Origin of the sequence: Pseudomonas sp. NPDC085632, from assembly GCF_044541255.1 — a bacterium.
Lineage (GTDB): Bacteria > Pseudomonadota > Gammaproteobacteria > Pseudomonadales > Pseudomonadaceae > Aquipseudomonas.
This window is the reverse complement of record NZ_JBITSX010000001.1, coordinates 228,384-286,054: the sequence shown is the minus strand read 5'-3', so window position 1 is coordinate 286,054 and position 57,671 is coordinate 228,384. Positions and strand designations below refer to the sequence as shown.

The 57,671-nt window shown below is 60.3% G+C and carries 47 protein-coding genes (2 of these 47 cut by a window edge); 21 read left to right on the top strand and 26 right to left on the bottom strand.

Features of this window, described 5'->3' with window-relative positions:
- The 4 genes in view from arnD to arnB are tightly spaced (each overlapping or abutting the next) and all read right to left on the bottom strand, a layout consistent with a single transcriptional unit that may run on beyond the window.
- A protein-coding gene (gene arnD, locus ACIF4X_RS01200) for a 4-deoxy-4-formamido-L-arabinose-phosphoundecaprenol deformylase (RefSeq protein ID WP_397480591.1) crosses the window boundary here: on the bottom strand, nucleotides 1-662 show its 5' portion. 223 nt of this gene lie to the left of the window's left edge; only the first 662 of its 885 coding nucleotides appear in the window; it begins with the start codon at nucleotides 660-662; its stop codon lies beyond the left edge, outside the window.
- Nucleotides 662-2,653 carry a bifunctional UDP-4-amino-4-deoxy-L-arabinose formyltransferase/UDP-glucuronic acid oxidase ArnA gene (arnA, locus tag ACIF4X_RS01195; RefSeq protein ID WP_397480590.1) on the bottom strand — a complete coding sequence of 664 codons (1,992 nt, stop codon included), beginning with the start codon at nucleotides 2,651-2,653 and terminating at the stop codon, nucleotides 662-664. Before arnA ends, arnD begins: the two co-directional genes overlap by 1 nt.
- Nucleotides 2,650-3,672 (bottom strand): undecaprenyl-phosphate 4-deoxy-4-formamido-L-arabinose transferase, encoded by a 1,023-nt coding sequence (gene arnC / locus ACIF4X_RS01190; RefSeq protein WP_397480589.1) that lies wholly within the window; start codon nucleotides 3,670-3,672, stop codon nucleotides 2,650-2,652. The genes arnA and arnC overlap by 4 nt, the downstream gene beginning before the upstream one ends.
- A complete protein-coding gene (arnB, locus tag ACIF4X_RS01185; protein WP_397480588.1) occupies nucleotides 3,669-4,817 on the bottom strand; it encodes a UDP-4-amino-4-deoxy-L-arabinose aminotransferase in 1,149 nt (382 codons plus the stop codon). The genes arnC and arnB overlap by 4 nt, the downstream gene beginning before the upstream one ends.
- Nucleotides 4,818-5,250: 433 nt before the next feature.
- Here arnB and xerC point away from each other — a divergent pair, with 433 nt between their 5' ends.
- Entirely contained in the window at nucleotides 5,251-6,141 is an 891-nt protein-coding gene (gene xerC, locus ACIF4X_RS01180) for a tyrosine recombinase XerC (RefSeq protein ID WP_397480711.1), read from the top strand.
- On the opposite strand, the gene ACIF4X_RS01175 is transcribed toward xerC, so the two are convergent.
- From ACIF4X_RS01175 to ACIF4X_RS01150, 6 genes are all read right to left on the bottom strand, one after another.
- Nucleotides 6,142-7,200, bottom strand: coding sequence for an ABC transporter ATP-binding protein (locus tag ACIF4X_RS01175; RefSeq protein WP_397480587.1), 1,059 nt, complete (start codon nucleotides 7,198-7,200; stop codon nucleotides 6,142-6,144).
- Complete coding sequence (locus ACIF4X_RS01170; RefSeq protein WP_397480586.1) at nucleotides 7,197-8,795, bottom strand: ABC transporter permease; 1,599 nt, start codon at nucleotides 8,793-8,795, stop codon at nucleotides 7,197-7,199. The genes ACIF4X_RS01175 and ACIF4X_RS01170 overlap by 4 nt, the downstream gene beginning before the upstream one ends.
- Nucleotides 8,796-9,809 (bottom strand): iron ABC transporter substrate-binding protein, encoded by a 1,014-nt coding sequence (locus ACIF4X_RS01165; RefSeq protein ID WP_397480585.1) that lies wholly within the window; start codon nucleotides 9,807-9,809, stop codon nucleotides 8,796-8,798.
- 210 nt (nucleotides 9,810-10,019) lie between these two features.
- The gene (locus ACIF4X_RS01160) at nucleotides 10,020-11,537 is read right to left on the bottom strand and encodes an ArnT family glycosyltransferase (protein ID WP_397480584.1); all 1,518 of its coding nucleotides are present in this window, start codon (nucleotides 11,535-11,537) and stop codon (nucleotides 10,020-10,022) included.
- Complete coding sequence (gene arnT, locus ACIF4X_RS01155; protein WP_397480583.1) at nucleotides 11,534-13,249, bottom strand: lipid IV(A) 4-amino-4-deoxy-L-arabinosyltransferase; 1,716 nt, start codon at nucleotides 13,247-13,249, stop codon at nucleotides 11,534-11,536. Before arnT ends, ACIF4X_RS01160 begins: the two co-directional genes overlap by 4 nt.
- A 64-nt stretch (nucleotides 13,250-13,313) precedes the next feature.
- Nucleotides 13,314-13,988 carry a histidine phosphatase family protein gene (locus ACIF4X_RS01150; protein ID WP_397480582.1) on the bottom strand — a complete coding sequence of 225 codons (675 nt, stop codon included), beginning with the start codon at nucleotides 13,986-13,988 and terminating at the stop codon, nucleotides 13,314-13,316.
- 329 nt (nucleotides 13,989-14,317) lie between these two features.
- Here ACIF4X_RS01150 and ACIF4X_RS01145 point away from each other — a divergent pair, with 329 nt between their 5' ends.
- Nucleotides 14,318-15,622, top strand: a complete 1,305-nt coding sequence (locus tag ACIF4X_RS01145) for a sensor histidine kinase (RefSeq protein ID WP_397480581.1) — start codon at nucleotides 14,318-14,320, stop codon at nucleotides 15,620-15,622.
- On the opposite strand, the gene ACIF4X_RS01140 is transcribed toward ACIF4X_RS01145, so the two are convergent.
- The 5 genes from ACIF4X_RS01140 to ACIF4X_RS01120 form a co-directional block, all read right to left on the bottom strand.
- The gene (locus tag ACIF4X_RS01140) at nucleotides 15,580-16,131 is read right to left on the bottom strand and encodes a membrane integrity-associated transporter subunit PqiC (protein ID WP_397480580.1); all 552 of its coding nucleotides are present in this window, start codon (nucleotides 16,129-16,131) and stop codon (nucleotides 15,580-15,582) included. The two genes, ACIF4X_RS01145 and ACIF4X_RS01140, sit on opposite strands and share 43 nt — an antisense overlap.
- Nucleotides 16,132-16,148: 17 nt before the next feature.
- The gene (locus ACIF4X_RS01135) at nucleotides 16,149-17,804 is read right to left on the bottom strand and encodes an intermembrane transport protein PqiB (protein WP_397480579.1); all 1,656 of its coding nucleotides are present in this window, start codon (nucleotides 17,802-17,804) and stop codon (nucleotides 16,149-16,151) included.
- A 237-nt stretch (nucleotides 17,805-18,041) separates the two neighbouring features.
- Entirely contained in the window at nucleotides 18,042-19,343 is a 1,302-nt protein-coding gene (locus tag ACIF4X_RS01130) for an NAD(P)/FAD-dependent oxidoreductase (RefSeq protein ID WP_397480578.1), read from the bottom strand.
- Nucleotides 19,340-20,428 carry a polyamine ABC transporter substrate-binding protein gene (locus ACIF4X_RS01125; RefSeq protein WP_397480577.1) on the bottom strand — a complete coding sequence of 363 codons (1,089 nt, stop codon included), beginning with the start codon at nucleotides 20,426-20,428 and terminating at the stop codon, nucleotides 19,340-19,342. The genes ACIF4X_RS01130 and ACIF4X_RS01125 overlap by 4 nt, the downstream gene beginning before the upstream one ends.
- A gap of 157 nt (nucleotides 20,429-20,585) precedes the next feature.
- Nucleotides 20,586-21,944 (bottom strand): glutamine synthetase family protein, encoded by a 1,359-nt coding sequence (locus ACIF4X_RS01120; protein WP_397480576.1) that lies wholly within the window; start codon nucleotides 21,942-21,944, stop codon nucleotides 20,586-20,588.
- A gap of 162 nt (nucleotides 21,945-22,106) precedes the next feature.
- Here ACIF4X_RS01120 and ACIF4X_RS01115 point away from each other — a divergent pair, with 162 nt between their 5' ends.
- The 5 genes from ACIF4X_RS01115 to ACIF4X_RS01095 all read left to right on the top strand — a co-directional run bounded on the left by ACIF4X_RS01115 (nucleotide 22,107) and on the right by ACIF4X_RS01095 (nucleotide 27,680).
- Nucleotides 22,107-23,006 (top strand): helix-turn-helix domain-containing protein, encoded by a 900-nt coding sequence (locus ACIF4X_RS01115; protein ID WP_397480575.1) that lies wholly within the window; start codon nucleotides 22,107-22,109, stop codon nucleotides 23,004-23,006.
- A 90-nt stretch (nucleotides 23,007-23,096) separates the two neighbouring features.
- Nucleotides 23,097-23,615 carry a sigma-70 family RNA polymerase sigma factor gene (locus tag ACIF4X_RS01110; protein ID WP_397480574.1) on the top strand — a complete coding sequence of 173 codons (519 nt, stop codon included), beginning with the start codon at nucleotides 23,097-23,099 and terminating at the stop codon, nucleotides 23,613-23,615.
- Nucleotides 23,606-24,553: a FecR domain-containing protein gene (locus ACIF4X_RS01105; RefSeq protein ID WP_397480573.1), complete on the top strand. Its 948-nt coding sequence runs from the start codon at nucleotides 23,606-23,608 to the stop codon at nucleotides 24,551-24,553. Before ACIF4X_RS01110 ends, ACIF4X_RS01105 begins: the two co-directional genes overlap by 10 nt.
- A gap of 67 nt (nucleotides 24,554-24,620) precedes the next feature.
- A complete protein-coding gene (locus tag ACIF4X_RS01100) occupies nucleotides 24,621-27,020 on the top strand; it encodes a TonB-dependent siderophore receptor (RefSeq protein ID WP_397480572.1) in 2,400 nt (799 codons plus the stop codon).
- Nucleotides 27,021-27,164: 144 nt separating this feature from the next.
- Nucleotides 27,165-27,680 (top strand): cupin domain-containing protein, encoded by a 516-nt coding sequence (locus ACIF4X_RS01095; RefSeq protein ID WP_397480710.1) that lies wholly within the window; start codon nucleotides 27,165-27,167, stop codon nucleotides 27,678-27,680.
- Nucleotides 27,681-27,892: 212 nt separating this feature from the next.
- Here the strand turns inward: ACIF4X_RS01095 and ACIF4X_RS01090 are convergent, their stop codons facing one another.
- Complete coding sequence (locus ACIF4X_RS01090) at nucleotides 27,893-29,074, bottom strand: XylR family transcriptional regulator (RefSeq protein WP_397480571.1); 1,182 nt, start codon at nucleotides 29,072-29,074, stop codon at nucleotides 27,893-27,895.
- Nucleotides 29,075-29,249: 175 nt separating this feature from the next.
- Between ACIF4X_RS01090 and xylA the strand changes: the two genes are divergently transcribed.
- The 4 genes from xylA to ACIF4X_RS01070 all read left to right on the top strand — a co-directional run bounded on the left by xylA (nucleotide 29,250) and on the right by ACIF4X_RS01070 (nucleotide 34,563).
- Complete coding sequence (gene xylA / locus ACIF4X_RS01085) at nucleotides 29,250-30,566, top strand: xylose isomerase (RefSeq protein WP_397480570.1); 1,317 nt, start codon at nucleotides 29,250-29,252, stop codon at nucleotides 30,564-30,566.
- A gap of 149 nt (nucleotides 30,567-30,715) precedes the next feature.
- Nucleotides 30,716-31,717 (top strand): D-xylose ABC transporter substrate-binding protein, encoded by a 1,002-nt coding sequence (xylF, locus tag ACIF4X_RS01080; protein WP_007913194.1) that lies wholly within the window; start codon nucleotides 30,716-30,718, stop codon nucleotides 31,715-31,717.
- Nucleotides 31,718-31,869: 152 nt separating this feature from the next.
- Nucleotides 31,870-33,426: a D-xylose ABC transporter ATP-binding protein gene (gene xylG, locus ACIF4X_RS01075; RefSeq protein ID WP_397480569.1), complete on the top strand. Its 1,557-nt coding sequence runs from the start codon at nucleotides 31,870-31,872 to the stop codon at nucleotides 33,424-33,426.
- Entirely contained in the window at nucleotides 33,427-34,563 is a 1,137-nt protein-coding gene (locus tag ACIF4X_RS01070; protein WP_150774235.1) for a sugar ABC transporter permease, read from the top strand.
- 10 nt (nucleotides 34,564-34,573) lie between these two features.
- On the opposite strand, the gene ACIF4X_RS01065 is transcribed toward ACIF4X_RS01070, so the two are convergent.
- Together ACIF4X_RS01065 and ACIF4X_RS01060 are read right to left on the bottom strand one after the other, a co-directional pair.
- Nucleotides 34,574-35,497, bottom strand: a complete 924-nt coding sequence (locus ACIF4X_RS01065) for a LysR family transcriptional regulator (protein WP_397480568.1) — start codon at nucleotides 35,495-35,497, stop codon at nucleotides 34,574-34,576.
- A 94-nt stretch (nucleotides 35,498-35,591) separates the two neighbouring features.
- Nucleotides 35,592-36,791 (bottom strand): MFS transporter, encoded by a 1,200-nt coding sequence (locus ACIF4X_RS01060; protein ID WP_397480567.1) that lies wholly within the window; start codon nucleotides 36,789-36,791, stop codon nucleotides 35,592-35,594.
- A gap of 54 nt (nucleotides 36,792-36,845) precedes the next feature.
- Here ACIF4X_RS01060 and ACIF4X_RS01055 point away from each other — a divergent pair, with 54 nt between their 5' ends.
- The 6 genes from ACIF4X_RS01055 to ACIF4X_RS01030 all read left to right on the top strand — a co-directional run bounded on the left by ACIF4X_RS01055 (nucleotide 36,846) and on the right by ACIF4X_RS01030 (nucleotide 43,540).
- Nucleotides 36,846-37,037, top strand: a complete 192-nt coding sequence (locus ACIF4X_RS01055) for a hypothetical protein (protein WP_397480566.1) — start codon at nucleotides 36,846-36,848, stop codon at nucleotides 37,035-37,037.
- Nucleotides 37,038-37,086: 49 nt separating this feature from the next.
- The gene (locus tag ACIF4X_RS01050; RefSeq protein WP_397480565.1) at nucleotides 37,087-38,367 is read left to right on the top strand and encodes a c-type cytochrome; all 1,281 of its coding nucleotides are present in this window, start codon (nucleotides 37,087-37,089) and stop codon (nucleotides 38,365-38,367) included.
- Complete coding sequence (locus tag ACIF4X_RS01045; protein WP_397480564.1) at nucleotides 38,364-38,837, top strand: (2Fe-2S)-binding protein; 474 nt, start codon at nucleotides 38,364-38,366, stop codon at nucleotides 38,835-38,837. The genes ACIF4X_RS01050 and ACIF4X_RS01045 overlap by 4 nt, the downstream gene beginning before the upstream one ends.
- Nucleotides 38,834-41,068, top strand: a complete 2,235-nt coding sequence (locus ACIF4X_RS01040) for a molybdopterin cofactor-binding domain-containing protein (protein ID WP_397480563.1) — start codon at nucleotides 38,834-38,836, stop codon at nucleotides 41,066-41,068. Before ACIF4X_RS01045 ends, ACIF4X_RS01040 begins: the two co-directional genes overlap by 4 nt.
- A 170-nt stretch (nucleotides 41,069-41,238) precedes the next feature.
- Nucleotides 41,239-42,351 (top strand): alkene reductase, encoded by a 1,113-nt coding sequence (locus ACIF4X_RS01035; RefSeq protein WP_397480562.1) that lies wholly within the window; start codon nucleotides 41,239-41,241, stop codon nucleotides 42,349-42,351.
- Nucleotides 42,352-42,580: 229 nt separating this feature from the next.
- Nucleotides 42,581-43,540 (top strand): EamA family transporter, encoded by a 960-nt coding sequence (locus tag ACIF4X_RS01030; RefSeq protein WP_397480561.1) that lies wholly within the window; start codon nucleotides 42,581-42,583, stop codon nucleotides 43,538-43,540.
- 29 nt (nucleotides 43,541-43,569) lie between these two features.
- On the opposite strand, the gene ACIF4X_RS01025 is transcribed toward ACIF4X_RS01030, so the two are convergent.
- On the bottom strand, nucleotides 43,570-44,499 hold the full coding sequence (locus tag ACIF4X_RS01025; RefSeq protein ID WP_397480560.1) for a ZIP family metal transporter: 930 nt from the start codon (nucleotides 44,497-44,499) through the stop codon (nucleotides 43,570-43,572).
- 63 nt (nucleotides 44,500-44,562) lie between these two features.
- Nucleotides 44,563-44,811 carry a hypothetical protein gene (locus ACIF4X_RS01020; protein ID WP_397480559.1) on the bottom strand — a complete coding sequence of 83 codons (249 nt, stop codon included), beginning with the start codon at nucleotides 44,809-44,811 and terminating at the stop codon, nucleotides 44,563-44,565.
- A gap of 271 nt (nucleotides 44,812-45,082) precedes the next feature.
- Here ACIF4X_RS01020 and ACIF4X_RS01015 point away from each other — a divergent pair, with 271 nt between their 5' ends.
- Entirely contained in the window at nucleotides 45,083-46,426 is a 1,344-nt protein-coding gene (locus tag ACIF4X_RS01015; RefSeq protein WP_397480558.1) for an MFS transporter, read from the top strand.
- A gap of 22 nt (nucleotides 46,427-46,448) precedes the next feature.
- Here the strand turns inward: ACIF4X_RS01015 and ACIF4X_RS01010 are convergent, their stop codons facing one another.
- Nucleotides 46,449-47,060, bottom strand: a complete 612-nt coding sequence (locus tag ACIF4X_RS01010; protein WP_397480557.1) for a dTMP kinase — start codon at nucleotides 47,058-47,060, stop codon at nucleotides 46,449-46,451.
- 127 nt (nucleotides 47,061-47,187) lie between these two features.
- Between ACIF4X_RS01010 and ACIF4X_RS01005 the strand changes: the two genes are divergently transcribed.
- Nucleotides 47,188-48,321, top strand: a complete 1,134-nt coding sequence (locus ACIF4X_RS01005; RefSeq protein WP_397480556.1) for an alanine--glyoxylate aminotransferase family protein — start codon at nucleotides 47,188-47,190, stop codon at nucleotides 48,319-48,321.
- Nucleotides 48,322-48,486: 165 nt separating this feature from the next.
- On the top strand, nucleotides 48,487-49,608 hold the full coding sequence (locus ACIF4X_RS01000; RefSeq protein WP_397480555.1) for an SMP-30/gluconolactonase/LRE family protein: 1,122 nt from the start codon (nucleotides 48,487-48,489) through the stop codon (nucleotides 49,606-49,608).
- Nucleotides 49,609-49,723: 115 nt separating this feature from the next.
- Here ACIF4X_RS01000 and ACIF4X_RS00995 read toward each other — a convergent pair whose 3' ends face one another.
- Both ACIF4X_RS00995 and ACIF4X_RS00990 read right to left on the bottom strand, forming a co-directional pair.
- Entirely contained in the window at nucleotides 49,724-50,233 is a 510-nt protein-coding gene (locus ACIF4X_RS00995; RefSeq protein WP_008077533.1) for a nucleoside deaminase, read from the bottom strand.
- A gap of 31 nt (nucleotides 50,234-50,264) precedes the next feature.
- Nucleotides 50,265-51,596, bottom strand: a complete 1,332-nt coding sequence (locus ACIF4X_RS00990) for a nucleobase:cation symporter-2 family protein (protein WP_102899753.1) — start codon at nucleotides 51,594-51,596, stop codon at nucleotides 50,265-50,267.
- A gap of 225 nt (nucleotides 51,597-51,821) precedes the next feature.
- Here ACIF4X_RS00990 and ACIF4X_RS00985 point away from each other — a divergent pair, with 225 nt between their 5' ends.
- Complete coding sequence (locus tag ACIF4X_RS00985; protein ID WP_397480554.1) at nucleotides 51,822-52,736, top strand: LysR family transcriptional regulator; 915 nt, start codon at nucleotides 51,822-51,824, stop codon at nucleotides 52,734-52,736.
- 38 nt (nucleotides 52,737-52,774) lie between these two features.
- Here ACIF4X_RS00985 and ACIF4X_RS00980 read toward each other — a convergent pair whose 3' ends face one another.
- The 3 genes from ACIF4X_RS00980 to ACIF4X_RS00970 form a co-directional block, all read right to left on the bottom strand.
- Nucleotides 52,775-55,864 (bottom strand): efflux RND transporter permease subunit, encoded by a 3,090-nt coding sequence (locus ACIF4X_RS00980; RefSeq protein WP_397480553.1) that lies wholly within the window; start codon nucleotides 55,862-55,864, stop codon nucleotides 52,775-52,777.
- Nucleotides 55,861-56,970 carry an efflux RND transporter periplasmic adaptor subunit gene (locus tag ACIF4X_RS00975; protein ID WP_397480552.1) on the bottom strand — a complete coding sequence of 370 codons (1,110 nt, stop codon included), beginning with the start codon at nucleotides 56,968-56,970 and terminating at the stop codon, nucleotides 55,861-55,863. The genes ACIF4X_RS00980 and ACIF4X_RS00975 overlap by 4 nt, the downstream gene beginning before the upstream one ends.
- A 324-nt stretch (nucleotides 56,971-57,294) precedes the next feature.
- Nucleotides 57,295-57,671, bottom strand: the 3' portion of a protein-coding gene (locus tag ACIF4X_RS00970) for a TetR/AcrR family transcriptional regulator (protein WP_397480551.1). 250 nt of this gene lie beyond the right edge of the window; the window shows 377 of its 627 coding nt (coding positions 251-627); its start codon lies off the right edge, out of view; it ends in the stop codon at nucleotides 57,295-57,297.

The window sequence follows — 57,671 nt, the reverse complement described above, 5'->3', positions numbered from 1 at the left end:
AAGTGATCGAGAATGAAACCGTTGAAATCCCGCGCCGCGACGATGGGGCCGACAACCTCGTCGAAGGTCGGCAGGTCCACCGGAATCTGCGGTGTGCCCGGCGTGCCATCGGCCAGCAGCGGACGGAACAGGCGTTGCCCACGGCAATCGCTGTTGTAGCGAAAACCGAAGGCTTGCTTGGCCTCGATCACACGTTCGTCGGCACGCCAACCGGCGGCGGCCGAGCACTCGACTTTCGCGCCGAGAATGTCGCTCAAGGTGTCGACGCCCTGACGGATCTGCTCGATCAGTTGCGCGTTGCTCCAGCGCCCGGCATTGGCTTGCCAGCCGTGGTGATCCCAGGCGTGCAAACCGACTTCATGACCGGCATCGCGGGCCTGACGCATCAGGTGCCCGAGGTCACGGCCAATCGACTTGCCCGGCCACGCAGTGCCGGCCAGCAGAATGTCCCAGCCGTACAGACCGGCGGCGTTGGAGCGGAGCATCTTCCAGAGAAACTGCGGGCGGATCAGGCGCCACAGATGCCGGCCCATGTTGTCGGGGCCGACACTGAAGAAAAACGTTGCCTTGATCTGCGCCTCGTCGAGCATTTCGAGCAGCCGCGGCACCCCTTCACGGGTGCCTCGGTAGGTGTCGACATCGATACGAAGGCCTGCCTGCATTAGCGCTTGTCCGCTTGTTCGAGCATGGCTTCACGCAAGAAGAAATCGAGCGTGTTGCCAATGGTCTCGCGCATTTCCACTGTCGGCGTCCAGTCGAGCAGACGCTTGGCGTTGGCAATGCTTGGTTTGCGGTGCTCGACGTCCTGGTAACCGGCACCGTAGAACGCCTTGCTTTCCACGTCGCGGAAACCGGCGAACGGAGGGAAGTTGTCACGCAGCGGATGCGCTTCGAATTGACGCAGCAGCTCTTCACCCAACTGGCGGATGCTGGCTTCGTTGTCCGGGTTGCCGATGTTGATGATCTGGCCGTTGCAGACGTCGTTGTCGTTGTCGATGATCCGGGCCAGGGCCTCGACGCCGTCAGCGATGTCGGTGAAGCAGCGTTTCTGCTCGCCGCCATCGAACAGGCGAATCGGCGTGCCTTCCACCAGATTGAGGATCAACTGCGTAATGGCGCGGGAGCTGCCGATGCGTGCCGAGTCCAGGCGATCAAGGCGCGGACCCATCCAGTTGAACGGGCGGAACAGGGTGAAATTCAAACCCTTGGCGCCGTACGCCCAGATCACCCGGTCCAGCAGTTGCTTGGACACCGAGTAGATCCAGCGCTGCTTGTTGATCGGGCCGACCACCAGGTTCGACGAGTCTTCGTCAAAATGCTTGTCCTGGCACATGCCATAGACTTCCGAGGTCGACGGAAAGATCACGCGCTTGTTGTACTTGACGCAGTAGCGCACCAGTTTCAGGTTTTCTTCGAAGTCGAGTTCGAACACGCGCAACGGGTTGCGGGTGTATTCGATCGGTGTAGCGATGGCCACCAGCGGCAGGACCACGTCGCACTTCTTGATGTGGTACTCGATCCACTCGGAGTGAATGCTGATGTCGCCTTCGACGTAGTGGAAGTGCGGATGGCTGCGCAGACGGTCGATGGCGTCGGAACCGATGTCCAGGCCATAGACTTCGTAACGGTCATCGCGCAGCAGACGTTCGGACAAGTGATTGCCGATAAAGCCGTTGACGCCGAGGATCAGCACACGGGTGCGACGTGGCGCGCGGCCGGATTCAGCCCCGCGCAGCAGCGAGCCATCGACCAGACCCAGCTCGTTGGCCAGTTGCGGGCCGCTGAGAAACAGACCGTTGTCGTTGCGTTGACCGGAGAGGATCACCAGCGAGTCTTCACCGCAGGCAATGCGCAGCGGATCGACGCTGATCACCCGGCCCGGCGCCTGGCCGTCGTTGCCTTTGACGACTTCGGCACTCCAGACGATCAACTTGTGTTCGCCCACGGCACAGAAGGCGCCCGGATACGGCTGGGTCACCGCACGCACCAGGTTGAACAGTTGCTCCGCCGGTTTGGCCCAGACCAGTTTGCCGTCCGCTGCGGTGCGACGACCGAATACAGTGGCTTTCGATTCGTCCTGCGCAGTTTCGCTGATTTTGCCTTGCAGCATGGCCGGCAAGGTGTCGCGCAGCAGATCCGTCGCGGCGATGCGCAGCTTGCCGTGCAGGCTCAACGCGGTGTCGCTGCGTTCAATGGCAACACGCTGCTGGGCAACGATGGCGCCGGCGTCGGCGCGTTTGACCATGCGGTGCAGGGTGACGCCGGTTTCGGTTTCGCCGTTGACCAGTACCCAGTTCGCCGGGGCGCGGCCACGGTAGCTTGGCAGCAGGGAACCGTGCAGGTTGAACGCGCCTTTTTTGGCCACGGCCAGCAACGGCTCGCTCAGCAGGTTGCGGTAGTAGAAGGAGAAAATATAGTCAGGATCGAGCTTGGCAATCCGCTCGATCCACAGCGGGTGATTGACATCTTCCGGCGCATGCACCGGGATGCCTTTGGTGGCGCACAGTTGCGCAACCGAGCCGTAAAAAGCGTTTTCTTTCGGGTCATCCGCGTGAGTGAACACCGCTGCGATGTCATAGCCGCTGTCGAGCAGGCCTTGAATGCCGGCGCAGCCAATATCGTGGTAAGCGAAGACAACAGTTTTTGCACTCATGAGTGAACCTGACCGGTAGTAGAAGTAGAAGAGAGACCGTCAACAGTGACCGCAGGCGCCGGCTCGGCGGCGTGACTGCGCAAGACTTTTTCAATGAAGAAACGCGGGCGGGCGCGCACGTCGCTGTACATGCGCCCCAGGTATTCGCCGAGCAGACCCATGCCGATGAACTGGCCACCGGTGAACACGAACAGCACGGCGAACAGCACGAACATGCCGTCACCGGCCCAGCCGGAACCGAACGCCAGGCGCATGACGATCAACGCGAAAGCAAACAGCAGGCCCAGACCGGCCATGGTGAAACCGACGATGCTCAGCAGGCGCAACGGCGTGGTGGTCATGCAGGTGATCAAGTCAAACATCAGGTTGATCAAACGCATCGGGCTGTACTTCGAATCGCCGTGTTCGCGCTCGGCATGGGCGACGACGATTTCCGTGGTGTGGCGGGCGAAGCTGTTGGCCAGAATCGGGATGAACGTGCTGCGCTCACGGCAGGCCAGCATCGCGTCGATGATCGTCCGCCGGTAAGCGCGGAGCATGCAGCCGTAATCGCTCATGGCGACGCCGGTGGAGCGCTGCACGGCGAGGTTGATCAGCTTCGACGGGTAGCGGCGCAACGCCGAATCCTGACGATTGCCGCGCACCGTGCCGACCACATCGAAACCCTTTTCGGCTTCAGCGACCAGACGCGGGATTTCTTCCGGCGGGTTCTGCAGGTCGGCGTCGAGGGTGATGACCACATCGCCTTTGCACTGCTCGAAGCCGGCCATGATTGCCGCGTGCTGGCCATAGTTACGATTGAGGATGACCGCCACGAATGGACTGTCTTCACGGCTCGCGGCTTCTTCAAGCAGGTTGGCGGACTCATCACGGCTGCCGTCGTCGACGAGGACAATCTCATAGTCGTGACGCAGCATGCGGCAGGCCGCTTCGGTGCGGCGCAACAGCTCCGGCAGGCTGTCCTGTTCGTTGTAGACCGGGATGACGATCGACACACAGCGGATCGGATAGGGTTTCACAGGCGTTTATCCATAAGAGTGGCGATGGCGCCGACCACACGATCAAGGTCTTGATCGCTCATGTCGGGGAACAACGGAATCGAGCACAGCCGCGCCGAGTTCCATTCGGTGTTGGGCAGGTACAGGTCGGGGTCACGCTGGCGATACCAGGTGTGCAGGTGGGTGGCGATGAAATGGATACCAGTGCCGATGCCCTGGTCCTGCAAGCCTTTCATGAAGGCTTCGCGGTCCATGCCGCAGCGCTCGCTGTCGATGCGCAGGATGAACAGGTGCCAGGCGTGCTGTTGGGCGTAGGCGGGCACGGCCAGCGGTTGCACCGGCAGGCCGTCGAGTTTTTGCCGGTAGGCGGCGGCCAGTTCGCTGCGGCGGGCGTTGATCGCGTCCAGACGCTCAAGCTGTACCAGGGCAATCGCGGCGTTGATGTCGGCGAGGTTGTATTTGAACCCTGGCTCCATCACTTGCGCCTGCGGCTTGCGGCCACCGGTCAGGCGGTCGTAGGCGTCAACGCCCAGACCGTGGAATTTGAGCATGCGCACGCGACTGGCGAGGGCTTCGTTGTCGGTGACGAACATCGCGCCTTCGGCACAGGTCATGTTCTTGATTGCGTGGAAGGAGAAAATCGCCGTGCCTTGCGCACCGACGTGACGGCCCTTGTAGCGGGTGCCAGCAGCGTGGGCGGCGTCTTCGATCACCGCGATGCCGTGTTTGTCGGCCAACGCGTAGAGCGGATCGAGATCGAACGCGGCGCCGGCGTAATGCACCGGGATGATCGCTTTGGTGCGTGGGGTGATGGCGGCTTCGATGCGCGCGGCGTCGGTCATCAGGGTGTCGCGGTCGACGTCGACGAACACCGGTGTGGCGCCGAGCAGCGAGATCATATTGGCGGTCGAGACCCAGGTCTGCGACGGGGTGATGACTTCGTCGCCGGGGCCAATGCCCAAGGCCAGCAAGGTGATGTGCATGCCGCCGGTGGCGGACGAAAGTGCTACCGCGTGACGGCAGCCAACGTAATGCGCGAATTGTTCTTCGAGTGCCTGGTTTTTCGGCCCGGTAGTGATCCAGCCGGAACGCAAGACTTGTTCTACGGCTGCAATTTCTTCATCGCCGATACTTGGACGAGAAAAGGGGAGAAACGCCTGACTCATGAACACCTCATCACAAACGATCAGAAGAAAACCAACTCACCAAATAGGATCCAATTTCAGCGTAGACGCAAAAAACTCCTCTGCATCAATAAGTTGCTGAGACGACTTACCGTCGGTGTGCGGTTGACTTTTGCGGCTTCGCGCGGCAGTTTGGACAGGGCCGACGCAGGATCTGTTGGAATTAAGGTTATGCCCGTTTTTGTGAAAGGAACATGAAAAACCGGTCGGCGAATCGTTTATCTAGAACTCATACAGCCGCTGTTCAGACTTCTACCGTTTATCGTCGTTTTTAGTAGAAAAGTCCTACGGAAGTGTCCCCTTTATAGGGGAAATGTTGCAGTTGTTAGTTGCTGTGTTGAATTGTTTTTACTCAAGGCCTTTACGTTTGACTGACTTGTCCGTTGTACCGCTGCAAACCCGCCAAACCAATCCGATGACCCTGTATCTGGCGCGCCTGGCCCCCTCCAGCCAGTTGACCATGCGCTACGTTTTGCAGGACGCGGCCGACCGTCTCGGTTTTGAAGACATGAATGTCGAAGAAATTCCCTGGCACGCATTGCAACCTGAAGATGTGGTCGCTCTGGTTGCCGCATTGCGCGAAGACAACTATGCGCCGAACACTTCTTCGCTTTATGTAAATGCCGTGCGCGGCGTGATGAATGAAGCGTGGCGGATGAGTTTGATCTCTCAGGATCATCTGTTGAAGATGCGCTCGGTCAAAGCCATTGCCGGTACGCGGTTGTCGCAGGGGCGCAACTTGAAGCGCACGTTGATCCATGAATTGATGGAAGTGTGCGCCGCCGATCCACGCCCGCAAGGCCTGCGCGACGCGGCAGTGATTGCGCTGTTGTACGGCACCGGCATGCGTAAGTCGGAGTCGGTGGATCTGGACTTGAATCAGGTCGACTTCACTGAACGCAGCCTGACCGTCACCGGCAAGGGCAACAAGCAACTGATCAAGTACGCGCCGGCCTGGGCCTTCGCCAAACTCGATGCGTGGCTGGAGCTGCGGCGTTCAGAACTCAAGGAAGGCGAGAGCGACGATGCCTTTCTGTTCAACCGTATCCGTCGCGGCAGCCACATTACCCGCGAGCGCATCACCAAACACGCGATCTACTACATCGCCCGCCAGCGCGGCACGCAGGTCGGGGTGAAGATCATGCCCCACGATTTCCGCCGTTCGTTCATCACCCGGGTGATCGAGGAGCATGACCTGTCGATCGCACAGAAGCTGGCGCATCACAGCAACATCCAGACCACCGCCAACTACGATGTCCGTGATGACAACGAGCGGCGGCGGGCGGTGGACCGCTTCGATCTGTGATCAGGAAAGCGCGAAGATGTGAGCAGCACCGAGTACCGATAACTGTACGTCGCTGCCGGGCGGTGGCGCGTGCATGCCGGAACTGCGGACCAACAACGAGCGGCCGGGTTGCTGATTGACGGGCGAGCGCAGTTCAACCGTGAGGGTGCAGGTGTTGCCGGCGAAATCCCGTTCGGTGACCACGGCGTGACAGCCTTGGTTACCGATCACCGTACCGGACAACTGCAACTGCTCGGGCCTGAGCATAATCTGCGCGTTGCCGCTAAAACCGTTGCTGTTCACCGGCACCGGACCGAGATCGCAGTGGGCCAGACCGGAGTCGATCCGCGCCGGCATCACCACGGCTTCGCCGAGAAAGTGTGCGGTCTGCTCGTCGTGCGGGTATCGGTAAAGATCCATCGGATGCCCGGACTGCACCAGCCGTCCGCCGCGCATCACCGCCAACTGATCGGCAAATGACAGCGCTTCGCCTTGATCGTGGGTTACCAGAATCGTCGTGACGCCCGCGTCCTCCAGCAGTCGCGCAACCATTTTGCGCATGGCACTGCGCAGGCCGGTGTCGAGGGCGGAGAACGGCTCATCGAGCAGCATCAGTCGTGGTTGCTGGGCGAGTGCCCGGGCAAGGGAAACCCGTTGCTGCTGGCCGCCGGACAGTTCATGCGGCCAACGGTTGGCCATGTTGGCGTCGAGCGAGACGCTGTCCATCAATGCCTTGATCCGTTCCTCTCTGGCGGTGCCGGTCAGCGCCAGGCCGAAACCGATATTGGCGGCGACGGTCATGTGCGGAAACAACGCGCCGTCCTGCGGTACGTAGCCGATCTGCCGTTGATAAGCGGGCACGGCATGAGTGCTGTCGACCAGCACCTGACCGTTGAGGGTCAGGCTGCCGGCATCGGGGAATTCGAAACCGGCAATCATCCGCAGCAATGTGGTTTTGCCCGAGCCGGACGGGCCAACAATCACCGTGCGACTGCCGGTCGGTACCGACAGGCAGATGTCATCCAGCGCTTTCTGCGCGCCAAAGGACTTGTTCAGGGAAATCAGTTCGAGTGCGTTCATCGGCCAGCGGTGCGCCTGGATTGGTGGTAGAGGAGGGCGGTCAGCGGCAGCGATAACAACACCATCAACAGCGCATAAGGCGCGGCGGCGGCGTAATCGATTTCGCTGGTCATGGCCCAGAAACCGGTGGCCAGGGTGCGGGTGCCGTTAGGCGCGAGCAGCAAAGTCGCGGTCAATTCATTGGTAATCGCCAGAAACACCAGTGCGGCACCGGCAGCAGCGCCCGGTGCCGCGAGACGCAAAGTAATCAGCCACAAGGCGCGCAACGGCGAACGGCCGAGGCTTTGCGCGATGTTCTCCAGCTCGACCGGTGCCTGGGCGAAACCGGCACGCAGGCTGACCAATGCGCGGGGCAGAAACATCAGCAGATAGGCGAGCAGCACGGTGATGGTGGTCTGGTAGATAGGCCGGGCGAAGTGGATGGTCACGGTGACCAATGCCAGCGCCACGACAATCCCCGGCAGCGAACTGGTGATGTAGTTGCAGCCTTCAAGCAAGCGCTGCAACTTGCCCGGCGCACGAATCGACAGCCAGGCAATCGGAATCGCCGCCAGACTGGTCAACAGTGCGCCGGCCACCCCGAACGACAGGGTTTGCAGCAGCGCCGGCAACAGTTCGCCGCCGCCCCAGACCTCGGCGCCACCGGCAATCAGCCAGCGCCCCAACGTCAGCAACGGTACGCCGAGCGCGAGCACACAGGTCAGCACTTGCAGGCTCAAGCCAAGGAACACGCTGGCGTGATTCAAGCGCACCGTGCGTTGTTCGCGAGCGCTACCGGAACCGACGCGGGCGTAGCGAGCCTTGCCTCGGGCGGCGGATTCGACGGTGAGCATCGCCAGACAGCACAAGGCCAGAACGCCCGCCAGCATGTTCGCCGCCGGGCCGTTGAAGGTTGATTTGAACTGATCGAAAATCGCCGTGGTAAAGGTATCAAAACGGATCATCGCGTAGAGGCCGTATTCGGCCAGCAGGTGCAAGCCGACCAGCAACGCACCGCCACAAATGGCCAGACGCAACTGTGGCAACACCACCCGGAAAAACACCGCCCAAGGTTTCAGGCCGAGGGATTCGGCAACGTCTTCAATCGCCGGGTCGAGGCGACGCAACGTCGCCGCAACCGGCAGGTAAAGAAACGGGAAATAAGCGATCACCGACACCAGCACGCCGGCCGGCAGTCCGTGAATCGAAGGAATCAGACTGACCCACGCATAGCTGTGAACGAACGCCGGCACCGCCAGCGGCGCCACGGCCAGCAATGACCACAGGCGTCGACCGGGCAGGTTGGTGCGCTCAGTCAGCCAGGCCAGTGCGGTGCCAAGCAAGATGCACAGCGGTAACGTGATCAACACCAGCAGCACGGTGTTGATCAGCAGTTCCGCCACCCGTGGGCGAAACACCAACGCTTCGATGGTCGCCCAACCGGTGGCCCACGACACACCGAGCACAAATGCGATCGGTAGCAACGACAACAGTGAAACGCCGACGGCCAGCGCGACCACCCAAGAACCACCGCGCCCGGTCAGGGCGCGGGGTTTTAGCCTCAGGCTGGCGGAGGAGGCCGCAGCGACCTGCGCAGGAAGGGTTTCGGGGAGCACTTACAGGATTCCCGCCTGAGTCATCAGCTCGACGGCTTTCTTGCTGTCGAGTTTTGACGCATCGACTTTGGGTGCGTCGAGATCTTTCAGCGGCGTCAGTTTCGCGTTGGACGGTGCGTCTTTGCCAACCGCGTACTCAAACGAAGTGCCGCTGTGGAGAATCTCCTGGCCTTCTTTGCCGGTGATGTATTTGACGAACTTCTGCGCGTCTTCCTGGTGTTTGCTGGAGGCCAGCACACCGGCGCCGGATGTACTGACAAACGCGCCCGGGTCCTGGTGTTTGAAGTAGTAAAGCTTGGTGTTCTTGCTGTTTTCGCCGGTCTTGGACTGATCGACGAAGCTGTAATAGTGGTAGATCACGCCGCTGTCGATTTGCCCGGCATTCACCGCTTTGAGCACTGCGCTGTTGCCGCGATACACCGTGGCGTTGGTTTTCATGCCTTTGAGCCAGTCGAGGGTGGCGGCTTCGCCTTTCTGCTCCAGCACGGCGGCGACGATGGCCTGGAAGTCGGCACCGGCCGGTGAAGCGGCCCAACGACCTTTCCACTCCGGTCTGGCCAGATCCAGCAGGGATTTCGGCAGGTCTTTCTCAGCCAGTTTTACCGGGTTGTAGACGAACACCGTTGAGCGCGCGGCGATGCCGATCCACTGGCCATGAGCCGGGCGGTACGCCGCATCGACTTGTTCCAGCGTGGCTGGCGCGATCGGGGCGAACAGCTTGGCGTTGTCGACCAGCACCATCGCCGGGGAGTTTTCAGTGAGGAACACGTCTGCCGGCGAGGCCGCGCCTTCCTGCACGATCTGGTTGCCCATTTCGGTGTCATCGCCATTGCGGATCGTCACCGGAATGCCCGTTTCTTCGGTGAATCCGGCCACCCAGGCTTTGGTCAGGCTTTCGTGTTGGGCGTTGTAAACCAGCAAGCCAACACCGTCAGCCGCGAAGGCGTGGCCGGCACTGAGCAGGACGGTGGCCAACAATGCGCGTTTCAGAAAGGACGGAAACTGTGGATTCATGACGACAACGCTCCTGATTTTTTAGACGTTATAGGCAGGCATTCGCGGGCAGCCTTCAATGCGAATGATTTGCAGATATTCAGCCGCAGGCAATGTAGAGAGGCAAATGAGAAAAAAACGTCAAACAAACCGTTAATACATGTCATTGCCATTCAGATTAGCAGCGACTCGGTGACGCGCGGTGGCCGTGCGTCATTCCGCGTCAAGTGTTCAGGAGGGATTGGGCAGGTAGGCGACGCTCTGGTCGGCGCGGCCATGGAACACTTGTTCGCCGCGGGTTGGCGTGGTGGTGATGATCCGGTGGTCTGCGCTCAGATAATCCAGCGGCAGCGAATCGCCATTTCGGTATTGCGCGACGATGATGGTGCGTTGCGCATCCCAATGCTGACCACTAGTGCGCTCCAGCCAGGCGAACAACGCAGCGCTGGTGCCGGCACGGGGGAAGTCTGCGGTTTCTGCCACGTAGTAGAAGGGCGCGCCGCCGGTTTGCAGGTACATCGGCACTTTGTTGTCGACCTCGATCATGACCATGCGCCACTGATTCAGTGGTGCCTGTTGGCTGGCCTGCTCGCGCACGGTTTCGCCGAAACGGATCACGCCGCCAGCGCTGTTGGTCCACGGATACAGCACACCGAGCACACCGGCCATCACGGCCGTAGCGATTGCAAAAGCGATTGTCCAACCGCGTCCGTCGAGCTTGCGCGTGGCCATGCGCCGGGTGATCCACCACGCACCGAGCAGTTGCGCGAATGGCACCAGTGGCAACACGTAATAGCTGCGCCGACTGCCACTGGCAGTGAAAAACAGCAGCAACAGACCTAGCCCCTGAATCAGCCAGCGGGTGTCTGGTTCGATGTTTCGCCAGTTTCGCAGCGCCACCCACAACGCAATGAGCCAGCACGGCGCCCAGGGCAGGGTGTAGACCGGCAGGTACAACAAATACGTGTAAATCGGGCCGATGTTGTCGAACGGCTGGAAAAACCGCACGACGTTTTCCCGCAACACCAGTTCCAGACCGCTTTGCCGATAGTCGGGGGATCCGTAAATATGCGAGAGCAGGAACGGCAACCCATAGAACGCGCCGGCGATCAGCAGCGCGGCGCACAGGCGCAGGTTGAGATGGCGTTTCCAGCGCCCGCCCGGCAACAGATGCGGCAGCAGGACCAGCCCCGGCAGAATGAAACCAATCAAGCCTTTGAACAATGACGTCAACGACAGCAGGCCGAAAAACACCACGTAGCGCCAGAGCCGGGTGTCATCCGGCCCGCGCCAGTACCACCAGACCGCCGCCAGGACCCCGCAGACCGTGAGAATGTCGGCCGTGGCGACCCGCGCCCAGAAGACAAAATAGAACGTCGTCGCCAGCATCCATCCGGCAATCAGCCCGGTGCCCTTGCGAAACAATTGCTCGCCCAGCAGGTACACCAGCCAGACGCTGAGCCACGCTGAAATCACCGAGGACAAACGCAGTGACCACGGCCCCAACCCGCCAGTCAGCCAGGACGAAGCCGTGATCAGCCAATACGACAGCAGTGGTTTGTCGTAGTACGGATCGCCCTTGAGATAGGGGTCGAAGTAGTTACCGCTCTGCAGCATCTGCAAGGCGATATTGGCCCAACGGGTTTCCGCGCCCCACAGTTCGCGACTGCCCAGCCCGAGCAGCAGCATCAGGGCAGTCGCGGACAGCAGAATGAACAAGGCCCTGCGTTCTTGGGCAGTGGCGGTCATGGCTGGCGCTTGGCGAAAATGTAGATCTGCAGGTTGCCGCGCTGGTAATGCTTGCCATCTGCCGGCAACAATTCGATTTCCTGGGCTTCCTGGGTGCTGTTGACGCGCATCACTACCGCCACCGAGCCTTGTTTGCGCGCTTCGGTCATCCACTGACCGACATCGTCCAGACCGACCTTGCGGGCAGCCATGGCCGGATCGTCGAGGCCGTATTTCAGTTCACCGACGGTATTGAACAGATCCACTTGCGGCCGCTTCAGACGCCACGCCAAGGCCGACGCGGCGCCCAGATCGTTACTCAATAGCGAGGATGCTTCGCTCAAGGCCTGTTGATGCTCGGCAATAAACTGGTCGGGCATCTTGCTGTCGACGACCGTTGCCGGCATGGCGGCGGGCAGCAAGGCAATCAACAGGCCAATGCCCAGCGCCGGCATGGCCCACATCGTCAGCGGCCGCATGATTTGCAGGGCGTTGGCGATGATCCAGCCGATCAGCACGATAAACACCAGCGACAGGCTGAACATCTCGGTGTGTTCGTAGATTTCTTTAGTGACCTGCAGATAGATCAGCGCAATCAGGGCAACGCTGGCCAGAACCGTATTGATCACGCCGTTGAGGCGCAAAGCCTTGGTGTGGCGCTGCTCCAGCCATTTCACCACGGTGTGGCCCATGAGCAAGGCCGCCGGCAACAGGCACGGCATGATGTAGGTCGGCAGTTTGCCGCTGCTCAGACTGAAGAAGGCCAGCGGCAACACAAACCACAGCGCCAGAAACGCAGTTTTTGCCTCGCGCTTTTCGCGCCATGTGCGGATCAACGTCGACGGCAACAGCACGGCCCACGGCAATGTCGCAGCAAACAGCAACGGCAGGTAGAACCACCATGGCCGCGCATGCTGGGCATCATCGCCCGCAGCGAAACGGCGAATGTGTTCATGCCAGAAGAAGAACCGCCAGAAGTCCGGTTCGCGAACGTGTACCGCCAAGGCCCACGGCACACTGACCAGCGCAGCAACCAGCACCGCCACCAGACCGTAGCGCAGCAGTTCGCCGAAGCGGCGCTGCCAGATCATGTAGGGCAGGGCGATCAGCACCGGCAGCAGCAGGGCGAGAAAGCCTTTGGTCATCAGGCCCATGCCACAAGCGGCGCCGAGCAATGCCCAACTGCCGAGGCGGGCCTTTGTGGTGCTGCTGTCGATGGCAAACCACACCGCCACCAGACTGAGGTTGACCCACAAGGTGAACTGCGGATCGAGGTTGGCGTAGCCTGCCTGACCGGCGATCAGGCCAAAACTCATGTACAGCAGGGCACACGCCGCGCTGATGCGCGGGTTGTTCCAGAGCCGGCGCGCCAACAGGTACGCAAGCCAGACGCTGACCCCGGTACTGAGCGCCGAAGCGATGCGCACACCGAACAGGTTGTCGCCGAAAATCGCCTGACCGATGGCGATCATCCAGTAGCCGGCAATCGGTTTCTCGAAGTAGCGAATGCCCATGAAGTGCGGGGCGACCCAATTGCCGCTCAGGAGCATTTCCTGGCTGATCTGGCCGTAACGGGTTTCATCGGGGATCCACAAACCGTGGGTCATCAGCGGCAACAGGTAAAACAGCACAAACGCCAGAATCAGCCCGGGGATCGCCCAGCGTTCGACCTGCGACGGGGATTGCAGCAAATGACGGGCAGCGTGGCGCAACGGTGGGTTATCGGACGTCATGACTGAGCCTTGGGGCGAATAAAAAAGTATCTGGCTTAAAACACTGGAAGCCGTGGCGGTTTTTTCATTGGTTATGTGTGACGTCTAATGTCTGCCAGAACGGCGTATTGATAATGCCCAGCACTGTAAGTTGTTTCTGGTTATCAATTCGTACAAGTAAGGTACTTCCATACTCCGCGGCAATCGCGTGAGGAAAACCGGTCTGTTTTTCAAAATCACTGATGCAACCGCTGTGGGTGACCAGCACAAGATTCTGCTGCGCCACTTTGCGCGCGATGATTTCATCGCGAAGTGTTGGTCCGCAGGTGGCCAGCCAGTCTTCGGCGAGGGCCTCGTGGCCGAACATGTAATGCGCGGTTTGCGCCGTGCGGGTCAGCGGGCTGCTCAACACCTCGGCCTGCTGCATGCCCAGTCTGACGAAGCCTTGGCCGACCTCTTGCGCCGCGCTGCTGCCCACTTCGGTAATGCCATCCGCCGGGCCCAGGCAGGTATTGCTCGACCGGTCGCAGCGTTCGGTGTGCCGCACCAGCGCAACGACTTCACCGGCCCGCCAGGCTTTTATCCATTCAGCGGTGGTGCTGCGCCCGGCATGATCGAGGTCGGTCGGCGAGCGTGGCCACCACACAAACCCGCTGACCAGAATGGCCACAACCACGACACACACCAGTGCAATCCATAGCCGAAAGCGCGGCGTACGCCAGTAGCGGAATAAACTTTTCAATTGAAATAATTGCGCCACTATGTTGCCTCTTTAAACGCCGGAGAGTTCATTCAGTGCAACGCAAGGCTTGGGCAGCGAGCAACTTTACGACTGTTTACTTGAATGCAGGCTGAACACTACGTTCACACGCGTTGGGGCGCAGTGAAGAACATGTGAAAAAAATGCCAGAAGTTGATCGGGGTAACTAAAGCGGCTATTTGATAAATAAACTCAAGTACTGTTTTTATTCATCGAGGGCCTTACCCGGCGTTCACCGTTGCGGTGAAGCTCTGTCCTGTCGAGTAACGGTCAGGCCTGGTCTATCGTTGCCTTGACGCCGGACAACCACACAGGAGCCACCCGAGCGCATGGATCTCAAGCAAAGCCTGACGAAACGGATCGTGATTGTATTCGCCCTGATGAGCGCCTTCGTCGCGGGTGTATTTGCATTGGGGATCGTCGCCACCGTGCATGTGGTCGAGCGCAAGTTGACCAGCACCACCCTCAGCGGCGGTCTGCGTCGATTGCTGGCAATGGACGACATCAGTCTGTGGAGCCACACACCGGAAAAAAGCGAACTGTTTTTCTTCGAGGGTGGCAAGGGGCCGCTGGCATTGACCGAGCAACTGGCGGCGCTGCCGATGGGGTTTCAGGAAATCAGATTCCATAACGATGACTTCTACGCGATGGTCGAAGCCGTCGGCGGTCGCAGATACGTGCTGTTGCGCGACCAGGAAAGCCTCGAACAGCGTGAGCATCTGCTGTTTATTGTGGTGATTGTCGGATTTATCCTGAGCATTGTTCTGGCGCTGGTGCTTGGGCGATTGCTCGCAAGAAGGGTCATGGCGCCGGTGATTCGTCTGGCCCGACAAGTGCGCCATCGCGATCAGCTCATCGAGGTAGCGCCGCCGTTGCACCCTGATTATGCCGCCGATGAAGTCGGCGAACTGGCGCTGTCATTCGATCAGACGTTAGGCCGCCTGCGGGCCACCTTGAGTCGGGAAAAACTCTTCACCAGCGACGTCAGCCATGAATTGCGCACGCCGCTGATGGTACTCGCGACCTCCTGTGAGCTGCTGCTTGCCAACCCGTCACTCGATGCCCGTTCAACGGCACAAGTCAGCCGGATTGCCCGGGCCAGTCACGAAATGCGCCAATTGGTCGAAACCTTTTTGATGCTTGCACGCAAGCCTGAAGAAGTCAGTGTGCAGTCGACTTGCACCTTGAAGGACATTGCCGATGCGCAGACTGAAGTCTGGGGACGTTTGATTCGCGAAAAAGGTCTGGAGTTTATCTACGATCCTCAATTCGCCGGCGCAGCGCGTTTCAACCTGACCTTCCTGCAATCAGTGATGGGTAATCTGTTGCGCAACGCCTGGCATTACACCGACCACGGTTACGTACGCCTGACCCTCAACGAAAACAGTTTTGTGGTCGAAGACAGCGGCATCGGCATCCCCGAAGAGCGACGCCATGCGATGTTCCAGCCCTTCGTGCGCGGTGATGAACAGCGCGGCGAAGGGCTCGGCCTGGGACTTTCGCTGGTGCAGCGGATCTGCACTCAGCAACGCTGGCGCGTGCAACTCACCACCCGCGAACCGAATGGCTGTCGCTTCACGGTGACGTTGTGTCAGGAAGAGGGCGGACAGCCGCGCGGGTTACCTGCCGCCTGACTGATCAACGCAGCCAGGCGTTTGACGTTGTTCTGCTGGGCGCTGACCAGTTCGTCGATGCTCGGCCCCGAGGGTGTTTGCAAGGTTGAGCGACAGGTCACCAGTTCACTGTCGGTATCACCCAATGGCCGCAGCCGCCATTTGGCATCGATCAAGGCGTACTGGCCGGGAATCGAATCGAAGCGCTGCACCTCGATGCGCACCGAGACATTGCCACGCGCGCTGGTGTTGTTCAGTTGATCGATCAGCGCACTGCGCAATTCATCGGCAAGGCTCGCGCCCCACCATTCGGTTTCCAGAATCGCCAGACCGCTATTGCCCTGGCGAATGACGATTTGCGGGCGATCAACTTGCGGCGGCACGGTGATGCCTTCAATCGGGATTTGCGCCCCAGTGCGGCTGCTGCCCGGTTGCACCGGAGTCAGCGTATGAAAGCTGATCGGGTCGCTGCGGCAGGCGCTCAGCAACATAACGGCAGCGAGCACAGTAATCTTCAGCGGTGATGCCATGGGTTCAGCTCCTGTGCTCAATTGCGTGGCGGTCCTTTCAGGTCCAGCGGTGCCGCGTTGTCGGGACGGCCACGAATCAGCGATTCCGGATGACGGCCCAAGTAGTCCGACAGTTCACGCAGGGAGCGCGACATACGTCCGAGTTCGTCGAGGGTCTCGGTGAGTTTCTCGCGTTGCGGCGAATCTTCGGCGAGCGTTGAACTGGCAGACTGCAAGGTCTTGCTGACATCGGCGAGGGTGGTCTGCACGCCCGGCAAGGTCTTCGCGTTGAATTGGCTCAGGCCTTTGCGCAGTTCGACCAGATTGCTGTCGAGGTTGCTGGCGATACGCTCGACTGGCAGTGCGTTGATCTTGTTGACCATCGCTTCGAGTTTTTCCTGCAACTGTTCGAGGCTACCCGGAATCGTCGGGATGCTGACCGGGCGGGCGGTTGGGTCAAACGCGACTTTTGGCGCTTTCGGGTAGAAATCCAGCGCGATATACAACTGGCCGGTGAGCAGGTTGCCGTTACGGGCCTGGGCGCGCAGGCCGTTTTCGATGAAAGTGCCGAGCAGCCGCGCACCAGTGGCTTCGTCGTTTTCGTCGCCATTGAAGGCCTTGAGCATTTTCTGATGCGCCCGACCGAGGCGCTGCGGGTAAATAACGATGCCGACGTTGACCGGGAACGTGCGTTTGACTTCGTCGAAGTCGAGATTGACCGCCACCACCCGACCTATTTCGACGCCGAGAAATTCCACCGGAGCATCGACCTTCAGCCCACGCAAGGCCTGATCGAAACGCAGGCTCAGGTACTGCGCCTTGCCGTTGGGCGGGGCGAGGGCGGCGGTCTGATCGGCGAAGAGCTCGAAGTCTTTGTTTTCCGCGGCGACACTATCGTTGGGGCTGTAATCCGGTGCCCGGAAGGCGATGCCGCCAACCAGCAGGGTCGACAGTGATTCGGTTTTCACCGCAAAACCGTTGGCGCCGACGCTGACATCCACGCCACTGGCGTTCCAGAAACGGGTGTTTTCGGTGACGTAGGCGTCATTCGGTGAATGAATGAACACTTCGATGTTGACGCCTTTGCCATCGGGATTCAGTGCATAGGACACCACTTGGCCGACGGGGATCTTGCGGTAGTAAACCGGTGAGCCGATGTCCAGCGAGCCCAGGTCCGAGGTGTGCAAGGAGAAGGTTTTGCCCGGTTCGCCATAGGTGATGGGTGGCGGGTTCTCCAGGCCTTTGAAGTTTTTCGAGCGATTATTGGCCTCGCCGATGTCGGCACCGATGTAGTCGCCGGACAGCAGGGTATCGATGCCCGAGACGCCGCCGGCACCGATTCGTGGCCGCACTACCCAGAATTGCGAATCTTCACGGGTGAAGCTTTCAGCCTGCTTGGCCAGTTTGATCGTCGCGTTCACGCTTTTGTGATCGTCGGCCAGTTCGACATCCGAGACATGCCCGATCACCACGTTGCGGTATTTGACTTCGGTTTTATTGGCCGTGAGACCGTCACCGGTCTTGAAGGTCACGGTGATGGTCGGGCCTTCCTGCAGGATGTTGTGCACCACCAGCGAAATACCCACCAGCACAGCGACGATCGGCACGATCCAGACGAGCGAGATGCCGAAACGGCGGGTTTTCACGGGGGCTTGGCCTGGTGCTCGCGGCTCGTCGGTGGCTGACGACTTCATCCATGTCCTCCTCGATTGATTGGGCACTGAGCGTCAGGAACGCAAAAGCACCTCATCAATATAGAAGTGCTTGGCGATAGAGCAAATGTGAATAGCGCCCCCTGCGCCTGATCGTTCCCACGCTCTGCGTGGGAATGCAGCCCGTGACGCTCCGCGTCACTGGACGCAGAGCGTCCCTTGAGGCATTCCCACGCAGAGCATGGGAACGATCAGATCGCGACAGCGCGGTTTGCGCTGTCAGCCGAGCATTTCCCGCAGGCGATACCAGAACATCCCCAGTGCCAGCAGCGGCGAACGCAGCGCCGGGCCGCCGGGGAAGGTCATGTGCGGCACGCCGCTGAACACGTCCATGCCTTGGCTGTGCCCGGCATGAATGGCTTCGCCAAGCAGTTTCGCGCACCAGTGGGTGACGTTCAGGCCATGGCCGGAATAGCCCTGCGCATAGAACACGTTCGGGTGCTGTTTGAGCCGACCGACCTGAGGGAAGCGGTTGGCGGTGATGCCGATCTTGCCGCCCCACTGGTAGTCGATGCGCACGTCGGCCAATTGCGGGAAGACCTTGAGCATCTTCGGTCGCATGTACGCGGCGATGTCCGCCGGATCGCGCCCGGAATAGTGGCAGGCACCGCCGAACAGCAAGCGCCGGTCTGCCGAAAGCCGGTAGTAATCGAGGCCGACTTTCTGGTCGCACACTGCGAGGTTCTGCGGAATCAGTTGCGCGGTGCGTTCCTCGGACAATGGCTCAGTGGCGATGATATAGCTGCCGGCGGGCAGGACTTTGCCACTGAGTTGTTGTTCGAGTTCGTCCAGGTGCGCATTGCAGCCGAGCACCAGACTGCCGGCGCGCACCGTACCGTGTGCGCAACGCACCTGCACGGTCGGGCCGTGGATGATCTCCAGCACTTCACTCTGCTCGAAAATCCGTACGCCCAGCGATGCGGCAAGCCGCGCTTCGCCTTGCACCAGATCCAGCGGGTGCAGGTGACCGGAACCCATGTCGAGCAGGCCGCCGGCATAGAGGTCGGAATTCACCACTTGTTGGCGGATCTGCTCCGCGCCGATCAGACGGGTTTCGTGGGCGTAACCGAGTTCGGCGAGGTCGACCAATTCATCCTTGAAGGCAGCGAACTGCGCCGGGGTGTTGGCCAGGTCGCAGAAGCCCCAGCGCAGATCACACTCGATGCCGTTGTCGCCGATGCGCTGACGCACCAGTTCCACCGAGTCGATGCCGGCGCGCTGCAAATAGCGCACGCCTTCCTGACCGACATATTTGGCGAAGCCTTCAACTTCATGACCGATCCCGCGAATCAACTGGCCGCCATTGCGCCCACTGGCGCCCCAGCCAATACGGCGGGCTTCGATCAACACCACCGACAACCCACGCTGAGCCAGCTCGATGGCGGTGTTGACCCCGGTGAACCCGCCGCCGATCACGCAGACATCGGCCGTCAGGTCACCGTCCAATACCGGATAAGGTGTGGTCGCCCGCGCCGAAGCAGCGTAGTAGGAGCGAGCGTGTTCTTCGGTGTACTGATTCATTTGTTCGACTTCACTTTGCTCCAGGAACGGGTCATCAGACGCATGATCGCCTGGGGCGGGGTGGTAGAAATGTAGAGTTTGTCGAGCACGGCTTGAGGTGGGTAAACCTCTGAGTTGTTGACCAGTTCCGGATCCATGAATTGCTTGGCGGCCGGGTTCGGGTTGGCGTAACCCACCGAAGCGCTGACCTTGGCGATCACTTGCGGATCGAGCAGGTAATTAATGAAAGCATGGGCTTCTTTGGTGTTGCTCGCATCGGCCGGGATCGCCAACAGATCGAACCAGAGGTTGGCGCCTTCCTTTGGAATGGCGTAGGCGATGTTCACGCCGTTCTTGGCTTCTTTGGCCCGGTTGGCCGCCTGGAACACGTCGCCGGAATAACCGAAGGCCACGCAGATATCGCCATTGGCCAGGTCCGATACGTACTTCGAGGAGTGGAAATAGGTGATGTACGGGCGGATGCTCAGCAGTTTCGCTTCAGCCTTTTTATAGTCTTCGGGGTTTTCGCTGCGCGGGTCCATGCCCATGTAATTGAGCACGGCAGGGAAGACTTCGTCGGCGGAGTCCATCATCGACACGCCGCACTGGGTGAGTTTCTTCAGGTTCTCGGGTTCAAACAGCACGGCCCAGGAATCGATGTGATCGATGCCCAGCACTTGCTTGACCTTGTCGACGTTGTAGCCGATGCCGTTGGTGCCCCACAGGTACGGCACCGAGTGCTCGTTACCCGGGTCGTTCTTTTCCAGCAGTTCGAGCAGCTTCGGGTCGAGGTTCTTGAAGTTCGGCAGTTGCGCGCGGTCGAGTTTGAGGAACGCGCCGGCCTTCACCTGACGGGCAAGAAAGTGGTTGGACGGCACCACCACGTCGTAACCGGTGCGACCGGCGAGGAGTTTGCCTTCGAGGGTTTCGTTGGAGTCGAAAACGTCGTAGATCACCTTGATCCCGGTTTTGCTCTGGAAGTCGGCGAGGGTGGTTTCGCCGATGTAGTCGGTCCAGTTGTAGACGCTAACCTGGGGTTGGGCTTGGGCTCCGGCGCTGCACAGCACGCTCAGGGCGACCGGGAGTACGGATTTCAACAGACGCATTTCGACACCTCTTCTTAGAATGATCGTTCCCACGCTCTGCGTGGGAATGCCTCAACGGACGCTCCGCGTTCGGCTTTGGATGGAACGCGGAGCGTCCCGGGCTGCATTCCCACGCAGAGCGTGGGAACGATCGACATAGGGGATCTTTTAGGTTGGGTTACACGCTCAGCATCAGGAACTCACGCTCCCACGAGCTGATCACGCGTTTGAAGTTTTCATGCTCGGCACGCTTCACCGCGACGTAGCCACGCACGAACTTGTCGCCAAGGTATTGCGCAACGGTCTCGCACTCTTCCATCTGCGTCAGCGCTTCTTCGATGGTGATCGGCAGACGCAGGTTGCGGCGTTCGTAGGCGCGGCCCTGGACCGCAGCGCTCGGCGCTATGCCGTCAACCATGCCGATGTAACCGCAGAGCAGGCTCGCAGCAATCGCCAGATAAGGGTTGGCATCGGCGCCCGGCAGGCGGTTCTCCACGCGCATCGCTTCCGGGCTGGAAGTCGGCACGCGCAGGCCGACGGTGCGGTTTTCTTCGCCCCATTCGACGTTGACCGGTGCCGAGGTGTCCGGCAGGAAGCGGCGGAACGAGTTGACGTTCGGCGCGAACATCGGCAGCACTTTCGGGATGTATTTCTGCAAACCGCCGATGTAATGCAGGAACAGTTCGCTCATCTGCCCGTCGGCGTTGGCGAAGATCGGCTTGCCGGTGGCGATGTCCACCACGCTCTGGTGGATGTGCATGGCGCTGCCCGGTTCATCGCCGATCGGCTTGGCCATGAACGTCGCCGCAACGTTGTGTTTGAGCGCCGCCTCTCGCATGGTGCGTTTGAACACGGTGATCTGGTCGGCCAGATCCAGCGCGTCGCCGTGACGGAAGTTGATTTCCATCTGCGCCGGACCGTCTTCGTGGATCAAGGTGTCGAGATCCAGACCTTGCAGTTCGCACCAGTCGTAGACGTCTTCGAACAGCGGATCGAATTCGTTGGCGGCATCGATGGAGAACGACTGCCGACCGCTTTCCGCGCGGCCCGAACGCCCCAGCGGTGCTTTGAGCGGCAAGTCCGGGTCTTCGCAGCGCTGGGTCAGGTAGAACTCCATTTCCGGCGCAACGATCGGCTTCCAGCCCTTGTCGGTGTAGAGCTGCAAGACTTTCTTGAGGACGTTGCGCGGCGACAGTTCGATCGGGTTGCCGAACTTGTCGAAGGTGTCGTGGATGACGATGGCGGTCGGTTCGATCGCCCATGGAATCACGTAGACCGCGTCAGCCACTGGCTTGCAGACCATGTCGATGTCGGCAGGATCGAGCAGGTCGTAGTAGATGTCGTCGTCGACAAAATCCCCGGTTACCGTTTGCAGCAGCACACTTTCCGGCAGGCGCATGCCTCGCTCATGCAGGAACTTGTTGGTCGGTGCGATCTTGCCGCGGGCAATGCCGGTCAGGTCGCTGACCACACATTCGACTTCGGTAATCTTGTGATCTTTCAGCCACGTGAACAGCTGATCGAAAGGGGCATTCATAAAGACCTCGTTATTGGTTTTATAGACGCCGGGGAGGGCGGGTTTCATCTTCCGCCCCTTCCCCTGTGGCGCGTTGACGACTATCTTGGGCGAGCCTTGCAGTTCCATCTATCCACTTTAAGCAGCACCAAAGCGCACCAAAAGAGTGCGCAAGGTCACCCCATGACAACGTGCAATCCGCTACACGTCCAAGCGTTCAACACCGCCGATGTTGCCGAACAAGTCCGGGTCACACCGGGCTGGGTTCAGCATTACCAGCAGATGTCGCCAGGCCATTTCGCCGGGCAGATCCGCTATCTGGATCTGCAAGGTGTCGAGGTCTATGAAGAGCAGATGAACACCCGCGTCGAGCAGAATTTCAGCGCGCCATCGGGTGCTCTGGCGTTCTGTTTTGATCGCAGTGACAACGCGCTGTACCTGCTCAATGAAGACAGCCGCAACATCTGGATCACCCCGGAGAACTACCAGGAAATCGCCGTGGTGTTCGGTCCGGAGTTTGTCCGTCAGCACGGTCTGAATGTGGCGAAACTCGAAGGGTTGTTCATGACCCAACTCAACTGCGGGCAGAACGCCTTGTTCAGTAAATGGTTAAGCTCGACTCTCACGAAGTTGTCGCAAGCTGTTGATCTGCTTGATAAAGATGCGCTGACAAAGCAGCTGCTCGAAGACTGTCTGTTCATCCTCGACAACGCTCACACAAGTCTCGACCGTGGCGGCTTACAGCGTCGTACCGAAGAGCGGATGATCATGAAACGCGTAGGGGAGTGGGCGGCGGATTCTCCGGAAGACACCCTCAATCTGCTCGAACTGTCGCACGTGGCAGGGGTGCCACTGCGCCAGTTGCAGCAGGCGTTCAAGGCCTACACCGGGATGACCCCGAGTCACTGGCTGCGCCTGCGCCGGTTGAACAGCGCACACCGCGAATTGCTCAAGCGTCGGCCGACGGAAACTACGGTGGCCGAGGTCGCGATGCACTGGTCGTTCTGGCATTTGGGAAGGTTTTCCAGCAGCTATCGGGCGCTGTTCAAAGAGCTGCCGAGTGAGACGCTGAAGCGCTCATAAACGCGGCTGCGGATAAAAAGGCTTTGTGTCGGCGCTCAAGTTAAATAGAATCACTCTCATTTGAAACTGACTTCGCGCAGGACTTTTGAGATGACAGAAGCAGCGACGCCATCGCCGCAGCACCTGCACGAACTGTATCGCGATCACCGAGGCTGGCTGGAAACCTGGCTGCGGCGGCGCATCGGCAACGCGTGGGATGCGGCGGACCTGAGCCAGGACACCTTCCTGCGCGTGCTGTGCAGCGCTCAACCGATTGCCGACATGCGTGAACCGCGCGCGTATCTGCTGACCGTGGGTAAGCGCCTGCTGAGCAACTTCTACAGCCGCCGCGGTCTGGAAAAGGCCTACCTCGAAGCCCTCGCGCAATTGCCTGAAGAGTGCGTGCCGTCGCCCGAACAGCGCTGGCTGCTGCTGGAAACCCTGCAAGCGCTGGATGAGCTGCTCGATGGCTTGCCGCGAGCGGTGCGCCGGGCGTTTTTGTGGAGTCAACTTGAGGGCCTCGGTTACCGTGAAATCGCCGAGCGCCTGCAGGTTTCAGATCGCACAATAAAACGTTATATGGCGCAGGCTTACGAGCATTGCTTGATGTTGGATCTAGCATGCGCGTAGCGCTCAACGCAGAAGTGCGCGAAGTGGCACGCGCCGCCGCGCAATGGCTGGCGCTGCTTGAATCCGGGGATGCCACCGATGACGATCACGCGCGACTGCAGCATTGGCGCAGCAGTGACAGTCGTCATGAAAATGCCTGGCAGAAGATTCAACTGCTGCGCCAGCGCTTTTCCGCGGTGCCGGCGGCGTTGGCCCTGGCCACGCTGGATCGTCCGGATCTGGCGCGTCGCGCTGTGCTGAAACGTGCGCTCGGTCTCGCCGCGCTGGTGCCGGCAGCGTGGCTGATCAATCGACAATTGCCGATGGATGCATGGCGTGCTGATCTGCACACCAGCACTGGAGAGCGCCAGCGTTTGCCGTTGGCCGATGGCGGTTCGATGCAACTCAACACCGCCAGCGCAGTGAATGTCGATCTGCCGGCACGGCAAGTGACGCTGGTGCGTGGCGAGATCGCGCTCAACGTTCCGGGCACTTCGGCGCTGACCATCAATGCGCGTTACGCGCGAATCATCGTCAGTCGCAGCGAGGTGTGCGTGCGTCTCAATGAGCGTGACTGCAATGTTGCGGTGGTCAGCGGTACGGTGCAGTTACAGCCGTTGCACGGACCCGCGCTGGTGTTGAATCAAGGACAGCAGGTCAGCCTGCAAGCGTCTGGCGCAGGTTCCGTCAAAGCATTCGATGCGTTGATGCCGGGCTGGCGCGACGGTGTGTTGATGGCGCAGAACCAAGCGCTGGGAGATTTCTTGCGCGAGCTGAGTCGCTATCGTTCGGGGTTGTTGCGCTGGGACCCGGCCTTGGAAGCGTTGCGCATCACCGGCAGTTTCCGCCTCGACAACACCGATCAAATCCTCGCACTGCTCGCGGCGAGCCTGCCGATCGATGTCCACACCCGTACTCGGTTCTGGGTGTCCCTTACTCCTCGGCAAAATATTGGCTGAAGCCTGTCCCTTTTTTTCGCCTCACCGGTCATTCCAGGTAAGTGAACAAAATCGAGAGCTTCTTCCAATGCCCGCAGTATTCCCAAGTCGTTTGCGTCCGTTGTTGCAGTTGAGCCTCCTGCTGAGCCTGAGTGCCAGCCCTGTGTTGATTCAATCCAGTTGGGCCGAAGACGCCCGGCGCAGTTATCAGGTGCCGGCTGGCAGTCTGAGTGCAGCGTTGACAAGATTTGCCGGGTTGGCCGGGGTCAATCTGTCGGTCGATCCGGCGCTGGTCAGCGGGCGCAACAGTAGTGGTTTGTCGGGTGAATTTGGCGTGGAGGAGGGGTTCACCCGGTTGTTGCTGGGTTCTGGCTTGCAACTGCAGCCTCTGGGCGATCACGCTTTCACCCTGATTCCTGCGCCGGAAGGCAGCAGCCTGCAACTGGCACCGACTTCGATCCTCGGCGCCAGCGATTCGACAGGTGCCGATGTCTTTGCCGGAGGCCAGGTGGCGCGTCGCGGCTCACAGGGTTTGCTGGGGTCGAAAGACTTCATGGAAACCCCGTTCAGCATGACCACCTACACCAGCGAAACCGTTAAAAACCAACAGGCACGCACGCTGGGTGATCTGATTGCCAGCGACCCATCGGTGCGCGCGACCAACCCGGCCGGTGGCCGTTACGAGCAGTTCACCATCCGTGGTTTCAGTCTGTTTAACAGCGACGTGGCCTATAACGGCCTCTATGGCGTGCTGCCGACGTACACCATTGACATGGAAATGGCCGATCGCGTCGATATTCTCAAAGGCCCGAGCCAGCTCATTAACGGGATCTCGCCACGGGGCAGCGTGGGCGGAGGAATCAACGTGGTGCCAAAGCGCGCTACCGATAAGCCGATCACCTCGTTGACCGCCAATTACGCGTCGAATAATCAAGTCGGTGGCGCCGTGGATGTCGGCCGCCGTTTCGGTGAGGACAACCAGTTCGGTCTACGTTTTAACGGCGTCAAACAGTCCGGTGACACGGAATGGGATCATCAAAGTGTCGACCGTGACATGGCTGTGCTTGGCCTCGACTTTCGTGGCGAGCGCCTACGGTTTTCGACCGATATCGGCCACACCGAGCGCGATACCGACGCACCGCAAGAGCGCGTACAAGTCGCGGCGAATGCCGAGGTTCCGAGCGCGAATAAGGTGCATCGCAACTACGCGCAACCGTGGACTCAGGCGAAAACCAAGGACACCTTCGGCACGCTCAACGCTGAGTTTGATGTCAGTGATTCGGTGATGCTGTACGGCGGCGTCGGTGCGCGGAAAAGCAATCACGACTTTCTTCGGCACGCCGTTTCCGTGACCAACGATGCCGGCGACTTCAGCGTTCAACCGCGAGATTTTACCCGCGACGAGAATGTCCGTACCGCCACGGCAGGCGTGCGCAACTGGTTCCATACCGGGCCTGTGAGCCACGAAGTCAATCTGGCGGCCAGCTACTTTTATATGGATTTCGAGAATGGCGGCGCGCGTTACGCGGCAGGGCGCAGCAACCTGTATGACCCGGTGGAAACAGCAAAACCCGGCACGCCGACACGCAATGACGCCAAGGTCTACACCGAAAACCGCTTCAGCGGCGTAGCGCTGTCCGACACCCTGGGCTTTTTCGACGATCGATTGCTGCTGACCCTCGGCGCTCGCTGGCAGCGGGTGAAAGTTGATGACTGGAGCGATGACGTCAAAGGTGACACGGCTTACGACGAAGAAAAGGTCTCGCCCTCGGGCGGGATTCTGTTCAAGGCAACGGACCGATTGTCGCTGTACGCCAACTACATGGAAGGTTTGAGTCAGGGCAAGATCGCGCCGTCGACCTCCATCAACGAGGACGAAATCTTCCCACCGTTCATTAGCCGTCAGGTCGAGGTCGGTGCCAAGTACGACGCCGGTTCGTATGCGTTGACGGCAGCAGTATTCAGGATCAAGCAGCCGGCTTACGAGACCAACGCAACGACCCGAGTCTTCGGCCCCAACGGCAAGCGACAGAACGACGGCGTGGAGCTGAGCGTGTTCGGCGAACCGCTCAAAGGCTTGCGGTTGCTCGGTGGCGTGATGTACATCGACAGCGAGCTGACTCATACCACCAACGGCACGTTCGACGGCAATCGCGCGCCGGCGACGCCGAAATACAACGTCAATCTGGGCGCAGAGTGGGACGTGCCGACGGTGCAGGGCCTGACGCTGACCGGACGCGGGATTTATTCCAGCGCGCAGTATCTGGACCAATCGAACGACAAGGAAATCGACTCCTGGGAGCGCTTCGACGTAGGGACGCGTTATGCATTCAAAGTCGATGAGAAAACCGTCACGCTGCGCGCCAATGTCGAGAACGTGCTGGACAAACGCTACTGGAGTTCGGCAGGCGCTTCGGATGACAGTGAGCCGGGACTGACGCTTTCGACACCGCGAACTTATTTGTTGTCGGCAACGGTGGACTTTTGATCCCGCCGGGGCGAAACAGATCGACTTATGGAGTAGGGTAATGATGGTGAAAATCTTCTATTTTCGTCGATATTACGTTAACTACACTAAATGACCGTTTAGTTGAGCTATCAAGAAGCCACCATCAAATCAATGGAGCGGGCGATGATTCAACGTAAAGCAAGCGCGCAGGACGTAATCAATGCGTTGAATCTCGAGCCTCATCTCGAAGGCGGCTATTTTCGCAGAACCTATCAGTCGGACCATCGTGACTGGCTCGAAACCGCTGGCGGCCCGCGTTACCTGATGACGTCGATCTACTATCTGCTGACCGAGCAATCACCGGTGGGCCAATTTCATTTCAACCAGTCTGACATCCTGCATTATTTCCATTTGGGCGACGCCATCGAATACAGCTTGATCCACGCTGACGGCTCATTACAGATTCTCGTCATGGGCAACGATGTTTTGGCAGGACAGCAACTGCAATTGCACGTACCGGGCGGCATCTGGAAAGCGTCACGACTACTGGACGGTTCAAACGGATTTGGACTGATCAGTGAAGCCATATCACCAGGATTTGATTTCGCCGATATGGAAATGGGTAATCGCCAGAAACTCACGATAGCGTTTCCACAGCATCGAGCGCTGATTGAAAAGCTGACGAGGAATGAGGGTTGAGAGAGGCAGAATTAATAAGAGACCCAGGTTGCACGGAAAGGCGCTTTGAGAGGCTTGCAAGAGATTTGAATCCAGCGTGCAACCGGGCTAATCTCGAAACATATTGTTACGTGTAATGTATATTATGTTAAATCATGTATTACGCTAAGTGCCCTTGCAGTAACTCTACGATCCGTCAGCACCTTAGAGATCTCAGAAACCACCTGCTTGGTTTAACGCATTCCCGCCCCCTGCTGATACTCCCGAGGCGTACACCCAAACTCCCGCCGAAACACCGTGTGCAAATACTGCGCAGACTTAAACCCACAACTGCGCGCAACGTCGGCAATCACTGAATCTGCATCTTTAAGGCTGCTAGTCGCCGCTGCCAATTTGAAACGCAAAATCTCGTCATGCACGCTGCAACCTCGCTCAGCACGAAAATGCGCTTCAAGTGACGAACGCGACACACCGACATAAGCCGCGACCTGCGCCGTTTTGATGCCCTGGCAAGCGTATTGGCGGATAAACAGCAGCGCTTGCATGACGTACGGATTGCCCAACGGTTGGTGCAAGCTCGACACCTGCACGTTCACAGCATCCGGCGGAATCAGGATTTGCGTGCCGGCGGACGGCATGCCGTGCAGCATCTGGTGAAGCAATTGCGCGGCGGTACGGCCCATGGTTTCCGTGCCCTGAATAACCGAGCTCAGGGGCACCCGGGTCAGGCTGCGGGTCAGCGGATCATTGTCGATGCCGATCAATGCCACTTGCTCTGGCACGGCAATCCCGGCGGTCAGGCAGGCTTGCAGCAACTGGCGCGCACGGGCGTCGCTGACGGCGATGATGCCGATGGGTTTGGGCAGGCTTTGCAGCCAGGCGATCAGTTGTTCGACTGCGCTGTCCCAGAGCGGCGCGCTGGTGCCCATGCCGCGATAGATTTCGCCGTGCAGGCCGTCGCGTTTCATCAGTTTGCGAAAGGCTTTTTCGCGCTCCTGGGCCCAGCGATTGGCCTGCGCTTCCGGCAGGCTGAAGCAGGCAAAACGTTGCAGTCCTGCTTCGATCAAGTGCGTATAAGCCAGGTTGATCAGCGCGTTGTTATCGGTAGCGACGTAGGGAATCGCTTTCGGATAGGCGCGTTTATCTTCGTACGAGCCCCCTACCGCCACCACCGGCATCTGGATATCGGCCAGCGCCTCGCCAATCAGCGGGTCGTCGAAGTCGGCAATGATCCCGTCACCCTGCCAGCGCTCGATGCCTTTCAAACGACAGAGGAAGTCCTCTTCCAGAAACAGGTCCCAGGAAGCTCGGGTGCTGCTCAGGTAGTTGCCGATGCCGCTGATGATGCCACGGTCGTAGATTTTGCTGCCGTTGAACAACAGGGCGATGCGGTGAACAGGCGGTACGGTTTTCATTGTTTTTATGCTTGTCCCGGGCCCCTTTTCACAGAGGCGATTGGCACAGACTAGGCGCCTGGTCAGAGAAGCTCAATACGCAAAATCGCACCCCGTGTTGATGTTTTTCATAATCAGCGGGCACAGGGCCGTTGCTAGTATCGAGACACCGCCAAGAACAACAAGGACAAGGTCCATGCAGTATTTCCCCGATGTCGATGCGATTCGCTACGAAGGTCCGGATAGCGATTCTCCCCTCTCCTTTCGTCACTACGACGCCGACAAACTCATCCTCGGCAAACCCATGCGCGAGCACCTGCGCATGGCCGCCTGTTACTGGCACACGTTCGTCTGGCCGGGTTCCGATGTGTTCGGTGCGGGGACGTTCAAGCGCCCATGGCAACACGCCGGCGACCCGATGGAGCTGGCGATTGGCAAAGCAGCCGCCGCCTTCGAATTCTTCTCCAAACTGGGTATCGACTATTACTGCTTCCATGACACCGATGTCGCCCCCGAAGGCAGCTCTCTGAAGGAGTATCGCAACCACTTCGCGCAGATGGTAGATCACCTGGAGCGACATCAGGAACAAAGCGGAATCAAGCTCTTGTGGGGCACCGCCAATTGCTTCAGCAACCCGCGTTTCGCAGCGGGTGCCGCGAGCAACCCCGATCCGGAAGTGTTCGCCTGTGCCGCTGCCCAGGTGTTCAGCGCAATGAACGCGACCCATCGCCTGAAAGGCGCCAACTACGTGTTGTGGGGCGGTCGTGAAGGCTATGAAACCCTGCTCAACACGGACTTGAAACGCGAGCGCGAACAGTTGGGCCGCTTTATGCGCATGGTGGTCGAGCACAAGCACAAGATCGGTTTCACCGGCGACCTATTGATCGAACCAAAACCGCAGGAGCCGACCAAGCACCAATACGATTACGACAGCGCCACCGTGTTCGGCTTTCTTCAGCAGTTCGGGCTGGAGCACGAAATCAAGGTCAACATCGAGGCCAACCACGCGACGCTGGCCGGGCATAGCTTCCATCACGAAATTGCGACGGCCGTTTCCTTGGGGATTTTCGGCAGCATCGATGCCAACCGCGGTGATCCGCAAAACGGCTGGGACACCGATCAGTTCCCCAACAGCGTCGAAGAACTGACCTTGGCCACCTATGAAATCCTCAAGGCCGGCGGCTTCAAGAACGGCGGTTTCAACTTCGACTCCAAGGTGCGCCGGCAAAGCCTTGATCAGATCGATCTGTTCCATGGCCACGTCGGTGCCATGGACGTTCTCGCCCTGTCCCTGGAGCGCGCAGCGGCCATGGTGCAGAACGACGAGCTGCAACGGCTCAAGGATCAACGCTACGCCGGTTGGCAGCAGCCGTTCGGGCAGGCAGTGATGGCGGGTGACTTCAACCTTGAATCGCTGGCCGAGCACGCGTTCACCAACGAGTTGAGCCCGCAAGCCGTCAGCGGTCGCCAGGAAATGCTCGAGAACATCGTCAACCGCTTTATCTATCGCTGATCACACAGGGAGTCTGCGGGCGCATCCACGCGGTGACATTTCTACGACAAATCTGTGCCTGCGGCGTCTGCGGATTCTCTACAGTTTTACCAGCCCGATACTCATCGTCAGGCCGTGTCTTTCCAACAACAATAAAAGGACGCCCCACCATGAAGAACGTAAAACGCACGCTATTGGCCACTGCCCTGGCGCTGCTGTCACTGCCGGTGATGGCTGACGCAGCCCACCCGAAAATCGGTTTCTCCATTGATGACCTGCGCCTGGAGCGCTGGTCGCGTGACCGTGACTACTTCGTCGCGGCGGCCGAAAAAATGGACGCCAAGGTCTTCGTCCAATCGGCCGATGCCAACGAGCAGAAGCAGATTTCCCAGATCGAAAACCTCATCTCCCGGGGCGTCGATGTCATCGTCATCGTGCCGTTCAACGCCACGGTGCTGACCAACGCGGTGGCCGAAGCGAAGAAAGCCGGAATCAAAGTCGTGTCCTATGATCGGCTGATCCTCAACGCCGATGTCGACGCCTACATTTCCTTCGATAACGAAAAAGTCGGCGAGATGCAGGCCAGCGGCGTGCTGAATGCTGCGCCCAAGGGCAATTACTTTTTGCTGGGAGGTGCGCCCACCGACAACAACGCCAAGATCCTGCGTGAAGGCCAGATGAAAGTGCTGCAACCGGCCATCGACAAGGGCGATATCAAGATCGTCGGCCAACAGTGGGTGAAGGAATGGAACCCGACCGAAGCGCTGAGCATTGTTGAAAACGCTCTGACCCGCAACGACAACAAAATCGACGGCATCGTCGCCTCCAACGACGCCACGGCCGGTGGCGCGATCCAGGCACTGGCGGCGCAGCAACTGGCCGGCAAGGTGCCGATTTCCGGGCAGGACGCTGACCTTGCCGCAGTCAAACGCGTGATCGCCGGCACGCAAACCATGACCGTATACAAACCGCTGAAACTCATCGCCACCGAAGCCGCCAAGCTCTCGGTGCAACTGGCGCGCAACGAAAAACCTGCCTTCAGCTCGCAGTACGACAACGGCAGCAAAAAAGTCGACACCATCCTGCTCACGCCCACCCCGCTGACCAAGGACAACATCGACCTGCTCGAACAGGACGGCTTCTACACCAAGGCGCAAATTGCCGGGAAGTGATCTCCGGTAATGCGAAAAACCCTTGTGGGAGCGAGCCTGCTCGCGAATGCGGAGTGTCAGTCAGTACAGCTCTGTCTGAAAAGACGCCTTCGCGAGCAGGCTCGCTCCCACAGGGTTAAGTGTCTGATCCTTTTGGAATACGAGCCCTGTCCATGTCCGACTATCTGCTGCAAATGAACGGCATCGTCAAAACCTTCGGCGGTGTCAAAGCGCTCAACGGCATCGACATCAAGGTCAGGCCCGGCGAGTGCGTTGGCCTGTGCGGCGAGAATGGCGCCGGCAAGTCGACGCTGATGAAGATCCTTTCGGCGGTCTACCCGCACGGCACCTGGGACGGTGAAATCCTCTGGGACGGGCAACCGCTCAGGGCGCAATCGATCAGCGAAACGGAAGCCGCCGGTATCGTCATCATTCACCAGGAACTGACGCTGGTGCCCGACCTTTCAGTGGCCGAAAACATTTTCATGGGCCACGAACTGACGCTGCCCGGCGGGCGGATGAATTACCCGGCGATGATCCACCGCGCCGAAGCGCTGATGCGCGAATTGAAAGTCCCGGACATGAACGTTTCGCTGCCGGTTTCGCAGTACGGCGGCGGCTATCAGCAACTGGTGGAAATCGCCAAGGCCCTGAACAAGAAAGCCCGGCTACTGATTCTTGACGAGCCCTCCTCGGCCTTGAGCCGTTCGGAAATCGAGGTGTTGCTGGACATCATCCGCGACCTCAAAGCCAAAGGCGTGGCCTGCGTCTACATCTCGCACAAGCTCGATGAAGTGGCCGCCGTGTGCGACACCATTTCGGTGATTCGCGACGGCAAACACATCGCCACCACCGCCATGGACGACATGGACATTGCGCAGATCATCACCCAGATGGTCGGACGGGAAATGAGCAACCTCTACCCCTCCGAGCCACACGATATCGGCGAAGTGATTTTCGAGGCCCGGCACATCACCTGCTACGACGTCGACAACCCCAAGCGCAAACGGGTCGACGATATTTCCTTCGTGCTCAAGCGCGGGGAAATCCTCGGCATCGCCGGGCTGGTCGGTGCCGGCCGCACCGAATTGGTAACCGCGCTGTACGGCGCTTACCCCGGTCGCCACGAGGGTGAAGTCTGGCTGGACGGGCAAGCCATAGACACCCGCACGCCGCTCAAGTCCATCCGTGCCGGCCTGTGTCTGGTGCCGGAGGACCGCAAACGCCAAGGCATCATTCCGGACCTGGGCGTCGGCCAGAACATCACCCTCGCCGTGCTGGACAACTACTCAAAACTGACCCGCATTGATGCCGAAGCCGAACTGGGCTGCATCGATCAGGAAATCTCGCGCCTGCACCTCAAGACCGCCAGCCCTTTTCTGCCGATCACCAGCCTTTCGGGTGGCAATCAACAAAAAGCCGTGCTGGCGAAGATGCTGTTGGCCAAACCCCGGGTACTGATTCTCGATGAGCCGACCCGAGGCGTGGACGTCGGCGCCAAATACGAAATCTACAAATTGATGGGCGCACTGGCCGCTGCCGGTGTGTCGATCATCATGGTCTCGTCGGAGTTGGCCGAAGTGCTGGGGGTTTCCGACCGCGTGCTGGTGATCGGCGAAGGCCAGTTGCGTGGCGACTTCATCAACCGAGAACTGACGCAAGAACAGGTGCTCGCCGCCGCCCTCAGTCAGCCTGGCAGCCATAACAATAATGATCGGAAATCCGCGTAAATGAATCAGGTCAAACAACTGTTCACCCGCTACAAAATGCTCGCGCTGGTGTTTGCCGTGGTGCTGATCTGGCTGTTCTTCAGTTGGCAGACCGAGGGCGGGTTCCTGACCCCGCGCAACCTCTCCAATCTGCTGCGGCAAATGTCCATTACCGGGATTCTTGCCTGCGGCATGGTACTGGTGATCATCAGCGGCGAGATCGATTTGTCGGTGGGTTCATTACTCGGTCTGCTCGGTGGCCTCGCGGCGATTCTTGATGTGGTCTACCACATTCCGTTGCTGGCGAACCTGAGTCTGGTCGCGCTGTGCGGGCTGATGATCGGCCTCGCCAACGGCTACATGGCGGCTTATCTGCGCATCCCCTCGTTCATCGTCGGTCTGGGCGGCATGTTGGCTTTTCGCGGGATTCTGCTGGGGATTACTGGCGGCACGACCATCGCCCCGGTATCGCCAGAACTCGTCTACATCGGCCAGGGTTACCTGCCCCACGCGATCGGCACTGGCCTCGGCGTTTTGCTGTTCGCGCTGACCGTGTTCCTGACCTGGAAACAACGGCGCAATCGCGCCCTTCACGGCCTCGCGGCGCATTCGTTGGTGCGTGACGTCATCCGCGTGTTGGTGATCGGCGCCGTGCTCGCCGGCTTCGTGCAGACGCTCAACAGCTACGACGGCATTCCCGTGCCGGTGTTGTTGCTGCTGATTCTGCTGGGCGTGTTCAGCTACGTCACCAGCCAGACCGTGTTCGGCCGCCGCGTGTATGCGGTGGGCAGCAACATGGAAGCGACGCGCCTGTCCGGGATCAATGTGCAGGCGGTGAAGCTGTGGATCTTCGGGATCATGGGCGTGATGTGCGCCCTCGCCGGCGTGGTCAACACTGCACGTTTGGCCGCCGGTTCGCCTTCGGCCGGGAGCATGGGCGAACTCGACGCCATCGCCGCGTGCTTTATCGGCGGCACCTCCATGCGCGGCGGCTCCGGCACGGTGTACGGCGCCCTCCTCGGCGCGCTGGTCATTACCAGCCTCGACAATGGCATGTCGATGCTCGACGTCGACAGCTACTGGCAGATGATCGTCAAGGGCAGCATTCTGGTGTTGGCGGTTTGGGTGGATGTGAGTACGCGGACCGGGCGCCGTTGAGCCGCAGGCATCACGCAGCGGGCGTGGTCGCGGGCGCCGGGCTGAGAATTTCCATCAGGAAATCGATAAACACATTGATCCGGCTGGAGCCACGGTGATTGGGTAAATACAACGCGTTGATGCACGTGCTGGCACTGCCGGGATTGACCTCGTAGTGCTCAAGCAACCGGGTCAGCCGGCCGGCTGCGACGTCGTCGCGGACCAGCCAGTCAGCCAGCAGCGTTACCCCGCCGTCGCCGATGGCGGCTTCGCGCAGGATGTCGGCGTTGTTGCTTTGCAGGCGCCCGTGGACATTGAGCTGAATGGGCGCGTCTTCATTCTGAAAGGTCCAGTGCTGGTGGGTGCCGCCGTAATCGAAACGCAGGCATTGGTGCTCAAGCAGGTCCCGTGGATGACAGAGCGCCGCGCTACGCGCCAGATACGCCGGACTGGCCACCACCCAGCGCTCGAACTGTCCCACGCGTTTGCTGACGATGTCTTCACTGACCACCGACGATCCCAACCGCACCGAAACATCGATCTGCTCGCTGAGCAGGTCGCTGACCTGATCGCTCAGCGACAGACTGATCTCCAGACCCGGATGCCGCTCCAGCAAGCGGCTCAGGTGCGGCGCGATCAGGCGCCGCCCGAACTCCACCGGCACGCTGATGCGCAAACGGCCCTGCGCTTCGGCGCCACGATCGGCGACGATGGCATCGGCTTCGTCGATCGCGTCGAGAATCGCCACGGCTTTTTCGAAATAGGTCTGGCCGGCAACGGTCACGCTGGTGTTGCGCGTGGTGCGATTGAGCAGGCTCGCGCCTAGCTCGTGTTCCAGCCCGGCCACTTGCCGTGTCACTGACGACGTGGATATCCCGAGTTTGCGCGCAGCCGAGGAATAGCCCCCGCAGCGCACGGTTTCCACAAACATCTTCAGTGCCAGCAACTTGTCCATAAGCGGGGTCCGGTCGAAAGGGAACGCGGATGATTGTGCATCACTGTTCCTCCGACGTCTTGTACCGCCGTGCTCGCCCGCAGTTGCCGGATGTTCAGACATCGGCCTTGCGACTCAGGAACAACCCGAGCGCCAGCGCTGGCAGCAGCGCCACCGCGACGGCGGAAAGGTTCCAGCCGAAGTGCTCGTACAGCGGACTGGCGACCAGTGAGCCCACGGCGCCGCCGACGAAAATGCTGGTCATGTACACGGCGTTCAGGCGCGCACGGCTGTGGGGATCGAGGGCGTACACCTCACGCTGGCCGAGCACCATGTTCAATTGCACGGCGAAATCCAGCAGCACCGCGCACACCACCAGCCAGACATAGCCACTGCCCGGGAGCGCGGCGATCAGCAGCGAAACCGGCGCTAGCAACAGTGCGACCAGCGTGCCGCGACGACCATGCCCGGCATCGGCCAGACGTCCGGCAATCGGCGCCGCAATGGCACCCACCGCACCGACCAGTGCAAAGATCGCGACTTGCGTCTGAGTAAAGCCGTGGTGACGCATCAGTTCAATCGGCGCGAGGGTCCAGAACAGGCTGAAACTGGCAAACAGCAAACCCTGATACAGCGAACGCTGACGCAACACCTGATAACGCCGGGCCAAGGCAAACACGGAGCCGATCAGCGCGGCGTACGTGGCTTTATGCGTCGGCAGCCGACGTGGCAGTGCCACGGCGGTAATCAGAGCGATGACGGCCATCAGGGCTGCTGCGCTGTAAAACACCCCGCGCCAGCCGAACACTTCAACCAGCAGGCTCGACAGTGGCCGCGATAACAGAATCCCCAACAGAAGACCGCTCATGATATTGCCGACGACACGGCCACGGCTCGCTTCGGGCGCCAGGTGTGCCGCCAGCGGCACAAGGATCTGCACGGCCACCGAGGTCAGACCGATTAGCAAAGACAACACCAGGAACAGTGACGGCGAATGGGTCAGTCCGGCGCACAACAGCGTGACGCTCGCCGCCAGGGTGAAACCAACCACCAGCCGGCGGTTTTCCATCAGGTCGGCCAGTGGCACCAGCAGCAATAGGCCCAGCGCGTAACCAAACTGCGTCAGCGAAACGATCAGGCTGGCATTGGCGCTGGACAGACCGATCTGCGGCGCAATCAGTTCGACGATTGGCTGCGCGTAATAAAGATTGGCCACGACCGCGCCACAGCAAAATGCCAGGAACGCGACCATCAGGCCGGAAAGTGACGCTGGCTGTTCGGCGCTGGCCGCAACGGCTGGATTGCCCGTGAGCATGATGACACCTCATTGAGTTCAGGAAAGTGCTGCCAAAGCTACGGCGCTGTGGCGATGCGCAGAATCCACGCGGCGGGCAATGCACTGATGCGTCCTGCGCAACGGCGCGGGCGTTGCTTCTCGCGCAACGCGCTGTTGCGTGCGCCGCTGATTCTCCGACGCTGGTGGTTTCTCTACGCTTTGGCCTCTGGCGCTGTCGTCCCCAGCGGCGCCCTTCCCCGGCTGTTACAAGGAGCGTTGTCATGACCCGTAGCCCATCCGTTCTGTCATTGCCTGCCGCGTTGTTCTCCGTCCCATGACCAGCTCATTTCTGAAGTCCAGAACGCTATGGATCAGCGTGGCAGTCGTTGCCGTGCTCGGCCTGATCGGCGCCGTTTGGCTGATGTGGCGCCCGGCAATTGCGCCGATCGAGCGCCCGACGCTGTTCGATACTGCGCAGTTGCAACGCGGGGCGCGGGTGGTCGAGGCCGGCGATTGTGCGGTGTGCCATACCCGTCCCGGTGGCGAATATCTGGCCGGTGGGCTACCGCTGGTGACGCCGTTCGGCACGCTGTACAGCACCAACATCACCCCGGATGTAGAGACCGGTATCGGCCAATGGTCACTGCCGGCCTTCGAGCGGGCGATGCGTCAGGGCATTGCTCGCGATGGTCACTTGCTCTATCCGGCGTTCCCCTACGTGCATTACCGGCGTATGAGCGCAGCAGACATCGCCGACGCCTATGCCTACTTGATGAGCGGCCCCGCCGTGCACGCGCCGGCCGCGCAGAACCAGATGAATTTTCCGATGAATATTCGCCCGTTGGTGGCGTTCTGGAACCTGCTGTTTCTGCACGGTGAGCCACTGACGCCGCTGGCACAGCGCAGCGAGGCGTGGAATCGCGGACGCTATCTGGTCGACGGTCCAGGCCATTGCGCCGGCTGCCATTCGCCGCTGAACCTGATCGGCGCGGAAAAATCTTCGGAATACTTGCAGGGCGGCAGCGTCGACGGCTGGCAAGCGCCCGCGCTGGTCGGCATGGGCCAACGCGCCAACCCGTGGAGTCACGCGCAACTGGTGGGCTATCTGCGCGCCGAGATCGTCGATGGCCACGGCACACCCGCCGGGCCGATGCGTCCGGTCAGCTTGAGTCTGGCGCGCTTGCCCGCCAGTGAAGCCGAGGCGATTGCCGAGTATTTGCTCAGCCTGGAAAACCCGCCTTCGGTGACAGAGACGCCACCGAAGACGCCTGCCAGTGAAGCGGCAGACCACTCGACCGGTGCCCTGCTCTTCAGCAGCGCCTGCGCCGGTTGCCATGGCCCTGCGGCACCGATGCGCACCCTCGATGGTCGCCCGGGATTGCAAAACACCTCGGCACTGCAAGCGGCCAGCTCGCGCAACTTCCTCAAGACCGTGCTTGAAGGCTTGCCCGCCACAGCCGGATCGCCCGGTCCGCTGATGCCTGCATTCGCCGCCAGCCTGGACAACGCGCAGCTCGGTGCACTGGCCGCGTACCTGCGTCAGCAAGCCAGCCCCGATCAGCCGTGGGCCGACCTCTCTTCCACTATTGAAGCGTTACGTCAGGAGACGAAATGAGCCAGATCACCCTCAACGTCAACGGAGCCGCGCAACCGCTTGAGCTGGAGCCGGACATGCCGCTGCTGTACGCGCTGCGCAATCACTTGAACCTCAACGGCGCCAAATACGGCTGCGGTCTCGGTCAATGCGGCGCCTGCACGGTGATCGTCGATGATCGACCGGTGTTCGCCTGCCTGACGCCCTGCGCCGGTCTTGAAGGCAAAAAAATTCGCACCGTAGAAAGCCTCGGCAGCGCGGAAAAACCCGGCGCTCTGCAAGCTGCGTTCATCGAGAAACAGGCTGCTCAATGCGGCTACTGCATTGCCGGCATGCTGATGCGCGCGCAAGCGTTGCTTGAGCGTAATCGACACCCGGATGAGGCAACCATTCGCGAGCACATGGCTGGCAACCTGTGTCGCTGCGGTACGCACTTGCGGATCATCGAGGCGATCAAACAGGTGGCCGGGCGCAACGGGAGCCTGACATGAGCGAGTCGAACGGTTTGAACCCGAGTCGGCGCGCCTTTCTGCGCGGTGGTGCGTTGCTGCTGGCATTCACCCTGCTGCCGGTGGCGCGGCGTGTGTTGGCAGATACGGAAGTCGATACGCTCGGCACCGTGGTCCTCGCACCCGACCTGCCCGGCAGCCTGCGCACCAACCCGTTTCTCGACGCCTGGATCCGCATCGGCGCCGACGGCATCACCGTCTACACCGGCAAGGTCGAATTGGGTACCGGGGTGAAAACCGCGCTGCTGCAAATCGCCGCCGAGCGTTTGCAGGTACCGGCGACCTCCATCAACCTACTCACCGCCGACACCGCGCTGACACCCAACGAAGGCTACACCGCCGGCAGTCACAGCATTTTCGACAGCGGTACCGCGTTGTATAACGCCGCCGCGCAGGTGCGCGAAATGCTCGTCGATGCCGCCGCGCGCAGTTGGCAGGTTGATGCAGGGCTGCTGAGCACCCGCGAAGGGGTTATCGAAGGCCCGGGCGGTCAGCGGATGAGTTATGCCGACGCGGTCAAGCATGTCGATGTGCACCAATACGCCAAGGCGCAGTCACCGGCGATGGCCGCCGCTGACTTCAAACTGATCGGCCATTCGTTGCCGCGCCTCGATATCCCGGCGAAGGTCAGCGGCGGCGCCGCATTCGTCCAGGACATGCGCCTGCCGGGCATGCTGCATGCGCGGGTGATCCGCCCGCCTCGTCCGGGCTGCACGCTGCAAGCATTCGATGCGGCGTCCATCGAAGCGCTGGCTGGCGTGGTCAAGGTGATCCGCGACGGCAACTATCTGGCGGTGCTCGCCGGTGATGAGTGGCAAGCGATCAAGGCCATGCGCCGTGCCAGCGAAATCGCGCAGTGGAGCAGCGGCGAGGCGATTCCTGATGCGGCGCAGATTCATGACCTGCTCAAACGCCTGCCCTCACGGCGCTATCCGATCAGCAACAGCGGCACGCCGAGTGGCACGGCCGACACGCGTTTTCAGGCGCGGGTCACCAAGCAGTATTTGATGCATGGCTCGATCGGCCCGTCCTGCGCAGTGGCCTGGTTCAGGGACGGCACGCTCACGGTCTGGACCCACACCCAAGGCGTTTACCCGCTGCGCGCCGGCATTGCCGAAATGCTCGGTCTGCCACCTGAACGGGTGCGCTGTATTCATACCGAAGGCTCCGGGTGTTACGGGCACAACGGCGCCGATGATGCCGCCGCCGATGCGGCATTGATTGCCCTGCGCGTGCCCGGGACGCCGGTGCGCGTGCAATGGATGCGCGAACAGGAAAATCTTTGGGAGCCGTATAGCTCGGCGATGGTCACTGAAGTCGACGCGGGCCTCAGCCAGGGCCGCCTGCAGGACTGGGCCTACGAACTCTGGACCACACCGCACAACGAACGCATCGTCAACGCTGGGCGGCTGTTGCCGGCACGCCTGCTCGCGCGGCCTTTCGCCTCGGCGCCCTCCGTGCCGATCGCCCAGCCCGAAGGCGATGGTGATCGCAACGCGGTGCCGCTGTACGACCTCAACTCGACACGCATCAACATGACCTTCGTCACCGAAATGCCCTTTCGCACCTCGGCCATGCGTTCGCTGGGGGCGCACATCAACATCTTCGCCATCGAGGCAAGTATTGACGAACTGGCGATCAAGGCCGGCATCGACGCGGTGGCGTTGCGTCTGGCCCATCTCAGCGACCCGCGAGCTCGCGCGGTGGTAGAACGTGTGCGTGATGAGATCGGTTGGCCGCAAAAAAGCCGCGAGCCCGGCGCCGGTATCGGTTTCGCCTTTGCCCGCTACAAAAACATCATGGGTTACTGCGCCATCGCGGTGAAGCTGCGGGTGCATCCGCAGACCGGCGAGATCCGCATTGATCACGTAGTGACGGCGGTTGACGTTGGCCAGATCGTCAGCCCCGACGGCCTGCGCAATCAGGTCGAGGGCGGCATCGTGCAGTCCGCGAGCTGGACCCTGTACGAAAAAGTTGCCTACGACCCGGGAGGCATTCGCAGCTACGACTGGAGCGGTTATCCGATTCTGCGCTTCACGCAACTGCCGAAAAAAGTCGACGTGCATTTGCTCGACCAGCCGGGAGAACCCTTCCTCGGTGCCGCTGAAATCGTTCAGGGGCCGATGGCCGCCGCCCTTGGCAACGCCGTCGCCAACGCCACCGGCCGGCGCTGGCTGAACCTGCCGCTGACCCGTTCCAACCCGCCCGCCTGAGCCACGCCCGTGTTCATCGCTGATGAGCACGGGCGCCATTGCGCCCTGCGCAAAACAGCGTAGCGCCGGTCACCGATTATCAGCCCCGCTGAGCGCGGTTAAGTTAGCGGCACTGGTTTGCGGCAGCGCTGCCGCGCTTGAATTCCTTTTATTGAAATCTGGAGCTACCCATGACCCGTCGTCTGTTCCAACCCCTTGCACTCGGTCCTTACACCCTCGCCCACCGCGTGGCGATGGCGCCGTTGACGCGCTCACGTGCCGGCCAACCCGGCGATGTGCCAACGCCGATGAACGCCGAGTACTACCGCCAACGGGCCAGTGCTGCGCTGATCATCACCGAGGCCACGCAAATCTCCCGGCAGGCTCAGGGTTATGCCTGGACGCCGGGCATCTACAGCCCTGAGCAAGTCCGGGCGTGGCGTGACGTCAGCGCGGCGGTGCGCGAGGCCGGCGGGTTGATCTTCATGCAGCTGTGGCACGTTGGCCGGGTGTCCCACCCCAGTTTTCAACCCGATGCCGGCCTGCCCGTTGCACCCAGCGCGCTGCCGGTGCCGGGCAAGACGTTTATCGTCGACGAAAACGGTAACGGCATCTGGGGTGATGTACCAGTGCCGCGCGCGCTCGAAACGGCGGAAATCGCCGGCATCGTCGAGGACTATCGCGTGGCCGCGCGCAACGCATTGCAGGCGGGCATGGACGGTGTAGAGATTCATGCTGGCAACGGTTATCTGCTCGACCAGTTTCTTAACAGCAACAGCAATCAGCGTGACGATGCCTATGGCGGCAGCGTGGAGAATCGCGCGCGGTTTCTGCTGGAAGTGGTCGCGGCCGTCACTGAAGAGGTCGGCGCCGAACGGGTCGGCGTACGCCTGACGCCGATGGGGCGTTTCATGGGCATGGGCGATGACACTCCGGAAGCAACCTTCGGCCACCTCGTCGAGGCGCTCAACCAGTGGAATCTGGCCTACCTGCACTTGGTCGAGCCGGCGATGGTCGGCACAGTCAAAGATGAGAACTTCGACCCGCGCTGGGACGCGATCATTGCCCAGTTGCGCAAAACCTGGAACGGCGTGCTGATTCTGGCGGGAGGCTACGATGTGCAATCTGCCGAACAGGCACTGATTGCCGATCGTGCCGACATCATTGCGTTCGGCCGCCCTTTCCTGGCCAACCCCGACTTGCCGCGCCGGCTGCACGATGGCCTGACACTCAACGCACCAGACCCCGGCAGCTTCTTCGGCGGGGATCAGCGTGGCTACATCGATTATCCGTTTCATGCCTGAACAAATGCAGACCTGTGGGAGGGGCGGACGCGCCCCTTTTCTATTAGGTCATACGATCTCTGCGGTTGATTAGAGGCATGGGAAATCCCCCATAAAGCCAAACATATGCCTGGCTGTGCGTTTTTCAGATCTATTGCCCCACGTCGCCGAATGCGGTAAAACCGCCTAGTTGTACGACAACCTAATAAAAACCAAGTCGTTCGAACGGCTAACAATCCTGAGATCTGCCATGCCTCGCCCTACCGCTACGCAAACCGTTCCGCCGCCCTACCCCCGTTATCTGGCTGTGATCATTCTGCTGTGCATGGGCTGTGCGTTTGCCGGCAATCATGTGGCGGCGCGAGTTGCATTTGATGATGGCGCGGGTGTGTTGCTGGCGATTTTGATGCGTTCCGGCGGGACCTTGCTGGTGCTCGCCGTCCTGGTGCTGTGGCAAAGACAAAGCCCGCGCTTGCCGGCGGGTGCGTGGCGCTGGCAACTGCTGCTGGGGTTGCTGATCACTGCGCAGAGTCTGTGTCTGTATTCCGCTGTCGCGCGGGTGCCGGTGGCGCTGGCCCTGTTGGTGGCAAACGTATTCCCTATTCTGCTGGCATTGCTCACCTGGGCGCTGGGTGGTCAGCGACCGAGCGCACGCACTGCGACGTTAATGGGCTTGATTCTATTGGGCCTGGTGTTTGTGCTGGACGTCCCCGGGCGGCTCTCGACCACGACAGAGGTCAGTGCGCAATGGCTGACGGGCGTCGCGCTCGCGTTCTGCGCCGCCAGCGTGTTTGCCTGCGCGCTGTGGATCACCGACCACAAGCTGTCTCAGGTACGCGGCTCGGTGCGCAGTCTGCTGACCATTTTCATCGTGTTCAGCAGCGTCAACCTGGCAGGGCTGACGGGCGCCCTCCCAGGCGGACTGAACCTGCCCGCCACCTCGACCGGATGGCTGGCCCTCGCCACTCTGGTGGTGCTGTACGGCACAGGTTTTATCGTCCTGTTCATTTCCGTGCCTCGACTCGACATGCCGCGCAATGCGCCGGTCATGAACATCGAGCCATTGGCAACGCTGCTGATGGGCTGGATTGTGCTTGATCAGATGCTCAGTAATGGACAGATTTTCGGCGGGGTGATTGTGGTCATGGGCATCGTTTTGCTGACTTATCGTAAATCAGTGGTCAAGGCTGAGGTTAAAGTCAGTGCGTGAAGGTTTCTCTCCAGTGGTCAGGTTCGTGATTAACCTAAAGCAGTGTCGAGAAACATCATCACCCCAAAGCCGAGCATCAGTCCCAAGGTCGCCGGGGTCTCATGCCCGTTGCGATGGGTCTCGGGAATGACCTCATGGGACACCACAAAAATCATCGCACCGGCTGCCAGACCGAGCGCAATGGGATATCCCAACGCAAAGCTGCTGGAAATACCCAAGCCGACGATGGTGCCAATGGGCTCCATCAACCCCGAACCCACTGCAATCAGTGCTGCGCGCAGCGCGGAGATGCCGGTTACGCGTAATGCCAAGGCGACTGCCAGACCCTCGGGAATGTCTTGAATGGCGATGGCAGTGGTCAGTGGCAGTCCCACCTTCATATCGCCGTTGGCGAAGCTCACGCCAATGGCCATGCCTTCCGGCAGGTTATGCAGTGTGATTGCCAGCACGAACAACCAGACACGATTGATGCGCTGCGCATCCGGCCCTCTACGTCCGCTTTTCTCATGTTCGTGAGGGACGAAACGATCAAGCCCGACCATCAGCGCAACGCCCAATCCCAATCCTGCAACGACGACGCAGGCTGCGAGCAACGGGTTACCGCAAAGCGCCTGAGCCGCTTCTATGCCAGGCAGAATCAGCGAAAACGAACTGGCGGCCAGCATCATCCCGGCGGCGAAGCCGAGCATGATGTCTTGGGTTCGGGCGGCGATGTCTCGCAACGCGATCGCTACGACAGCGCCCATTGCCGTGGCAGCGAAGCCGCTCATGCCACCGATAAAGGCGAAGTACAGATTCTGTTTGTTGGCCCCGACGAAGGCGCCATAGCCGCTAATCAGCAGAAACACTGTCACGCCGATCAGAATCGACCAGAAGACGCGCCCGCCCCACCCGGATCCTGAGAATCGGGCGAACCAGGAGCGAGCAGGTGCGGCTGATGAGGTCAACGGCTCGGGCATGGAAATCTCCTGTTTTCGTGAATCGATATTTTCAGCGGCTGCGCATAACGACCGTACATGACCTCAATGGTAATCGTCTCCAGCGACTGCGCGCAGGTACGCGATATCTGCTTCTCTGCGCAGGTCGCGCCACTCGTCCCAACTGAGTATGCCCAAGCGATCCATTTCATCCGACTGGCGCAGCAGTTCGTCGTGATAGGCGTCTGGGCAGTCCATGCGCAATTCAAGGTTTTCCAGTGCGCGTTGCCAGGCCGCCAACGCGAGTAATCTGGTTTCTTGTGCGAATGTCAGTTGGTTCTTGAACGCGTTCATTTCGCCCACCCCGAATATTTCCCGGTTGAGCGACCGATTTCGGGTTAGGTTCAAAATGTCTGAAGAAAAGCGGATGACTGAAGGCTTGTCGTTATATCTCTGCCTTTGTTTGCCTGCGTCCAAGCGTCGCAGTCAACAGCTATTGGCAAATCCTGCGCAAGCCTTAGAATCCGCGCGCTCTTGCAGTCGCCGGATCTGGTGACCGAAACGTATCCAACCGCCCTGCCCGTCTGGCGGGCGCCCGCACCACACACCCCGGCTTGGCAATCGCATGCGCAGAGGCGCACGTTGCGCTGTTCGATCTCTAGAGGTTTTTATGTCTCCGCGTTTGCTGGCCATGGCGCTGGCGCCCCTGTTGGGGCTGTTCATTGTTGCGCTGGGCAACGGTTTCCTGTCGTCGCTGACCACCCTTCGACTCGACGCTGCCGGCGCATCAGCGACGATGATCGGTGTCGTGTCATCGGCCTACTTCATCGGCCTGACCCTGGGCGCCGTGTTCAATGACCGCTTGATTCTGCGCATCGGTCATATCCGCGCCTATGGCAGTTTCGCCTCGCTGATCGCCGTAACCATCCTGTTGCAGGGATTGTTTTATGACACCTGGGGCTGGTTCGCCCTCCGCCTGATCAATGGCTGGGCCACGGTAGGTGTGTTTCTGGTGATCGAAAGCTGGCTGCTCTTGGCGGGTGACGCGAAGATTCGTGGGCGCTTGCTCGCGTTGTACATGATCGTGTTGTACGGCGCTGGTGTGCTGGGTCAGGCAACGTTGGGCAAAATCACCGGGTTGAGCGACAGCGCACCGTTCATGGTCGCCGGCATGCTTGCCTCGTTGTCGGTGCTGCCGATTGTGATCCTGCCGCGCGTGTCGCCGCTGCTCGATCAGGTCGAGCCGCTCAAGCCACGGCAACTGCTGGGCGTGACGCCGACCGGGCTGGTCGGCTGTTTCGGCTCGGGTGTGACCATCGCGGCGATTTACACCTTGCTGCCGCTGTATCTGCAGCGCAGCGGTCTGAATGTCGGTGAAGTCGGCAGCATGATGGCCTGGACGATTCTCGGCGCCATGCTCCTGCAATACCCGGTCGGGCGTTGGTCCGATCGCAAGGATCGCTTACAAGTGCTGACCATTCTGACAGTGGCGTGCACCGTATTGTCGCTGGTGATCGTCCTGGTGCCGCTGTCCTCGACGATGCTCGCGGTGATGTTGTTTCTGCTTGGCGGCGGTGTGTTTGCGCTGTACCCGGTTGCCGTCAGCCACGCCGCCGACCGTGCCCCGGCCGAAGCCTTGGTGCCGATGATTCAGGGCTTGCTGCTGATCAACTCGCTGGGCTCGGCGATCAGCCCGATGATGATCTCGCCGGTGATGAACTCGTTCGGCGCCAATGGTCTGTTCTGGGTATTTGCGCTGGTCAATCTGTGCATGGTCACCTTCTTCCTGTGGCGCCGTGGCAAACGCCCGGTTCCGGCCAATCCTGCGCCGTTTGCGGCAGCAGCGACGTTCTCACCGACAGGTGCGGAACTGCGGGTGACCGAAGACTTGCGTCAGGCGGTGCAGGAGCATCCGCCGATGGTTGATGCGTTGAGCGGCGAGCCTTCACCACACTGTGAAGCACGGTGAGGTTTGCGCCACCCTTCGACACTCAGCCAAGCACCTTATAGATCTCTGCAACCACCTGAGTCGTTGCGGCTTCGATGGTTCCTTCGTTACGGCACAACACCCAGCCGTGATCGGCAACCGCCTGCTCGAACATCTCGCTACACACGACGTGCTCGGCGTGTTTCTGAATCACCGTGCCGCCCAGGCCTCGTGATCGGGCCGTTGCCCGCGCCCAAGAAATATCCGGTGCGGTGACAACGCCGACATGCAGGTCCGGCACGCGCACGCCTCGCTGCATGTTCAACTGCAGAATCTCGGCAAACGGCACGCTATGGCGAAATGCGGCATCTGACGGATACCAGCGGTCGATCAGGATGATGCTGTCCAGCGGCTGTTTGGGCAGTACCTCTTGGGAAATCCAGCGACGGCTATCCGCAAGGCGCTGACACACCGCCCACTCCAACTCCCGCGAGGGATGCCTGGTGAGTTGATTGACCAGGGCCATGGTTTCGCCGCGGTACGGATCGCTTTTTCTCTCGCACAGCCGAATGACTTTCTGGTTGTTTGCCCGCAGTGCGGCGGTCACGGCCTCCAGCAGTGTGGTTTTGCCGGTGCCCTTGGGCCCATCCAGAGAAATAAACAGCGGCAGCTTCATGGTTCACGCAACGATTGAGACATTGCTGAGTACTCTAACCTCATTTGCGCAAATCAATGAGCTGTTCCCTGCCCTTTGCCTACACTTGCTTGCCAATGATGTTTACCCCTCTGCCAAAGGAGTCACCATGTCCAAGCTCTATCCGAGCATCGATCCCGAGGGATTGGTCGAGTATTCCGTGGTCTACACCGACCGCTCGCTGAACCACATGTCGCAGTCCTTTCAAGGCGTGATGAAGAACATTTCCACGACCCTGAAACAGGTCTACAACGCCGAAGCGGTGGCGGTGGTTCCGGGCAGCGGTACATTCGGCATGGAAGCGGTGGCGCGGCAGTTCGCCACCGACCAGCAATGTCTGGTGATACGCAACGGCTGGTTCAGTTATCGCTGGAGCCAGATTCTGGATATGGGCAACATCCCGGCGGCCACTACGGTGCTCAAGGCCCGGCCGGTCGAGACGGGTCGCCAGGCAGCCTACGCCCCGCCACCGCTGGACAAAGTGCTGGCCGCCATCGCGGCGCAGAAACCGAAAGTCGTCTTCGCGCCCCACGTTGAAACTTCATCCGGGATTCTCCTGCCTGACGACTACCTGCGGGCCGTCGGCGACGCCGTGCACGCGGTGGGCGGTCTGTTCGTGCTGGACTGCATCGCCTCCGGCACGATTTGGGTGGACATGCACAATTGCGCCGTCGACCTGCTGATCAGCGCCCCACAGAAAGGCTGGAGCGCCTCCCCTTGCTGCGCCCTAGTGATGTTCAGCGCTCTGGCACTTGAGCGCATCGAACAGACGCAAAGCAGCAGCTTCGCCTGCGACCTGAAAAAGTGGCTGCAGATCATGCAGGCCTACGAACAGGGCGGACATGCCTATCACGCGACCATGCCCAGCGATTCCCTCGCGCGGTTCAATGACGTGATGAAAGAGACGCAAGCGTACGGCTTCGACAAGGTTCGCGATGAACAACAGGCGCTGGGTGATCGGGTGCGTGCGCTGTTGACCGGCAAAGGCTTTAAAAGCGTGGCCGCTGCGGGCTTTCAGGCACCTGGCGTGGTGGTGAGCTACACCGATGATGCCGACATCAAGAACGGCAAGAAATTTGCCGAGCACGGTCTGCAGATCGCCGCCGGCGTGCCGCTGCAATGTGATGAACCGGCCGACTTCCAGACCTTCCGCCTCGGGCTGTTCGGACTGGAGAAGCTGCAGAATATCGAGCGCACGGTCAGCCTGCTGGAGCAGGCATTGGATGAAGTGGTGGCTGGCTAAGATCTGTTCGTTCCCGCATGCCAATTTTACGGTGGAGGTCATGCTCACTGGCTTCCGCCGCTACCTGCGCCCTATGGCCGCCTACAACGAACAACTTGTACGATGTCCTATCACAAGGTATTACTACGTCTCCCACAAAAAAAACAAAACCACGGAGATCGCTACATGGACTCACGCCTGTCCGCCAAACCTGAGTGCCTCAACCAAGCGCAAGGCAACACCCGCCGCAGCTTCCTGAAAAAGTCCCTCGCCGTTTCCGCCACGCTCGCCACCGTTGGCAGCACCGCACTGACGCGGATCGCCGAAGCCGCCGAACCCTTGAGTCAGCGCTACCCTGATCCGCTGATTCACATCCTCGACGACAGCTTCCTCGAGCTGCGTATTTTCAACGCCAGTGTTGAAAAACTTGCCACCGGTATGCGCTGGGCCGAGGGGCCGGTGTGGGTCGGTGATGGCCGCTATTTGCTGGTCAGCGACATCCCCAACAATCGCATCATGCGCTGGGACGAAATCACCGACACCTTCAGCGTGTACCGCGAACATTCGAACTTTTCCAACGGCATGTGCCGGGATCGCCAAGGGCGTCTGATCGTCTGCGAAGGCTCCACCACCACCAGCGAAGGCCGGCGCATCACGCGTACCGAAGCCAATGGCACGATCACCGTGCTGGCCGACAGCTTCGACGGTAAGCCCTTCAACTCGCCCAACGACATCGTCTGCAAAAGTGACGGCTCGATCTGGTTCACCGACCCACCCTTCCAGACCGGCAACAACTATGAAGGCCACAAGATCACCCCGAGCCAGCCCCACGCCGTTTACCGCATCGACGGCGAGAGCAAAAAAGTCACTCGGGTCATCGATGACTTCAACGGCCCCAACGGCCTGTGCTTTTCTCCGGATGAAAAAACCCTGTACGTCGTCGAAGGTCGCGCCAAACCCAATCGCCTGATCTGGGCGATTGCCGTAAAAGACGACGGCACACTGGGCGAACGCCGCAAGCACATCGAAGGGCTGGAATATGCAGCTATCGACGGCATCAAATGCGACGAAGCCGGCAACCTGTGGTGCGGCTGGGGCGGCAATGGTGACCCCAAGGCCGACCTGGAAAAACTCGACGGCGTGCGCGTGTTCAATCCGCAGGGCAAGGCCATCGGACACATTTCCCTGCCAGAGCGCTGCCCTAACCTGTGCTTTGGGGGACGCGAAGGCAATCGGCTGTTCATGGCTAGCAGTCACTCGATCTATTCACTGTTTGTGAATACCCGTGGTACTACGTTTGCGTTGTAAAAGCGCGGTTCGTCTCGCGATGGATTCGTGAGAATTGCCGCGCATCCGAAGATGCGCGGCATTCAAGCTCGTTTAATGTCCCCGCCTCGCTGGACCTTGTGAAGCGGACAGCAGTTTACGACCAGAAGCCTTTATGCGGTTCAGCCGCCTCGCCCTCCAGCATCGGCCCCAACACACTGACCTTGCGCTGCCCCTTGGCAAACACCTCGCGGCACGGCAGCGAGAACGTCGGGTTCTCCGGATGATCACCCGTCAATCCCAGCAACGCATGCTCCGACAAGGCATAAACCACCCGCCCGATCCCGGTCCAATACACCGCGCCGGCGCACATGCAGCAAGGTTCAGCGCTGGTGTACAGCGTGCACAGTTCCAGCTCTTGCGGCGACAGCAGTTTTGCCGCTGCGGCGGCCGCCACCAGCTCGGCGTGCTGAGTCGGATCGCCTTCCGGCGGCATCGAGTTGTTCCCCGCCTCGACAATCACCTTGCCGTTGCGGTCGGCCACCAATGCCGCAAACGGATGGCGACCGCGTTGCTTCGATGCCTCGGACAAGGCGATGGTCTGGCGCAGCAAGGTCAGATCAAGCTCGCTGACGCCGGCCGGAATGAGCTGAGTGAATTGATTCATGGGTAACTCCTGGGCAGTGGAAAACACAAGGTCAGTCGGCCAGTTCAGCGCCGATGGTTTCGGTCGATTTTTTTTCGTTGTTGAGCAGGATGTTGAGAACGATAGCGGTGATCGCGCCGAGGAAAATCCCGCTGTCGAGCACCAGTTTCAGCGTTGGCCCAACGTGTTCGAACAGCGCCGGAAAGGACATCGGCAGCACACCGACACTTACCGATACGGCGACGATGATGCCGTTGCGAGTGCCCTCGAATTGCACCCGCGACAGTTCCTGAATACCCGCCACCGTGGTCATGCCGAACATGACGATCGCGCAGCCACCGAGCACTGGCGTCGGCACCGCCGCGATCAACGCACCGAGTTTTGGGAACAAGCCCATCAGCACCATGATTGCCCCCGCAGCGGCCACGACGAAGCGGCTTTTCACGTTGGAGAGCGCAATCAAACCGGTGTTCTGAGTGAAGGCGTTGTAGGGAAAGCTGTTGAACAAACCACCGAGCATGGTCGACAAGCCGTCGGCGCGAAACGCGTTGCCGAGGGTTTGTTGCGTGGTCGGCTTGCCGGTGAGTTTGCCGATCGCCAGGCAGTTGCCGGTGGTCTCGGCCATGATCACCAGCATCGCCAGGGTCATGATCAGAATCGGTACCGGTGCGAATTCCGGGGCGCCGAAAGCCATCGGCGCGCTCAGCTCAAACCACGCGGCTTCGCTGACACGATTGAAGTGAGTCATGCCGCAGGCCGCTGCGATCAGGCTACCGACGAACAGGCCAATGAGCACGCTGAGGTTGCCGAGGAAACCCTTGCATTTGGCGTAAATCACCAGCGTCACGCTGACCGTGGCCAGGCCCAGCAACAGGTTGGCGGGATTGCCGAAATCCGCCGAGTCGGGATTGCCGCCGCCCAGCCAGATCGCGGCTGCCGGCATCAGCGAGATGCCGATAATGGTGATCAGACTGCCAATCACCACCGGCGGAAAAAACCGCAGCAAGCGGCTGAACACCGGTGCCAGGGCAATGGTGATAAAGCCAGCGGCGATCACTGCACCGAAAATCTGACTGAGGCCGAATTCCTTGCCGATCATGATCATCGGCGCCAGGGCAATGAATGAGCAGCCCTGAATCAGCGGCAGCCGCGCGCCGAATTTCCAGAAGCCGAGGGTCTGAATCAGCGTCGCCACACCCGAGGTCAACAGGTTGGCGTTGATCAGCAACACCACCTGCGCCGAGGTCAGCCCCATCGCACTGCCAAGAATCAGCGGCACCGCCACCGCTCCCGCGTACATCACCAGAACATGCTGCAAGCCAAACGTGAACAACTGTCGCAGTGGCAAAATCTCGTCCACCGGATGAATGCGTTGTGTAGTCATTTCACACGCTCCTGAAGGTGCGGCATCTATTGAGATCGCGGGCATGCTCAGGGGCGCTTGAAAGTCAGATCCGCCCCGGAGATCGTTTGACGCGGGGCCATGGTTGAACGTTTATTGCGATGAACCAAATTAGCAACCATCGCTTTTTTCGATGGCACGAATCTGGCATTGGTTTGGATTGGTTATCTGCTTTAAACCTCCATCCTCGACCCAGGAGTCCACCGCTTGCGCTTCTCAATCGATCAACTGTTGATGTTCGTCCAAGTGGTCAAAAGCGGATCGTTCTCCGCCGCCGGGCGCAAACTGGGCAAGACCCAATCGACCATCAGCGCGGCGATCGCCAACCTCGAAACCGACCTTGGCGTCGACCTGTTCGACCGCACTAACCGCAGCCCCGCCCTCACCGCCAGCGGCCACAAATTGCTGGTGCAGGCCGAAGCCGTACTCGAACGCTGCATGACCTTCGAAGCCCACGCTGACTGCCTGTCGGACAACGTCGAAACCAGCCTGACGCTCGCCATTGAAACGCCGTACGGGCCAATCATGCCGGTGCTCAAAGCCTTCGAAGCTGCGTTCCCCTTCGTTGACCTGATCATCCGCCATCCGGTGTACGGCGACGTTAGCGAACTGGTCAGCAGCGGCGAAGCGGTACTCGGCGTGGCGTTCTCACAGCCCGGCTACCCCAAGGAACTGGCGTTCCAGCAACTGGGCAAACTGATCATGTTGCACGTCTGCCACCCCGACCATCCATTGGCGCAACTCGATAACGTCACCTTCGACGACCTGCACGTCCATCGCCGCCTGGCCTTCAGCGCCCACGCGAGCAAACTGCCGAGCAGTGAATACCTGCGCTCGACCCAGTTGTGGCAAGCGGAAAGTTATCTGGCGTTATTGGAAATGGTCCGCGCCGGACTCGGCTGGGCCACCCTGCCCCGCCAGCTCATTCAACGTGAACTGGCCAAGGGTGAACTGGTGGAACTGCAGCTCTCGGCGTATCCGCATACCGACTGGCAGATTGGTGTGGATTTGCTCTGGGCGCGGCAACGGCCGCTGGGTAAAGCCGAGCGGTGGCTGAAGGAGAAATTGCAGGGGAATAAGGTGTATGAACTGGATCGCAATGGGCAGATCACCACGCTTTGACGGGGGGACAAAGAGGCCCGCCAGAGCGGGCCTCGATTTCAGGCCAGTTTGACTGTTTCAGTCTGAGCGTTGTGCTCAGGGCGGATCTTGAACCAGATGGAGTACATCGCCGGCAGGAACACCAGCGTCATGATGGTGCCGACGAATGTGCCACCGATCAGGGTGTAGGCAAGCGTGCCCCAGAACACCGAGTGTGTCAGGGGAATAAAGGCCAGGATGGCCGCCATTGCCGTCAGCAGTACCGGCCGCGCACGTTGCACCGTGGCTTCGACCACGGCGTGGAACGGATCCAGCCCCTCCAGCGTGTTGTGATGGATCTGCCCGATCAGAATCAGCGTGTTGCGCATGAGGATCCCCGACAGCGCAATCAGACCGACCAGCGCATTGATGCCAAACGGCTGATTGAAGATCAGCAGCGTCGGCACCACACCAATCAAGCCTAACGGCGATGTGAGGAAGACCATGATCATCGCCGCGATCGAACGCACCTGCACAATGATGATCAGCAACGTCATGGCGATCATGATCGGCAGCAAGGGCAAGATCGCCTTGCCCGCTTTGCCGGACTCCTCGATGGCACCCGCCTGCTCGATCCGGTAACCGGAGGGCAGTTTTTCAATGATCGGCTGCAACTGCTTGAGGATCACACCCGAAACATCCGGAGGCTGCAAGCCTTCGGCAATGTCGCCACGCACGGTGATGGTCGGCGTGCGGTCACGGCGCCGCAGAATCGGGTCCTCCATGCGCACATCGACCTCGCCGATCTGCGACAACGGGATGCGTTGTCCCGCCGCGCCGACCAGGGTGAAACCCTTGATTTGCGCCGGGTCGAGCCTGATGTTGCCGGCGGCACGACCGACGACCTGCACAGAACGAATATCCTCGCGAACCGCCGTGATCGGCACTCCGCTCAGCAGGAACTGCAGTTGCTGGGCGACCGCATTGGAGGTCAGCCCCACAGCTTGCAGACGGTCCTGATCGAGACTGAAATGCAGTGTCGGGGTCAGCGGTCCCCAGTCAGTGTTCACGGTTCTCATCATCGGGCTGTCTTGCAGCACGCCCCGGACCTGCTCGGCGATGTCGCGCAACTTCGCCGGATCTGGTCCCATCACCCGGTAGGCAACCGGAAACGGCGAATAAGGACCAAAGACAATTTGCGTGGCCCGCACACGAGCCTCCGGCGCGAGGCCTTCAGCAACCGCTTCACGAAGTCGGAACTTGAGGGTTTCGCGTGCTTCCTGGCTGTCCGTGAGCACGACAATTTTGGCGAACGAAGGGTCGGGCAATTCCGGCGCCATCGCCAGGAAGAAGCGTGGCGCACCCTGGCCGATATAGGCCGTGACGATTTTGGCCTCATCCTGCTTTTGCAACCAGGCTTCGACCTTGGCGGCCGTGGCGCTGGTCTGCTCGATCGAGGTCCCGTAAGGCATCTGCACCTCGATCATCACCTCGGGACGGTCGGAGGTCGGAAAGAACTGCTTCTTCACCAGCCCCATGCCGGGAACGGCGACGAAAAACAGCGCGACCACCGTGCCAGCCACCAGCCATTTGCGTGCGATCACGGCAGTCAGCAGCCGGCGGAAGCGGTTGTAATTCGGCGTGTTGTAGATCGCCGCATGGCCACCTTCGACCTTCTTGATGTCCGGCAACAACTTCACGCCCAGATACGGGGTGAACGCCACCGCGACGACCCAAGACGCGATCAGCGCAATGCCGACAATCCAGAACATATTGCTGGTGTATTCGCCGGCAGTGGACTGGGCAAAACCGTTGGGCAAAAAGCCGATTGCCGTCACCAGCGTACCGGACAACATCGGCGCCGCCGTATGGCTCCAGGCGTAGGCGGACGCTTCGATGCGGTCGTAGCCCTCCTCCATTTTCACCACCATCATTTCAATGGCGATGATCGCGTCATCGACCAACAGCCCGAGCGCGAGGATCAATGAGCCGAGGGTAATGCGATCAAAGTTCTTGCCGGTGGCGGCCATCACCACGAACACGATTGCCAGGGTCAACGGCACAGCCGCAGCGACCACCACCCCTACCCGCCAGCCCATGCTGAGAAAGCACACGAGCATGACCACCAGCAGCGCAACAAAAAACTTGACCATGAACTCACCGACAGCGGAGTCGATATTCACCGCTTGGTCGGTGACTTTGGCGAGGGTCATGCCCAATGGCATTTCCGCATTGATCCGCGCAGTCTCCGCATCCAGCGTCTTGCCCAGATCCAGACCGTTCCAGCCCTCGCGCATCACCACACCCAGCAGCAGCGCGTCTTCACCGTTATTGCGCACAACAAAAGTCGCCGGATCTTCGTAACCGCGTTCAACCGTCGCGACATCAGAGAGCTTGAGTGTGCGTCCCTGCACGGAGACCGGTGTGTCGCGAATTTTCTGCACCTTGTCGAAGGCACCGTCGAGACGCAGAAACACCTGTGGCCCATTGGTTTCGATGGAGCCGGCGGGCGTCAGCACGTTCTGACTGTTCAGCGCGGCGAAGATGTCCTGTGGCGACAAGCCGAGGGTCGCCAAGCGGTCATGGGAAAACGAAACGTAGATGCGCTCGGCTTGCTCACCGATGATGTTGACCTTCTTCACACCCGGCACATGCAGCAGGCGCTGGCGCATGGCTTCCGCATCACGCACCAGCAAGCGCTGCGGCTCGCCTTTGGCTTTCAAGGCGAACAGCGCGAAGGTCACGTCGGAAAACTCATCGTTGATCATCGGCCCGATCACACCGGACGGCAGCTTGAAGGCTTCATCGTCGAGCTTCTTGCGTGCTTGATAAAACTCTTCCTGCACTTGCGACGGCGGCGTGCTGTCGAGCAACGACACCATCGTGAACGCCAGTCCAGGGCGGGTGTAGGTTTCCGAGCGGTCGTACCACTTGAGTTCTTGCAGGCGCTTTTCAAGGGGTTCGGCGACCTGATCCTGCATCTCTTGCGCCGTCGCGCCCGGCCACGCGGTAATCACGGTCAACTGCTTGACCGTAAACGGCGGATCTTCCGCACGTCCCAGCTGAAAGAACGACAACGTCCCTGCAACGGCAATCAGGAAAATTAGAAACACGGTGATCGCCCGCTCGCGCACGGCGATGGCCGAAAGGTTGAATCGCCCCTGGCTCATGGATGACTCCCGGCAACGCTGGCTTCACTCTGTTGCGGCAATCTCACTTCTTCGCCATCGCGCAGCAGATGGGCGCCCAACGCCACTACCTGCTCACCCGCAGTGAGGTCGCCGGCGATGCGCGCCGAATCATCACTCAGCCCCAGAACCTGAACCGCTCGCCAGGTCACTGTTGCCGGTGTCCCGGCGATGATCCACACCCCGGGGCCTTTGCCCGGGTCGTAAACGGCGGCGATGGGGACTTGTAACGCCTGTGTCTGCGTGGCGCCTTCGGCAATGCTGAGGGTCACGGTCGCACCGATCGGCGCATTGGCCAGCGCACCTTCGAGCACATAGCGCGCCTCGAACGTGCGCGTTGTGCGGTCTGCCGAGTCCGAAAGCAGCCGCAGCTTTGCCGTCACCGCCGCTGAATTCACCCCGTAGAGGCTGGCTTGCGCGGTGGAACCGGCGGCCGGACGCAAGGTTTCGGGCAGATGCACGATGGCTTCGCGCTGACCTGCACGCGCCAGTCGCACCACCGGTTGTCCCGGGCTGACGACTTGCCCGGGTTCAGCGAGTGTTTCCACCACCACGCCGTCCGCATCAGCGACCAGCAGCGCATAACCCGAAGCATTACGCGCTACGTCGGCTTGCGCTTGCGCGGCATTGAGCTGCGCCTTTGCAGTCTCCGCAGCGGCTCTGTACTGGTCGTAGGCTGATGCCGAAATGGCGCCAACGCCGACCAGTTTGCGATAACGAGCCTCGTCGTCGGCTGTCTGTTTGGCGCTGGCGCGAGCAGCAATGACCGCCGCCTGCTGCGCCCGCGCCTGCAGTCCGAGATCGATCGGGTCGAGACGCATCAGCGGCTGCCCTTGCTTCACGGCCTGTCCTGTATCAACCAGGCGCTCGAGCACCTTGCCCGCTACGCGAAACCCCAGGTCGCCCTGAACGCGCGCCGCGACCACTCCGCTGAAAGAGCGAGCGACATCGGGTGACACTTGCACAGCAGCGGATCTGACCAGCGGCGCCTGCGTACGGGGATCTGCAACGGAGGAAGAGTCGCCACACGCGGTCAGGGCAAGAGGCAACAAGCATGCGGCAATGGGGAAAGGTCGGAGCCGGCGCATAGGTTCACTTACTGAGAATAGGATGATCATCATATTCTCAGTCTTGTGACCAATATCGTCAATGGTCACAACTCAAGAAATAAATACATCCTGACCAGCAGCAATATCAGACTACCAATCAACCGAAAAGCCAGACTCGCTATTGCTATGGTTACCTGGCATCTAGACTTGCCTGTCGCCCTATCATCGATATGACCAATTCAGGCAATGGTCACTTCCAGCTGAATGTATAGCGCTCCCGCCTCTCATGTGCAGGGAACAGGAACTTTGATAAGAGGATGTCGCCTTGAATTGATTCGCCTGAAAATCTTGCTCAGGGAAAGGTCAAGGCATGAGGCTGCGCAGGATGAGGTTGGTCGTCAGCGTGGGCGCTTGTTCGATCAGATCCAGATTGTGTTGCAACAGCAGCGGGTTGACGAAAGGTCGCAACGCCAGATTGATCGCCTCGACGGTCTCGTCCAGCGGTGTCTTGCGCTCGAACTCCCCCGCTTCTCGACCTTGACGCACGATGTCGAGGATAAAGGCCTTGATCTGCGCCTCATACACCTGAGCACTGTTCCAGCGTTCCGATGCGGAAAACGCCGCGATGTCGTAGAGCTTGCGATCGTTGAAGAACAGGTCCACGCCCGTGGCGATCACGGTCTTGACCAACCTGCGCAAACGCTCGGTCGCTGAAAGCGCTTCTGCGTTAACCGCTTGTT

Coding starts and splice junctions, on each gene's coding strand:
- arnA (WP_397480590.1), bottom strand. CDS start 2,653: ATGAGTGCAAAAACTGTTGTCTTCGCTTACCACGATATTGGCTGCGCC.
- arnB (WP_397480588.1), bottom strand. CDS start 4,817: ATGAGTCAGGCGTTTCTCCCCTTTTCTCGTCCAAGTATCGGCGATGAA.
- xerC (WP_397480711.1), top strand. CDS start 5,251: ATGACCCTGTATCTGGCGCGCCTGGCCCCCTCCAGCCAGTTGACCATG.
- ACIF4X_RS01175 (WP_397480587.1), bottom strand. CDS start 7,200: ATGAACGCACTCGAACTGATTTCCCTGAACAAGTCCTTTGGCGCGCAG.
- ACIF4X_RS01165 (WP_397480585.1), bottom strand. CDS start 9,809: ATGAATCCACAGTTTCCGTCCTTTCTGAAACGCGCATTGTTGGCCACC.
- ACIF4X_RS01160 (WP_397480584.1), bottom strand. CDS start 11,537: ATGACCGCCACTGCCCAAGAACGCAGGGCCTTGTTCATTCTGCTGTCC.
- arnT (WP_397480583.1), bottom strand. CDS start 13,249: ATGACGTCCGATAACCCACCGTTGCGCCACGCTGCCCGTCATTTGCTG.
- ACIF4X_RS01145 (WP_397480581.1), top strand. CDS start 14,318: ATGGATCTCAAGCAAAGCCTGACGAAACGGATCGTGATTGTATTCGCC.
- ACIF4X_RS01140 (WP_397480580.1), bottom strand. CDS start 16,131: ATGGCATCACCGCTGAAGATTACTGTGCTCGCTGCCGTTATGTTGCTG.
- ACIF4X_RS01135 (WP_397480579.1), bottom strand. CDS start 17,804: ATGAAGTCGTCAGCCACCGACGAGCCGCGAGCACCAGGCCAAGCCCCC.
- ACIF4X_RS01130 (WP_397480578.1), bottom strand. CDS start 19,343: ATGAATCAGTACACCGAAGAACACGCTCGCTCCTACTACGCTGCTTCG.
- ACIF4X_RS01125 (WP_397480577.1), bottom strand. CDS start 20,428: ATGCGTCTGTTGAAATCCGTACTCCCGGTCGCCCTGAGCGTGCTGTGC.
- ACIF4X_RS01120 (WP_397480576.1), bottom strand. CDS start 21,944: ATGAATGCCCCTTTCGATCAGCTGTTCACGTGGCTGAAAGATCACAAG.
- ACIF4X_RS01115 (WP_397480575.1), top strand. CDS start 22,107: ATGACAACGTGCAATCCGCTACACGTCCAAGCGTTCAACACCGCCGAT.
- ACIF4X_RS01110 (WP_397480574.1), top strand. CDS start 23,097: ATGACAGAAGCAGCGACGCCATCGCCGCAGCACCTGCACGAACTGTAT.
- ACIF4X_RS01105 (WP_397480573.1), top strand. CDS start 23,606: ATGCGCGTAGCGCTCAACGCAGAAGTGCGCGAAGTGGCACGCGCCGCC.
- ACIF4X_RS01100 (WP_397480572.1), top strand. CDS start 24,621: ATGCCCGCAGTATTCCCAAGTCGTTTGCGTCCGTTGTTGCAGTTGAGC.
- ACIF4X_RS01095 (WP_397480710.1), top strand. CDS start 27,165: ATGATTCAACGTAAAGCAAGCGCGCAGGACGTAATCAATGCGTTGAAT.
- ACIF4X_RS01090 (WP_397480571.1), bottom strand. CDS start 29,074: ATGAAAACCGTACCGCCTGTTCACCGCATCGCCCTGTTGTTCAACGGC.
- xylA (WP_397480570.1), top strand. CDS start 29,250: ATGCAGTATTTCCCCGATGTCGATGCGATTCGCTACGAAGGTCCGGAT.
- xylF (WP_007913194.1), top strand. CDS start 30,716: ATGAAGAACGTAAAACGCACGCTATTGGCCACTGCCCTGGCGCTGCTG.
- xylG (WP_397480569.1), top strand. CDS start 31,870: ATGTCCGACTATCTGCTGCAAATGAACGGCATCGTCAAAACCTTCGGC.
- ACIF4X_RS01070 (WP_150774235.1), top strand. CDS start 33,427: ATGAATCAGGTCAAACAACTGTTCACCCGCTACAAAATGCTCGCGCTG.
- ACIF4X_RS01065 (WP_397480568.1), bottom strand. CDS start 35,497: ATGGACAAGTTGCTGGCACTGAAGATGTTTGTGGAAACCGTGCGCTGC.
- ACIF4X_RS01060 (WP_397480567.1), bottom strand. CDS start 36,791: ATGCTCACGGGCAATCCAGCCGTTGCGGCCAGCGCCGAACAGCCAGCG.
- ACIF4X_RS01055 (WP_397480566.1), top strand. CDS start 36,846: ATGCGCAGAATCCACGCGGCGGGCAATGCACTGATGCGTCCTGCGCAA.
- ACIF4X_RS01050 (WP_397480565.1), top strand. CDS start 37,087: ATGACCAGCTCATTTCTGAAGTCCAGAACGCTATGGATCAGCGTGGCA.
- ACIF4X_RS01045 (WP_397480564.1), top strand. CDS start 38,364: ATGAGCCAGATCACCCTCAACGTCAACGGAGCCGCGCAACCGCTTGAG.
- ACIF4X_RS01040 (WP_397480563.1), top strand. CDS start 38,834: ATGAGCGAGTCGAACGGTTTGAACCCGAGTCGGCGCGCCTTTCTGCGC.
- ACIF4X_RS01035 (WP_397480562.1), top strand. CDS start 41,239: ATGACCCGTCGTCTGTTCCAACCCCTTGCACTCGGTCCTTACACCCTC.
- ACIF4X_RS01030 (WP_397480561.1), top strand. CDS start 42,581: ATGCCTCGCCCTACCGCTACGCAAACCGTTCCGCCGCCCTACCCCCGT.
- ACIF4X_RS01025 (WP_397480560.1), bottom strand. CDS start 44,499: ATGCCCGAGCCGTTGACCTCATCAGCCGCACCTGCTCGCTCCTGGTTC.
- ACIF4X_RS01020 (WP_397480559.1), bottom strand. CDS start 44,811: ATGAACGCGTTCAAGAACCAACTGACATTCGCACAAGAAACCAGATTA.
- ACIF4X_RS01015 (WP_397480558.1), top strand. CDS start 45,083: ATGCGCAGAGGCGCACGTTGCGCTGTTCGATCTCTAGAGGTTTTTATG.
- ACIF4X_RS01010 (WP_397480557.1), bottom strand. CDS start 47,060: ATGAAGCTGCCGCTGTTTATTTCTCTGGATGGGCCCAAGGGCACCGGC.
- ACIF4X_RS01005 (WP_397480556.1), top strand. CDS start 47,188: ATGTCCAAGCTCTATCCGAGCATCGATCCCGAGGGATTGGTCGAGTAT.
- ACIF4X_RS01000 (WP_397480555.1), top strand. CDS start 48,487: ATGGACTCACGCCTGTCCGCCAAACCTGAGTGCCTCAACCAAGCGCAA.
- ACIF4X_RS00995 (WP_008077533.1), bottom strand. CDS start 50,233: ATGAATCAATTCACTCAGCTCATTCCGGCCGGCGTCAGCGAGCTTGAT.
- ACIF4X_RS00990 (WP_102899753.1), bottom strand. CDS start 51,596: ATGACTACACAACGCATTCATCCGGTGGACGAGATTTTGCCACTGCGA.
- ACIF4X_RS00980 (WP_397480553.1), bottom strand. CDS start 55,864: ATGAGCCAGGGGCGATTCAACCTTTCGGCCATCGCCGTGCGCGAGCGG.
- ACIF4X_RS00975 (WP_397480552.1), bottom strand. CDS start 56,970: ATGCGCCGGCTCCGACCTTTCCCCATTGCCGCATGCTTGTTGCCTCTT.